The 56,562-nt window shown below is 74.4% G+C and carries 50 protein-coding genes and 1 pseudogene (1 of these 51 only partly in view); 29 read left to right on the forward strand and 22 right to left on the reverse strand.

All coding sequences use genetic code 11. From position 1 onward, the window contains the following. Positions 1-139: 139 nt before the first annotated feature. Entirely contained in the window at positions 140-997 is an 858-nt protein-coding gene (locus AC07B0_RS00005) for an endonuclease I family protein (protein ID WP_356883438.1), read from the reverse strand. A gap of 225 nt (positions 998-1,222) precedes the next feature. Here AC07B0_RS00005 and AC07B0_RS00010 point away from each other — a divergent pair, with 225 nt between their 5' ends. Further along, a complete protein-coding gene (locus AC07B0_RS00010; RefSeq protein WP_356883440.1) occupies positions 1,223-1,789 on the forward strand; it encodes a DJ-1/PfpI family protein in 567 nt (188 codons plus the stop codon). Positions 1,790-1,883: 94 nt separating this feature from the next. Here AC07B0_RS00010 and AC07B0_RS00015 read toward each other — a convergent pair whose 3' ends face one another. After that, entirely contained in the window at positions 1,884-2,696 is an 813-nt protein-coding gene (locus AC07B0_RS00015; RefSeq protein ID WP_356883442.1) for a glutamate ABC transporter substrate-binding protein, read from the reverse strand. 457 nt (positions 2,697-3,153) lie between these two features. Between AC07B0_RS00015 and AC07B0_RS00020 the strand changes: the two genes are divergently transcribed. Next, positions 3,154-3,690: a TerD family protein gene (locus tag AC07B0_RS00020; RefSeq protein WP_356883444.1), complete on the forward strand. Its 537-nt coding sequence runs from the start codon at positions 3,154-3,156 to the stop codon at positions 3,688-3,690. Between the two features lie 150 nt (positions 3,691-3,840). Here AC07B0_RS00020 and AC07B0_RS00025 read toward each other — a convergent pair whose 3' ends face one another. Further along, positions 3,841-4,443, reverse strand: coding sequence for a TetR/AcrR family transcriptional regulator (locus AC07B0_RS00025; protein ID WP_356883446.1), 603 nt, complete (start codon positions 4,441-4,443; stop codon positions 3,841-3,843). 197 nt (positions 4,444-4,640) lie between these two features. Between AC07B0_RS00025 and AC07B0_RS00030 the strand changes: the two are divergent. The 6 genes and pseudogenes from AC07B0_RS00030 to AC07B0_RS00055 form a co-directional block, all read left to right on the forward strand. After that, positions 4,641-5,414 (forward strand): annotated as a pseudogene (locus AC07B0_RS00030) (phosphatase PAP2 family protein); the annotation flags it as partial. Positions 5,415-5,770: 356 nt separating this feature from the next. Beyond that, positions 5,771-6,712 carry a hypothetical protein gene (locus AC07B0_RS00035; protein ID WP_469381965.1) on the forward strand — a complete coding sequence of 314 codons (942 nt, stop codon included), beginning with the start codon at positions 5,771-5,773 and terminating at the stop codon, positions 6,710-6,712. A 119-nt stretch (positions 6,713-6,831) separates the two neighbouring features. Further along, complete coding sequence (gene rraA, locus AC07B0_RS00040; RefSeq protein ID WP_469381967.1) at positions 6,832-7,317, forward strand: ribonuclease E activity regulator RraA; 486 nt, start codon at positions 6,832-6,834, stop codon at positions 7,315-7,317. Positions 7,318-7,404: 87 nt separating this feature from the next. Next, complete coding sequence (locus AC07B0_RS00045; protein WP_478895919.1) at positions 7,405-9,060, forward strand: peptide-N4-asparagine amidase; 1,656 nt, start codon at positions 7,405-7,407, stop codon at positions 9,058-9,060. 26 nt (positions 9,061-9,086) lie between these two features. Beyond that, entirely contained in the window at positions 9,087-10,793 is a 1,707-nt protein-coding gene (locus AC07B0_RS00050; RefSeq protein WP_478895921.1) for a serine/threonine-protein kinase, read from the forward strand. Positions 10,794-10,858: 65 nt separating this feature from the next. Then, a complete protein-coding gene (locus AC07B0_RS00055) occupies positions 10,859-11,788 on the forward strand; it encodes a squalene/phytoene synthase family protein (RefSeq protein WP_478866235.1) in 930 nt (309 codons plus the stop codon). Here the strand turns inward: AC07B0_RS00055 and AC07B0_RS00060 are convergent. Then, the gene (locus tag AC07B0_RS00060; RefSeq protein ID WP_469381974.1) at positions 11,772-12,509 is read right to left on the reverse strand and encodes a transglycosylase SLT domain-containing protein; all 738 of its coding nucleotides are present in this window, start codon (positions 12,507-12,509) and stop codon (positions 11,772-11,774) included. The two genes, AC07B0_RS00055 and AC07B0_RS00060, sit on opposite strands and share 17 nt — an antisense overlap. Before the next feature lie 399 nt (positions 12,510-12,908). Further along, positions 12,909-13,958 carry a dihydrodipicolinate synthase family protein gene (locus AC07B0_RS00065; RefSeq protein WP_478866234.1) on the reverse strand — a complete coding sequence of 350 codons (1,050 nt, stop codon included), beginning with the start codon at positions 13,956-13,958 and terminating at the stop codon, positions 12,909-12,911. A 70-nt stretch (positions 13,959-14,028) separates the two neighbouring features. Between AC07B0_RS00065 and AC07B0_RS00070 the strand changes: the two genes are divergently transcribed. From AC07B0_RS00070 to AC07B0_RS00090, 5 genes are all read left to right on the forward strand, one after another. Beyond that, positions 14,029-14,976: a LysR family transcriptional regulator gene (locus AC07B0_RS00070; RefSeq protein WP_478866233.1), complete on the forward strand. Its 948-nt coding sequence runs from the start codon at positions 14,029-14,031 to the stop codon at positions 14,974-14,976. Between the two features lie 130 nt (positions 14,977-15,106). Then, on the forward strand, positions 15,107-16,192 hold the full coding sequence (locus AC07B0_RS00075; RefSeq protein ID WP_356883465.1) for an S-(hydroxymethyl)mycothiol dehydrogenase: 1,086 nt from the start codon (positions 15,107-15,109) through the stop codon (positions 16,190-16,192). A gap of 241 nt (positions 16,193-16,433) precedes the next feature. After that, positions 16,434-17,738, forward strand: coding sequence for an alpha/beta fold hydrolase (locus AC07B0_RS00080; protein WP_478895922.1), 1,305 nt, complete (start codon positions 16,434-16,436; stop codon positions 17,736-17,738). Positions 17,739-17,888: 150 nt separating this feature from the next. Then, positions 17,889-18,653: a PIG-L deacetylase family protein gene (locus AC07B0_RS00085; protein ID WP_469382564.1), complete on the forward strand. Its 765-nt coding sequence runs from the start codon at positions 17,889-17,891 to the stop codon at positions 18,651-18,653. A gap of 70 nt (positions 18,654-18,723) precedes the next feature. Further along, a complete protein-coding gene (locus AC07B0_RS00090; protein ID WP_356883471.1) occupies positions 18,724-19,557 on the forward strand; it encodes an enoyl-CoA hydratase/isomerase family protein in 834 nt (277 codons plus the stop codon). 245 nt (positions 19,558-19,802) lie between these two features. Here the strand turns inward: AC07B0_RS00090 and AC07B0_RS00095 are convergent, their stop codons facing one another. Then, complete coding sequence (locus AC07B0_RS00095) at positions 19,803-22,694, reverse strand: ATP-binding protein (protein WP_478895924.1); 2,892 nt, start codon at positions 22,692-22,694, stop codon at positions 19,803-19,805. A gap of 135 nt (positions 22,695-22,829) precedes the next feature. Here AC07B0_RS00095 and AC07B0_RS00100 point away from each other — a divergent pair, with 135 nt between their 5' ends. Together AC07B0_RS00100 and AC07B0_RS00105 are read left to right on the forward strand one after the other, a co-directional pair. Further along, positions 22,830-23,183, forward strand: coding sequence for a VOC family protein (locus tag AC07B0_RS00100; protein WP_356883475.1), 354 nt, complete (start codon positions 22,830-22,832; stop codon positions 23,181-23,183). Positions 23,184-23,272: 89 nt separating this feature from the next. Continuing rightward, on the forward strand, positions 23,273-23,725 hold the full coding sequence (locus AC07B0_RS00105; protein ID WP_356883477.1) for an iron chaperone: 453 nt from the start codon (positions 23,273-23,275) through the stop codon (positions 23,723-23,725). Positions 23,726-23,931: 206 nt separating this feature from the next. Here AC07B0_RS00105 and AC07B0_RS00110 read toward each other — a convergent pair whose 3' ends face one another. The 3 genes from AC07B0_RS00110 to AC07B0_RS00120 are packed head-to-tail and all read right to left on the reverse strand — an operon-like array spanning position 23,932 to position 26,330. Continuing rightward, entirely contained in the window at positions 23,932-24,834 is a 903-nt protein-coding gene (locus AC07B0_RS00110; RefSeq protein ID WP_467291781.1) for an SDR family oxidoreductase, read from the reverse strand. Between the two features lie 25 nt (positions 24,835-24,859). After that, the gene (locus tag AC07B0_RS00115) at positions 24,860-25,138 is read right to left on the reverse strand and encodes a hypothetical protein (RefSeq protein WP_478895925.1); all 279 of its coding nucleotides are present in this window, start codon (positions 25,136-25,138) and stop codon (positions 24,860-24,862) included. Positions 25,139-25,187: 49 nt separating this feature from the next. Next, complete coding sequence (locus tag AC07B0_RS00120; protein ID WP_478895926.1) at positions 25,188-26,330, reverse strand: hypothetical protein; 1,143 nt, start codon at positions 26,328-26,330, stop codon at positions 25,188-25,190. Between the two features lie 212 nt (positions 26,331-26,542). Between AC07B0_RS00120 and AC07B0_RS00125 the strand changes: the two genes are divergently transcribed. The 6 genes from AC07B0_RS00125 to AC07B0_RS00150 all read left to right on the forward strand — a co-directional run bounded on the left by AC07B0_RS00125 (position 26,543) and on the right by AC07B0_RS00150 (position 31,953). Next, positions 26,543-27,517 carry an NADPH:quinone oxidoreductase family protein gene (locus AC07B0_RS00125; protein ID WP_356881606.1) on the forward strand — a complete coding sequence of 325 codons (975 nt, stop codon included), beginning with the start codon at positions 26,543-26,545 and terminating at the stop codon, positions 27,515-27,517. Next, on the forward strand, positions 27,514-28,704 hold the full coding sequence (locus AC07B0_RS00130) for an acyl-CoA dehydrogenase family protein (protein WP_478895928.1): 1,191 nt from the start codon (positions 27,514-27,516) through the stop codon (positions 28,702-28,704). Before AC07B0_RS00125 ends, AC07B0_RS00130 begins: the two co-directional genes overlap by 4 nt. Further along, positions 28,701-29,822 carry an acyl-CoA dehydrogenase family protein gene (locus AC07B0_RS00135; protein WP_356881602.1) on the forward strand — a complete coding sequence of 374 codons (1,122 nt, stop codon included), beginning with the start codon at positions 28,701-28,703 and terminating at the stop codon, positions 29,820-29,822. Before AC07B0_RS00130 ends, AC07B0_RS00135 begins: the two co-directional genes overlap by 4 nt. 149 nt (positions 29,823-29,971) lie before the next feature. After that, on the forward strand, positions 29,972-30,583 hold the full coding sequence (locus AC07B0_RS00140) for a trimeric intracellular cation channel family protein (RefSeq protein WP_478895930.1): 612 nt from the start codon (positions 29,972-29,974) through the stop codon (positions 30,581-30,583). Positions 30,584-30,693: 110 nt separating this feature from the next. After that, a complete protein-coding gene (locus tag AC07B0_RS00145) occupies positions 30,694-31,065 on the forward strand; it encodes a tyrosinase family oxidase copper chaperone (RefSeq protein ID WP_356881598.1) in 372 nt (123 codons plus the stop codon). 24 nt (positions 31,066-31,089) lie between these two features. Further along, positions 31,090-31,953, forward strand: coding sequence for a tyrosinase family protein (locus AC07B0_RS00150; protein ID WP_356881596.1), 864 nt, complete (start codon positions 31,090-31,092; stop codon positions 31,951-31,953). Positions 31,954-32,033: 80 nt separating this feature from the next. Here AC07B0_RS00150 and AC07B0_RS00155 read toward each other — a convergent pair whose 3' ends face one another. Together AC07B0_RS00155 and AC07B0_RS00160 are read right to left on the reverse strand one after the other, a co-directional pair. Then, the gene (locus AC07B0_RS00155) at positions 32,034-32,315 is read right to left on the reverse strand and encodes a chaplin (protein WP_356881594.1); all 282 of its coding nucleotides are present in this window, start codon (positions 32,313-32,315) and stop codon (positions 32,034-32,036) included. A gap of 95 nt (positions 32,316-32,410) precedes the next feature. Further along, positions 32,411-32,743 carry a hypothetical protein gene (locus tag AC07B0_RS00160; protein WP_356881592.1) on the reverse strand — a complete coding sequence of 111 codons (333 nt, stop codon included), beginning with the start codon at positions 32,741-32,743 and terminating at the stop codon, positions 32,411-32,413. Between the two features lie 233 nt (positions 32,744-32,976). On the opposite strand from AC07B0_RS00160, the gene AC07B0_RS00165 reads away from it, so the two are divergent. After that, positions 32,977-34,431 carry a carboxylesterase/lipase family protein gene (locus AC07B0_RS00165; RefSeq protein WP_478895932.1) on the forward strand — a complete coding sequence of 485 codons (1,455 nt, stop codon included), beginning with the start codon at positions 32,977-32,979 and terminating at the stop codon, positions 34,429-34,431. Positions 34,432-34,458: 27 nt separating this feature from the next. Here AC07B0_RS00165 and AC07B0_RS00170 read toward each other — a convergent pair whose 3' ends face one another. Together AC07B0_RS00170 and AC07B0_RS00175 are read right to left on the reverse strand one after the other, a co-directional pair. After that, the gene (locus AC07B0_RS00170) at positions 34,459-35,808 is read right to left on the reverse strand and encodes an alpha/beta hydrolase (RefSeq protein WP_469382571.1); all 1,350 of its coding nucleotides are present in this window, start codon (positions 35,806-35,808) and stop codon (positions 34,459-34,461) included. Positions 35,809-36,079: 271 nt separating this feature from the next. Continuing rightward, positions 36,080-36,766: a GNAT family N-acetyltransferase gene (locus tag AC07B0_RS00175; protein ID WP_356881588.1), complete on the reverse strand. Its 687-nt coding sequence runs from the start codon at positions 36,764-36,766 to the stop codon at positions 36,080-36,082. Positions 36,767-36,906: 140 nt separating this feature from the next. Here AC07B0_RS00175 and AC07B0_RS00180 point away from each other — a divergent pair, with 140 nt between their 5' ends. Both AC07B0_RS00180 and AC07B0_RS00185 read left to right on the forward strand, forming a co-directional pair. Next, on the forward strand, positions 36,907-37,713 hold the full coding sequence (locus AC07B0_RS00180) for an alpha/beta fold hydrolase (protein ID WP_356881586.1): 807 nt from the start codon (positions 36,907-36,909) through the stop codon (positions 37,711-37,713). A gap of 167 nt (positions 37,714-37,880) precedes the next feature. Then, on the forward strand, positions 37,881-38,561 hold the full coding sequence (locus AC07B0_RS00185) for a (2Fe-2S)-binding protein (protein ID WP_469382573.1): 681 nt from the start codon (positions 37,881-37,883) through the stop codon (positions 38,559-38,561). A gap of 82 nt (positions 38,562-38,643) precedes the next feature. Here the strand turns inward: AC07B0_RS00185 and AC07B0_RS00190 are convergent, their stop codons facing one another. Together AC07B0_RS00190 and AC07B0_RS00195 are read right to left on the reverse strand one after the other, a co-directional pair. Further along, complete coding sequence (locus AC07B0_RS00190; RefSeq protein WP_478896681.1) at positions 38,644-40,407, reverse strand: S8 family peptidase; 1,764 nt, start codon at positions 40,405-40,407, stop codon at positions 38,644-38,646. 295 nt (positions 40,408-40,702) lie between these two features. After that, positions 40,703-42,094: a cation:dicarboxylate symporter family transporter gene (locus AC07B0_RS00195; RefSeq protein ID WP_467291805.1), complete on the reverse strand. Its 1,392-nt coding sequence runs from the start codon at positions 42,092-42,094 to the stop codon at positions 40,703-40,705. Positions 42,095-42,249: 155 nt separating this feature from the next. On the opposite strand from AC07B0_RS00195, the gene AC07B0_RS00200 reads away from it, so the two are divergent. Both AC07B0_RS00200 and AC07B0_RS00205 read left to right on the forward strand, forming a co-directional pair. After that, a complete protein-coding gene (locus tag AC07B0_RS00200; protein WP_478896682.1) occupies positions 42,250-43,911 on the forward strand; it encodes a sensor histidine kinase in 1,662 nt (553 codons plus the stop codon). Further along, positions 43,908-44,612, forward strand: a complete 705-nt coding sequence (locus tag AC07B0_RS00205; RefSeq protein WP_356881576.1) for a response regulator — start codon at positions 43,908-43,910, stop codon at positions 44,610-44,612. The genes AC07B0_RS00200 and AC07B0_RS00205 overlap by 4 nt, the downstream gene beginning before the upstream one ends. Here the strand turns inward: AC07B0_RS00205 and melC2 are convergent. Together melC2 and melC1 are read right to left on the reverse strand one after the other, a co-directional pair. Beyond that, complete coding sequence (gene melC2, locus AC07B0_RS00210) at positions 44,567-45,415, reverse strand: tyrosinase MelC2 (protein ID WP_356881574.1); 849 nt, start codon at positions 45,413-45,415, stop codon at positions 44,567-44,569. The genes AC07B0_RS00205 and melC2 overlap by 46 nt on opposite strands. Next, entirely contained in the window at positions 45,412-45,804 is a 393-nt protein-coding gene (gene melC1 / locus AC07B0_RS00215; protein ID WP_356881572.1) for an apotyrosinase chaperone MelC1, read from the reverse strand. The genes melC2 and melC1 overlap by 4 nt, the downstream gene beginning before the upstream one ends. A 288-nt stretch (positions 45,805-46,092) precedes the next feature. Here melC1 and gad point away from each other — a divergent pair, with 288 nt between their 5' ends. Then, positions 46,093-47,484, forward strand: a complete 1,392-nt coding sequence (gad, locus tag AC07B0_RS00220; RefSeq protein WP_356881570.1) for a glutamate decarboxylase — start codon at positions 46,093-46,095, stop codon at positions 47,482-47,484. 13 nt (positions 47,485-47,497) lie between these two features. Here the strand turns inward: gad and AC07B0_RS00225 are convergent, their stop codons facing one another. From AC07B0_RS00225 to AC07B0_RS00235, 3 genes are all read right to left on the reverse strand, one after another. Further along, positions 47,498-49,951: a helicase associated domain-containing protein gene (locus tag AC07B0_RS00225; protein ID WP_478895934.1), complete on the reverse strand. Its 2,454-nt coding sequence runs from the start codon at positions 49,949-49,951 to the stop codon at positions 47,498-47,500. A 123-nt stretch (positions 49,952-50,074) separates the two neighbouring features. Continuing rightward, entirely contained in the window at positions 50,075-51,760 is a 1,686-nt protein-coding gene (locus tag AC07B0_RS00230) for a sigma-70 family RNA polymerase sigma factor (protein ID WP_478895936.1), read from the reverse strand. Positions 51,761-51,877: 117 nt separating this feature from the next. Next, positions 51,878-52,693, reverse strand: a complete 816-nt coding sequence (locus AC07B0_RS00235; RefSeq protein ID WP_469382579.1) for an IclR family transcriptional regulator — start codon at positions 52,691-52,693, stop codon at positions 51,878-51,880. A 91-nt stretch (positions 52,694-52,784) separates the two neighbouring features. On the opposite strand from AC07B0_RS00235, the gene AC07B0_RS00240 reads away from it, so the two are divergent. Then, positions 52,785-53,420, forward strand: coding sequence for a bifunctional 4-hydroxy-2-oxoglutarate aldolase/2-dehydro-3-deoxy-phosphogluconate aldolase (locus AC07B0_RS00240; RefSeq protein WP_467291815.1), 636 nt, complete (start codon positions 52,785-52,787; stop codon positions 53,418-53,420). A gap of 1 nt (position 53,421) precedes the next feature. Then, positions 53,422-54,411 carry a PfkB family carbohydrate kinase gene (locus tag AC07B0_RS00245; protein ID WP_478895938.1) on the forward strand — a complete coding sequence of 330 codons (990 nt, stop codon included), beginning with the start codon at positions 53,422-53,424 and terminating at the stop codon, positions 54,409-54,411. 157 nt (positions 54,412-54,568) lie between these two features. Here AC07B0_RS00245 and AC07B0_RS00250 read toward each other — a convergent pair whose 3' ends face one another. Both AC07B0_RS00250 and AC07B0_RS00255 read right to left on the reverse strand, forming a co-directional pair. Then, entirely contained in the window at positions 54,569-55,804 is a 1,236-nt protein-coding gene (locus AC07B0_RS00250; RefSeq protein ID WP_478895940.1) for a serpin family protein, read from the reverse strand. A 106-nt stretch (positions 55,805-55,910) separates the two neighbouring features. Next, positions 55,911-56,562, reverse strand: the end of a protein-coding gene (locus tag AC07B0_RS00255) for a glycoside hydrolase family 18 protein (protein ID WP_478895942.1). It continues 674 nt past the right edge of the window; the window shows 652 of its 1,326 coding nt (coding positions 675-1,326); its start codon lies off the right edge, out of view — the gene reads right to left on this strand; the stop codon is at positions 55,911-55,913.

The following is a 56,562-nucleotide window of genomic DNA, read 5'->3' on the forward strand; positions in this document are numbered from 1 at the left end:
TGGGGGCCCGTCGTCGTGCGCGGCCGCGGCCCCCTTACCCCCCCCCGCGCCTCTCTTCCCACCCCGGCCCGGGCCCCGGGGGGGGGGGGCCCCCCCCCCGGGGGGGGCCCCCCCCGCCGCGCCGTGCGCGGGCGATCGGCTACCAGATGGAGTTGACCCACTCCGGGTGGTCGACGAACGGGTTGCGGTTGTGCTGGTAGGTGTCGTAGATGACCTGGTTGCGGCGCTGCTCGAAGGCGTCCGGCGGGTCCTGCTGGTTCCACTGCTTCAGCAGGCTGATCCGGCCCATCGCGGGCGCGCTGCCGTTGTTGACCTTGTCGTTCATCTCCAGGTTGGCGAAGCCGTCCCCGCCCTCGTAGCGCACCGCCATGTACAGCAGCATGCGCGCCACGTCGCCCTTGACGGCGTTGCGCGGCTCGAAGGAATCGGCGTCGGTGTAGCTGCCGGGGGCTTCGGAGACCGGGCTGCCGCCCTTGTCGAAGTCCTTGTTGCCGCGGGTGCTGTTGACGGTGACGTCCTCGGGCCGCAGGTGGTGCAGGTCGGTGCCCGGGCCGGTGGCGGTGCCGAAGTCGCCGTGGCTCTTGGCCCAGACGTGCTCGCGGTTCCAGTCGTTGACCCCGCCGCCGTTGGTGGCCTTGGACTGGGAGCGGCCCGAGTAGAGCAGGATGACGTTGTTCGGGTTCGCCGGGTCCTGGTCGGTGACCTTCAGCGCGTTCCACACGCCGTCGTAGGACACCTTGGACTGGGTCTTGATGATGCCGTGCAGGGCGGACTTCAGGGCCGCGCCCGTCTTGCCCTCGGCGGGCGCGTAGTACGCGTCGACGGAGACGGCCGCGGGGGCCGCCTGAGCCTGAGCCGCCGCTGCGGTGTCGCGGACCTGGCCGGCGTGGGGATGCGCCGCGGTCCGCTGCTGGCCCGCCGAAGCGGTGGCGGGTATGAGGAGCAGGGCGGCGGCCGCGAGGGCGCCCGCCCAGGGGGCCGTACGGGAGATTCTCATGACGTGGGGGATGCCTCTCCACACGCACCGTCCCCACCATGGCGTTTGGTGGGGTGTCAGGTGGCAGAGCGAGGTTCACATTGTCATGTGCCCAACAGATGAAGACCATGTGTCGGGGCGGGGAGGATCCCGGGGGTGTACCGCGCACCCGACGCGGGCAGGGTAGCCGTCGGCCCCGGGCGGGGCCGGACGACCGAGCCCGAACAGCCCCGACGGGAGCCGTACATGGCAGTGAAGATCCTCATCGTGACCGGTGACGCCGCGGAGTCACTGGAGGTCCTGTACCCCTACCAGCGGCTGATCGAGGAGGGGTACGAGGTCCACATCGCGGCGCCCGCCGTCAAGAAGCTGCGGTTCGTGGTGCACGACTTCGAGGAGGGCTTCGACACCTACACGGAGAAGCCGGGCTACACCTGGCCCGCCGACATCGCCTTCGCCGACGTCGTGCCCGAGGAGTACGCGGCCGTGGTCGTCCCCGGCGGCCGCGCGCCCGAGTACCTGCGCAACGACCCCGAGGTGCGGCGGATCCTGGCCGGCTTCGCCACCGCCGACAAGCCGATCGCGCAGATCTGCCACGGCCCGCTGATCACCGCCGCGAGCGGGGTCCTGGACGGCCGCCGGGTCACCGCCTATCCCGCGCTGGAGCCGGACGTCCGGGCCGCCGGGGCCGCATTCGAGGACTCCGAGGCGGTCGTCGACGGCACGCTCGTCTCCGCGAGGGCCTGGCCGGACCACTCCGCCTGGATGCGGGAGTTCCTCACCGTGCTGCGCTCCAAGGCGCCGGTGGTGTGACCCGCCGGAGGCCGGGCAGCCGGCCTCCGCGGTCGCCGCTCCCGCCGTCCCGCAGGCCTCCGTGGGGCATGCGGGAGCCGGCGGGAGCGGGGGCTCAGTTGGCCGTCGTGACCTGGGGGGCCGGCTCGTACTTGTAGTTCGCCGGGCCGAAGTTCTTCTTCACCGCGGCTTCCCAGGAGCCGTCGGAGACCATCTTCGTCAGCGCGGAGTTGATCTTGCGCTGGAGGTCGTTGTCGCCCTTCTTGACGCCGATGCCGTAGTTCTCGTTGCTCAGGTTCAGCCCGACCAGCCGGAACTTGCCCTCGTTGCCCTTCCGCGCCGCGTACCCGGCGAGGATGGAGTTGTCGGTGGTCATCGCGTCGACCAGGTTGTCCTGGAGGGCGACGAGACACTCGGAGTACCCGCCGAGCTCCAGCACGCTCGCCTTCGGGGCGAGGTTGCGCTTGACGTTCTCGGCGGAGGTGGAGCCGGTCACCGAGCACAGCCGCTTGGTGTTGAGGTCCTCGCCCTTGGTGATCGAGGCGTCGTCGGCGCGGACGAGCAGGTCCTGGTGCGCGACGAAGTACGGCCCGGCGAACTCGACCTTCTCCTTGCGCTTGTCGTTGATCGAGTAGCTGGCCGCGACGAACTTGACCTCGTTGTACTGGAGCAGGAGCTCCCGGTCGGAGCTGTAGACCTGCTTGAACTCGATCTCGTCCGGCTTGTAGCCGAGCTCCTTCGCCACGTACGTGGCCACGTCGACGTCGAAACCGGTGAAGGTGCCGTCCGCCTCGCGCATGCCGATGCCGGGCTGGTCGAACTTGATCCCGATGGCGAGGGGCTCCTTGGGGGCTTCGCCGGCACAGCCCGAGGCGGTGGCGGCGAGGGCGATCACTGCGGCGACCGCACCGGCCTGGGGAACCTTCATGCTGAACTCTTTCCTCGGGAACGCGGAACCACGGGGTGAATCGCGGGAACGGGGTACACGCGGAACCGCGACGGCGTTAACGCACGTGTACGAGGAAGCTAGGAAGGTGATGGGCCCACCGTCACTACATCTGAGTAAAACTTGAGGATAACGATCCGGTTCAGCCGGAGATCCTGCGGCGGTCCCGCGCCCGAACGGGAGGCCCGCCCGGCGGGCGGCGTACCGGCATCGCTCAAACAGGTGAGCGAATTGCGGGTGGGCGGGGTGATCACCGGCAGTGCGTCCGTAGCGCAGGGGTGGTCGCCGCCCGGAGCCCCGCGCGCCGAGGAGGGGAGCGGCCCCGGACTGGCCTGGAACGTGCGGTCCCCCGACCCGTGATCGCCCGGCCGTGACAGCATGGCCGGGCAGCATGGATCAGGCAACACGGGCCAAAGCGCCCGAGCGGAGGGGGAGTTCGGTGAGCGGAGTACGTAAGAGCCTGGCCAAGGTGGAGATAGCCCTGCGCTGGGACCCGAGCCCGGCCGGGACACCCGCCAACGACCTCGACATCGTCGCCGCCGTGTACGCCACGGCCGACCCGCACGGGGAGCCCGTCTATCTCGTGCACTTCGGCAGCCGCGCACCCGACGGCACCATCACGCTGAGCCGGGACAGCCGTACCGGCCAGGGCTTCGGCTTCGACGAGGTGATGGTCCTCGAACTGGACCGGCTGGCGCCCGAGCTGGGCCGCGTCGTGGTCGGCGTCGTCATCCAGGGCTCCGGGGACGCGGGCCGCAGGACCTTCGCCGCGGTCGCCGGTACCGGACTGCGCATCCGCGAGGGCTACGAGACGCTCGCCGAGACCGACTTCGCCGGGGTCGCGGGGGCCACGGCGGCCACGGTCGCCGAGTTCGTCCGCGACACCCACGGCGGCTGGGCCCTGGAGGCGCGCCCGCACGGTTTCGACGTGGAGCCGCAGGAGTTCGCCCGGGTCATGGGCGCCGCACGCGGCTGACGCCGGGCGCGCCGCGAGCCGTACGGACCGGGTGGCGGTCACTCTGCTCGGGAGTGACCGCCACCCCGTCCGGGTGGCGCGCTGCCGCCGTCCCCACGAGGCAGCGCGAGCGGGTCGCCGTCCGGTCATCGTGGACGGCGGCCCACCGGTTCAGGGGGTGATGCCGAGGGCGGGCAACAGGGCCGCGTCGACGAACCTGACCAGGTAGTCGGCGTCGGCGTACCGGCCCTCCAGCACCGGCCGGATCCGCAGCACGCCCATCAGCTGCGCCGGCAGGAACTCCACCGCGGGATGGTCCGCGGCGATCTCGCCCCGCTCGACCGCCCGCGCGACGATCGCGTCGAAGGCCGCGAGCTCGGGCTCGACCAGGGCCTCGCGCAGCGCGCGCTGGAGCTCCTCGTCGCTGAGCACCGCGTGCCCCAGGGCCTGGGTGAGCCGGGTGTCGCGCCCCGAGGTCCCGGCCGCGATCCGGGCGGCCTCGCGCAGGTCGCCGACGAGGGTCCCGGTGTCCACGCTGGCCAGCGTCCGGTCGGTCCGGCTCGCGCGGAGGGCGGCGGCGACGAGCTGGGGCTTGGTCTTCCACTGCCGGTAGAGCGTGGACTTGCCGCAGCTGGCCCGGGCGGCGACGCCCTCCATGGTGAGCGCCTCGTACCCGTGCTCGCGCAGGGCGTCCAGGACGGCGTCGTAGAACTCCTGCTCGCGCTCCGGGCTGATCTTGGAGCGGCGCGCGGTGACCTGCGGCGTCGACGTCATGGGGGTGCGGCTCTCCTCGCGGGCTCTGGGCGGCCTGGTCCGTGTTCCGAGTGTACGGCTCCAGGAGACTATCGGTACACCAGCGTATCGATACGCGAATGTATCGATACACTGGCGTGTCGATGCAGGGCGGATCCCGGCCGGCGGCCACCCCGCCACGGAGCGTTCGCACCACCCGAAAGAAGTGAGACCGGGGGATGACCTCCCACACCACACCCGGCCGGCCGCGCGCCGCCCGGACCAAGGACGAGCGGCGCCGGCTCATACGCGAGCTGCTGCTCGTCGCGGGGCTGTTCGCCGTCTACAAGGCCGGCCGCACGCTCGCGACCGGCCGCACCGGCGAGGCCTTCCGCAACGCCGACCGGGTGTGGGACGCCGAACGCCTCCTGCGCCTGCCCGGCGAAGGAGCCGTGCAGCGGCTGCTCCTCCACTCGGACGCCGTCGTGCACACCGCCAACACCTACTACGCGGCCGTGCACTTCCCGGCGACCGCGCTGTTCCTGATCTGGCTCTACCTGCGCCGGCCCGCCCACTACCTGTGGACCCGGCGGGTCCTCGCGCTCCTCACCGGAGCCGCCCTCGCCCTCCACCTCGCCTTCCCGCTCGCGCCCCCGCGCATGCTGGCCGCCGCGCACCTGGTGGACACCGGCCAGGTCTACGGCCCCACCGTCTACCGGGCCGCCCCCGCCGCCGACACCATGGCGAACCAGTTCGCCGCGATGCCCTCGCTGCACTTCGGGTGGGCGCTCATGCTGGCCCTCGGGATGATCGCCGCCACCTCCTCGCGCCTGCGGGCACTGTGGCTCCTGCACCCGCTGGTGACCCTGCTCGTGGTGGTCGGCACGGCCAACCACTACTGGCTCGACGCCCTGGTCGCGACGGCCCTGCTCGGCGGAGCCCTGCTCCTCGTACCCCGCCCGGCGGCGGGGCCGGGCCGCGTCCCGGCCCCGGCGACCGCTCCGGCCCCGGCGACCGCTCCGGCCCCGGCGACCGCTCCAGCCCTGGGGACCGCTCCGGCCCCGCGTGCCGTTCCGGATCCGGGGACGGCTCAGGCTCCGGGGACCCTCCCTGCCGTCACGCCGGCCGGCGGTCCCGTACCGGTTCCGGCTCCCCACCGCCGGCCGCTCGCGGGCCCGGCCCGGGCTCCGGAGACCGTCTCCGCCTCCGTCTCCGTACCGGCCGGTGGTGGCGGCGAGGCAGCGGCTTCCGGCCCGGCCGGAAGATCCGCGCGGGCCCCCGCCCCGGCCCCCGCCCGGGACTCCGCCGCGAGCCACGGGGTCGCACGGGCTTCCGCGTCGGCCACCGCCGCCGGGGCGGGGGGCGGGCGGTGAACGCCACCGTGCTCGCCGTCGCGCTGTGCCTGGCCTCCGCCGTGACCTACGCGGCCGCCGCCGTCGCCCAGGAGCGCCTCGCGCGCCGGGCCGTCGCCCGCAGCGCCAAGGCCCTCCTCGGCAACGGGGCCTGGTGGTGGTCGGCCGGACTGAACGCCGCCGCCGCCCTGCTGCACGCCGCCGCCCTGCGCTACGGCCCCCTCACCCTCGTCCAGCCCCTCGGCGCGCTCACCCTGGTCGCCGCCGTCCCCCTCGGCGCCCACGGCGCGGGCCGCCGGGTGGCGGCCACCGAGTGGCGCGGCACCCTCGCCACCGTCGCCGGACTCGGCCTGCTGCTGCTCCCCGCCTCCGGACCCGCCCCCGACGACACCCTCACCCTCGCCGAAGCCCTCGCCGTCTCCGGGGCCACCGCCGCCGTGATCCTGGTCCTCACCGCCCGCAAGGATCCGCGCTCCGGGCTGCGCCACGCCACCGCCTCCGGGCTCGCCTCCGCCGCCGCCTCCGCGCTCACCCAGACCGTGGCCGTCGCCGCGGGCCGGGGCGGCGCCCTGCTCAGCTTCCGGGTCGCCTCGGTCGCCGTACTCGTCGTCGTGTTCGCGGTCGGCGGGATGCTGCTCTCGCAGCGGGCCTACCGGGGCGGCCTCGGTGCCCCGCTCGCCGTCGTGAACCTCGCCAACCCGCTCGCCGCCGCCGCCATCGGCATGGTCCTGCTCGGCGAACGCCTCCAGGGCGGCGCGGTGGGCGTCCTGCTCGCGACCGCCGGGGCCCTCGCGGCCACCCGGGGCGTCCTGCTCCTGACCCGCACGCCGACCGCGCCCGGCCCGGCCGCGCCGCCCGGCGGCCCCCGCGCGCGGGACTCCGCGACGGGCCCGACCGGCCACGCCCTGACCCCGTCGATCCCGTCGATGCCGTCCGGCCCGGTGCTGCCCCACCCCTGACCCGGGCCCGTCGCGGCCGTGCCGCCCGGCAGGCGGACCGGTGCACCGCGACGGGCGGGCCGCCGCCTACGCTGGGCCCGCACGGCGCGACGTACGAACAGCGAGGAGCCCGGACCCACATGAGCGTCACCCCCCTCCCCACCGCCGACCTGTACGACGAGCACGGCGAGGGCCTCGGCATCTGCGCCACCCCCTTCCGGCGCATCGGCGGCAGGGCCCTCTTCGCCGGGCCCGTCCGCACCGTCCGCTGCCACGAGGACAACGCCCTGCTGCGCGAACTGCTCCACACGCCCGGCGAGGGCGCGGTCCTGGTCGTGGACGGCGGCGGCTCGCTCCGCACCGCCCTGGTCGGCGACCTCATCGCCGGGGCCGCGGAACGCTCCGGCTGGTCCGGGCTGATCGTCAACGGCGCCGTCCGCGACAGCGTCGCCCTGGGCCGGCTCGACCTCGGCGTGCAGGCGCTCGGCACCTGTCCCCGCAAGAGCGGCAAGACCGGTGCGGGCACCGTCGACGAACCCGTCACCATCGGCGGGGTCACCTTCCGCCCCGGCGACACCGTGTACGTGGACGACGACGGCGTCGTGGTGCTGCCCGCGGCCCACTGAACGGCGCCCGCGCAGGGGCGAGATCCCGCCAGGTCCGCACCGGCCGCCCTGGCGGCCGCGGGCCCTGACGGGTTTCACTGCGGGCCCATGAGACGACACCGGATCATGGGCCTGCTCGCCGCGCTCACCCTCGCCGCGGGCACCCCGGCCGCAGTCGCGGGACCCGCGGCGGCCACCCCCGCACGGGCCGTCGCGGGCTCCGCCGGAGCCGCGGACCCGGCCCCGCCCGCAGAGTTCGGCACCGACTGGCACGACCCCCTCACCGCGGCCCCGCCCGTCGACCGGCCCGCCACCCGCTCCTGCCGGGTGACCCTGGCCGCGGCCCGCTTCAGCGACTTCACCCCCTACCGGGGGAACTACGCCCCGCCCGAGGGCTGCGGCCGCGGCGGCTGGGCCAAGGTCGTGCTGCGCCTCGACGGCCGGGTCAAGGGCCGCCAGTACGACCGCCTGGGCAACCTCACCCTCGGCGGGGTGGAGATCCTGCGCACCTCCACCCCGCAGCCCTCGCCCGACGGCATCACCTGGTCGGTCGAGAAGGACGTGACCCGCTACCGCGACACCCTCAGCCGGCCGCAGCCCGTCGAGATGCTGATCGGCAACGTCGTGAACGACACGTACACCGGCGTCATCGACGTCGAGGTCACCCTCACCTTCTACGCCGCCGAAGCCGGCACCGGCCCCGCCGACACCCCCGACCTGGTCATCCCGCTCACCACCCCGGCCGTCACCACCCCGCGCAACACCGAGCGGCTCCTCGCCGAGGTGTACGCCACCGGCTCGGGCGGCGGCTGCGAGGAGTACTGGTACATGACCGTCCCCGACGCGGCCCCCTACTCCTGCAAGGCCACCGACGGCCCCTACCGCGAGGTCCGGGTCTCCGTCGACGGGCAGCTCGCGGGCCTCGCCGCGCCCTTCCCCACCGTCTGGACCGGCGGCTGGTCCAACCCCTTCCTCTGGTACGTCACCCCCGGCCCGCGCGCCTTCGACGTCCAGCCCGTCCGCTACGACCTCACCCCCTACGCCGCCCTCCTCAACGACGGCCGCCCCCACCGCGTCGAGGTGTCCGTCGCCGGCGTACCGGCGGGGCAGAGCGGCTGGAGCACCCCCGCCAACCTGCTGCTCTGGCAGGACCACGGCCGCCGCGTCGTCACCGGCGCCCTGACCCGCCACGAGGAGGGCAGCCCCGCCAACTCCTCCCGCTGGACGCCCGCCCCGCCCGGCGGCGAGCACCGCCTCGACACCGAGGGCGGCCACCGGCTCACCGTCGCCGGCTACCTCGACACCTCCCACGGCCGGGTCACGACCACCGTCACCCGGGCCGTGCGCAACACCTCCGCGCACCGTTGGACCGACGGGGAGGCCCGGGACGCGCTCACCGCCTCGTGGACCGACGAGGAGAGCGTGACCCGCGGCCCCACCACCACCCGCACCGTCCGCGCGTACACGATGGACGGCGCGACCACCCTCGGAGCCGGCGACCGGCTGCGCACGGTCCTCGCCCTCGGCGACCGCGCCGACACCGTCACCCTCCGCGGCGGCCGCGAGGTCGACCGGTCGGTGCTCGACGACCGGTACTCCGGCGACGCCACCTACACCGCGAACGTCCCGCGCGACCAGCGGCACGCGGTGGGCACCACGACCGCCCGCCACCGCCTGTACGGGTCCGGGAGCGGCGACGGCTGCTACGACCGCGAGGTGGGCACCGCCCAGGGCACGGTGACGGTGGACCGCCGACGCTGCTGACGCACGGGCCGCCTACCATGCCGCCCATGGACACGAGTGAGGCCGGCAGACGGCTCGTCGACGGCCGTTTCGAACTGATCGGCCCGCTGGGCGCGGGCGGCATGGGCACGGTGTGGCGCGCTCGCGACATCGCCCTGCACCGCGACGTCGCGCTGAAGGAGGTGCGCCCGCCGGACCCGGCGACCGCGGCCGCGCAGCCCGGTCTGGCCGTCCAGCTGCGCGAGCGGGCCGTGCGCGAGGCCCGCGCGCTGGCCCGCCTCGCGCACCCGCACGTGGTGACGATCCACCACATCGTCGAACCCCCGGCCGGCTCGGACGGGCACCCGTGGATCGTGATGGAACTGGTCAAGGGCGGCTCCCTGCACGACCGCCTCGCGGCCGGGCCGATGCCGGTCGCCGACGTGCTGCGGCTCGGCCTCGACCTCCTGTCGGCCCTGCGGGCCGCGCACGCCGAAGGGGTGCTCCACCGGGACGTGAAACCGGCCAACGTGCTGCTGCGGCCCGACGGCGGCGCCGTGCTCACCGACTTCGGGATCGCCGCCCTGCACGGGTCCACCGCCCTCACCTCGACCGGCGTGCTGATCGGCTCCCCGGAGTACATCGCGCCCGAACGCGTCCGCGGGGAAGAGGGGCTGGCCGCCTCCGACCTGTGGTCGCTGGGGATGCTGCTGTACGTGGCCGCCGAAGGCTCCCATCCGCTGCGCCGGGCCACCAGCCTGGCCACCGTCGTCGCCGTCCTCGACGAGCCGATCCCCGCGCCGGCGCGTTCCGGCCCGCTGGGACCCGTACTGGAGCGGCTGCTGGTGCGCGATCCGGCGGCGCGCCCCGACGGGGCACTGCTGGAAACACTGCTCCGCGAAGCGAGTACCGCTCTCGCGGGCGCCACCCCGGCCGCGCCCGCGCCGGTCCTCGGCCAGTACGGGCCGCCCGCGCCCGCCACACGGCCCGCGCCCCTGCCCGGACCGCCTTCCGGGGGCACCCGTCCCTACGCGCCGGGGTCCTTCCCGCAGACCCCGTTCGTCCCCGGGACCGGCACCACCGCGGTGTCGGCGTCCGCCCGGCCCGCCCGCTCCCGGGTCCTCGTCGCAGCGCTCCTCGTGGCGGTCCTCGCGGGCGCGGCGGCCGGCGTCGTCCAGCTGCTCCCCGACGGGGACGCCGGCTCCGGCGCCGAAGCCAAGGGCGGTGCCTCCACGGCCTCCGTCCCGGGTTCGGCCACTCCCTCGGCCAATTCCTCGGCCCCGCCCGCGACCGGGCCCTCGGCCGCCGCCACCCCGCGCGAGCAGACCGGCGGCGGCACGCTCCTCACCCCCGACGGGGTCCGGACCGCCCTGGCCGCGCTGAAGGCACAGACGGGCACGACCACCTTCGTGGACCTGAAGGTCTACGACGGGTACGTCATCGCCGCGATCCCCAGCGCCCCGGGCGCCAGGACCGTCGACTCCTGGCAGTACCGGGACGGCGTGGCCAAGCGCACCGGCCCCAACGGCACGGTGAAGGAGGGGAGGCCGCTCATCGACATGGCGACCGTCAACTGGGACGCCCTTCCGGGCCTGCTGGAACAGGCGCGGCGGGACCTCAAGGTCGACAAGCCGACCTCGCGCTACGTCATCGTCGACCCGTGGATGATGGACCAGGAACCCTGCATGCGGCCCTACCTCAGCGACGAGTACGGGCAGGGCGGCTACGTCCTCGCCGGGATCGACGGCAAGGTCAGGAAGGTGGTCCCCTCCTGAGATCGTGTACCCGTACACACGTACGCGCACGTACGGACGGACACGGTTCAAGGAGTTCGGCCCCCATGCCCCGCTGGCACACCACCCTCACCGAGGCCGGCATCACCGGCCCCCGGCTGCGAGCCGACTACACCCGGGCGGCCTGCCGGGTCATGCGCCGCGAGCCGGCCCCCTACCTGGCCCTGCGCCTGCTGGCCGCGCCGCCACTGGTGCCGCAGCTCGCGGCGGGGCTCGCCTTCATGAACCTGGTCGACGACGTCGCGGAGAACGGCACCCCGGCCCGCCGGGCGGCCGCACTCGCCGCGCTGACCGAACGGACCGGGGCCGCCCTGGCCTCCGGGGAGAGCCCCGACCCGCTGCTGCGGGCCTACGCCCACGCCGTGCGCAGCCGCGGCCTGCCCGCCGGCTGGGTCACCCGCTTCCTGCGGGGCGCCGCCACCGCCGAGGCCACCTTCGACGGCTTCGCCACCGAGGGGGAGTTCCAGGAGTACCTCGACGCCTACGCCTGGCCGGGCGTGGTCGTCTTCACGGGCCTCCAGTACCAGGGCGGCCCCGACGAGCGGCAGGCGGTGGGCTGGCGGAGGTTCGTGGACGCCGCCCAGCGGGTCGACTTCCTCGCGGACCTCGCCGGGGACCTCGCCGACGGGCGGCTCTGCATCCCCCGGGACCGGCTCGCCGAGCACGGAGTGACCCGCGCCGACCTGGAAGCGGGCCGCGACACCCCGGCCGTCCGCGGCCTCCTCGCCGCGGAATGCCTGCGTGCCCGTACCGCCCTCGGCGCCGCCGCCGACATCACCGGCCTGGCCGCACCCGGGCTGCGTCCCGTGGTCGCGACCATGACGGAGCTGATGGGCCACCAGCTGGCGGCCGTGGAGCGGGCCGGCGCGCGGGCCCTGCGCAAGGACGTCGGCTACGGCCTGGTGGCGCCCCTGCGCACCCTGGGGCGGGCGGTACTGCGCCGCCGCCCCACCGGCCCCGTCAGTAGGCGCCGTTGACGTTGTCGATCGAGCCGTACCGGGCCGCGGCGTAATTGCAGGCGGCGGTGATGTTGGCGACCGGGTCGTACGAGTCCAGCGGAGTGCCGGGTACGTGATAGGCGCGGAACGTCGGGTCGATCACCTGGAGCAGTCCCTTGGAGGGAATGCCCGCCGCGGCGTTGGAGTCCCAGTTGTTGATCGCCCGCGGATTGCCCGAGGACTCCCGCATGACATTGCGGTGGATTCCGTTGTAGCTGCCGGGAATTCCGTGCCGGGCCATGACGTCCAGGGACTCCCGGATCCAGCCGTCGAGGTTGTCCGGGTACGACTTCGCGTCGGCGTTGGCGGCCGTCTTGACGCCGGTCTTCGAAGCGGCGGCGGCGGCCGGGGCGGCCTTGGTGCCGGCTTGCGCGAGCGTGCCGATCTTGAGGGTCTGCCCCGGGCGGATGACCGAGGGGTCGCTGCCGATGGCGGTGCGGTTCGCGGCGTACAGCTGCTCCCAGCCGCCGCTCAGGGAATGCGCCGAAGCGATCTTGGAAAGGGTGTCGCCCGCCACGACGGAATAGGTGGCGGCCGCGGCGACGGAATGCGCGGCGGGCGCCGCCGTGGTCTCCGCCGCGCCGGCCGTGGTGGCGCCGATCAGCGGGAGGGCGAGAGCGGCCGTGCCCGTGCCGGCGAACGCCAGGCGACGGGTGATCGGGTTCTGCTTCGGCCTGCGGTGCTTACCCTTTGCGGACATGGCGCTATTCCTCACGTGGGGGTACGGGAGAGCCCTGGCGGCGGCCGTATTCGGCAGTCGGCCGCTGGGAGTGAGGGTGACCGTAGGCGAGTGCGCGGGGCCGCAACAAGATGCGAATTCCCGGGGGAGATCGACTTCTCCGCCCCGGGTGGGTGAATGACCATGAAGGGGAGTTCGCGGAATGGCGGATTTCCTTTCGGGGAAAAGGGAATCCGCCATTCCGGAGAAATGATGTTGAGATGACCCGCGTGACCGACGTCACGGTTTGAAGGGCCCTTCGTCGGCTTCCGTCGATTCGGTCAATTCCGCGCCCGATCCCCGCGATTCGGGCGACCAGGCTGTTAGTTGCAAATCCCCCTTACGGGAACTTTCGGGCGTGCGTGGGTCCGGTCCGGAGCCTCAGGCCGCTGCCGGCTCCCGCAGTCCCGCCAGCTCGTGCAGCGAAGCCGCGACCGCCGCGTCCGACGCCGGCAGCAGGGGCAGGCGTACGTCCGGGGACGGGATCCGGCCCTGGGCGTGCAGCACCCCCTTGACCACGGCCGGGTTCGGCTCCGCGAAGAGCGCTGCCGAGAGCCGGGCCAGCGCGTGCCCCAGGGCCCGGGCGCGCGGGACGTCCCCCGCCTCCCAGGCCGCGGTGAGCTCCACGAACCGTTCCGTCGCCACGTGCGCCGAGGCCAGGATCCCGCCCGCGGCGCCGAGGGCGAGCATGGGGGACACGTACGCGTCGTCCCCGGCCAGCACCGCGAAGCCGTCCGGCAGGCCGCCCATCAACGCGACCGTGTCCCCGTCGATCCCGCCGCCCGCGTACTTCACCCCGGCCACCCCCGGCAGCGAGCCGAGCGCCAGCAGCGCCGCCGCGTCCAACGGCTGCCCCGTGCGGTAGGGGACGTGGTAGACGACCAGCGGTACGGGGCTCACCCGCACCAGCCGCGCGAAGTGCGCCAGCACCCCGGCCGCCGAGGGCCGCACGAACGGGGGCACCGCGACCAGTGCCGCCGCCACCTCCGGCCAGCGTGCCAGCCGGGTCAGCGCCGCCTCCGCCACCCGGGTCGCGCTCGCCCCGGCGCCCACGGTCAGCGCCGCGCCGCGCTCCCCGCAGACCCGGGCGCAGACCCCGGTGACGAGGTCCCGCTCGGCCTCGTCGAGGGCGGCGCTCTCGGCGGTGGTGCCGAGGGCGACGATTCCGGCCGCCCCCGCGTCGAGCACCTCGTGCGCGAGGGCCTCCAGCGCCTCCACGGCGACGTCCCCGGCCGGGGTGAAGGGGGTGACGAGCGGTACGTGGATCCCGCCGGGGGCGAACCGCTTCCGGGCCGCCGCCGCGCGGGCGCCATCCGGATGGACGTCCAGGCCGACGTCCGGACGGACGTCCTGGGGGGTGGGCCGGGGGGCGGCCTGCGGAGTGGCGTGCGGGGCGGCCTGTGGGGTGTTCCGAGCGATGTCCTGGTGCATGGACCGAGCTTCACTCGCGCCGACCGTCGAATCCAGTTCGCATTCCTTACCCGAACCGTAAGCTGAGCCGATGCTCGACGTACGCCGCCTGCGCCTGCTGCGCGAACTCGCCCGGCGCGGCACCATCGCCGCCGTCGCCGAAGCCCTGGCCTTCAGCCCCTCGGCGGTGTCCCAGCAACTCGGCGTCCTCGAACGCGAGGCGGGGCTGCCCCTGCTGGAGCGCACCGGGCGCAGCGTCCGCCTGACACCGGCCGCGCTGAACCTGGTCCGCCACGCCGAGGCCGTCCTCGAACGGCTGGAACGGGCCGAAGCGGACCTCGCGGAGGCCCGTACCGGCCTGGCCGGCGCCCTGCGCGTCGGGGCCTTCCCCACCGCCACCCGGGCCATCGTCCCGGCGGCCCTCGCCGACCTGGTGCGGCGTCACCCGGGGCTGGAGCCGATGCTCAGCGAGACCGACCCGGCGGCGGTGGCGCACGCGCTGCGGGCCGGAGAACTGGACGTGGCCCTGGTCCACGCGTACGACTTCGTCCCCGCACCCCGGGAACCGGGCCTGGCCACCCGGCCGTTGTACCGGGAGGCCATGTACCTCGCCGCCCCGGAACGCGAAGCCGCCCCGCACCCCGCAGCCGATCGCGGCCCCGCCCCCGGCCAGGACGAGGTCCTGCGGGCCCACCGCGATGCCCCCTGGATCACCGCCACGCCCGGCACCCTCTGCCACGCCATGACCGTACGGGCGTGCCAGGCGGCGGGGTTCAGCCCGACCGTCCGGCACCGGGTCGACGAGTTCGCCACCGTCCTCGCCCTGGTCGCCGCCGGACTGGGCGTCGCCGTGGTGCCGCAGCTCGGCATCCCCGGGGCGAGCGTTCCCGGAGTCGCCCTGACCCGCCTGCGCATGGAACGCCGGACCCGGATCGCCTTCCGCAGCGGGGCCGGCGCCCATCCCGCCGTGGCCGCGTTCGCCGCCGCGCTGCGGGCCGCCCTGCCGCCGGATCTGGCCGGTTCGGGCGCCGGAGCGTGACACGGCTCCCGCACCGCCCCCGGCCCGTGTACGTTCGTTGATCCAGAGGTGCCGGAGATCCGGAGGTCCAGAGACCCTGAGACCGCGCGGTCCCGGCACCAGGACCGATCCGACCAGAGCGGGGTACGACGTGACGCATCGAGTACGAGGGGTCATCGCGCGGAGCAAGGGCGCACCGGTGGAGACGACCACGATCCTCGTGCCCGACCCGGGGCCCGGGGAGGCCCTGGTCAAGATCCAGGCCTGCGGGGTCTGTCACACCGATCTGCACTACCGGGAGGGCGGGATCAACGACGAGTTCCCCTTCCTCCTCGGCCACGAGGCGGCCGGCGTCGTCGAGTCCGTGGGCCCGGACGTCACCTCGGTGGCGCCCGGCGACTTCGTGGTCCTCAACTGGCGTGCGGTGTGCGGGAACTGCCGGGCCTGCCGACGCGGCCGCCCGTGGTACTGCTTCGCCACGCACAACGCCACGCAGCCCATGACCCTGGAGGACGGCACCCCCCTCTCCCCGGCGCTGGGCATCGGGGCGTTCGCCGAGAAGACCCTCGTCGCCGCCGGGCAGTGCACGAAGGTGGACCCGGCCGCCTCGCCCGCCGCCGCCGGACTCCTGGGCTGCGGGGTGATGGCCGGCCTCGGCGCCGCGCTGAACACGGGCAACGTCGGGCGCGGGGACTCCGTGGCCGTCATCGGCTGCGGGGGAGTGGGCAACGCGGCGGTCGCCGGGGCGCGGCTGGCGGGCGCCTCCCGGATCATCGCCGTGGACCTCGACGACCGGAAGCTGGAGTGGGCGCGCGGCCTCGGAGCCACCCACACCGTCAACGGGCGTACGGAGGACGTCGTCAAGGCGATCCAGGAGCTGACCGGCGGGAACGGCGCGGACGTCGTCATTGAGGCCGTGGGCCGCCCCGAGACGTACCGGCAGGCCTTCTACGCCCGCGACCTGGCCGGTACCGTCGTCCTGGTCGGCGTACCGACGCCCGAGATGCAGCTCGAACTCCCGCTGCTGGACGTGTTCGGACGGGGCGGCGCCCTCAAGTCCTCCTGGTACGGGGACTGCCTGCCCGAGCGGGACTTCCCCCTCCTGATCGACCTGTACCTCCAGGGCCGGCTCGACCTCGACGCCTTCGTCTCGGAGACCATCCCGCTGGACGGCGTCGAGGAGGCCTTCGCCCGCATGGAGCGCGGCGAAGTCCTCCGCTCGGTGGTCCAGTTCTGACCCCCTGACCTCCCCGGGCCGGGCGGGGGCGGCCCCCCCCCCCCCCCCCCCCCCCGGGCGCGCCCCCCCCCCCCCCGGCCCCCCCCCGGGGGCCTCCGCCGGCCCCCGCCGCCCCGCAACCGGGCCGGCGATCCGGACCCGGCCCGACTCCCACCCACCCCCCGACCCCGCCACCCCCGCCGCGACCCGGCCGGGGAAGGGCACGGGCCGGGGATCCGTACCCAGACCCCAGGGACCGTCCGTGACCCACGCCCGCAGCTACCGCCAGCCCGGTGTCGTCCTCACCGACCACCACTTCACCGTGCCGCTCGACCACACCCGCCCCGACGGGCAACGGATCGAGCTGTACGCGCGCGAGGCCGTCGCCACCGGCAAGGACCCGGAGCGACTGCCCTGGCTGCTGTACCTGGAGGGCGGCCCCGGCTTCGGGGCGCGGCGGTTCGTCGGCCGCCAGGCCTGGCTGGAGCGGGCGCTCACCGAGTACCGGGTCCTGCTCCTCGACCAGCGCGGCACGGGGCGCTCCACGCCCCTGAACCGCCAGACGCTGCCCGCGCGCGGGAACCCGGCCCAGCAGGCCGAGTACCTCGCCCACTTCCGCTCCGACTCCATCGTCCGCGACGCCGAGGCGATCCGCCCCGGCCTGACCGGCGGCGCGCCCTGGACGGTCCTCGGCCAGAGCTTCGGCGGGTTCTGCACCACCCACTACCTCTCCACCGCCCCCGAAGGCCTGGCCGCGGCCCTGATCACGGGCGGGCTGCCCTCCCTCGACGCGACCGCGGAACAGGTGTACGAGGCGGCGTACCCGCGCATCGAGCGCAAGAACCTCGCCCACTACGTCCGCTACCCCATGGACGTGGAACGCGCCCGCCGGATCGCCGCCCACCTCGCCGAGCGGCCGGCCGACCTCCCCGGCGGCCACCGGCTCACCGTCGAGGCGTTCCAGTCACTCGGGATGCTCCTCGGCACCGGGGACGGCAGCCACCAGCTGCACTACCTCCTGGAGGACGCCTTCGTCCCCACGGCCGCCGGACCCGCCCTCTCCGACGCCTTCCTGGAGAACGCCCGCGGACTGCTCTCCTTCGCCGGCCACCCCCTCTACGCCCTGGTCCACGAGGCGATCTACGCCCAGGACCCGGCCGTCCCCACCGCCTGGGCCGCCGAACGGGTCCGCGCCGGCCACCCCGGCTTCGACGCGGCCAAGACCCTGGAGGGCGACGAGCCCCTCCTGTTCACCGGGGAGACCATCCACCCCTGGCACTTCACCACGGACCCCGCCCTCGCCCCGCTGCGCGAGACCGCCGAACTGCTGGCCGCCCGCACCGGCTGGCAGCCCCTCTACGACGCCGACCGCCTCGCCGCCAACGAGGTGCCGGTGGCCGCCGCCGTCTACCACGACGACATGTACGTCGACACCGCCCACTCCCTGCGCACCGCCCGCGCCGTCCGGGGCCTGCGGACCTGGGTGACGGACGAGTACGAGCGCGACGGCGTCCGCGCCGGCGGCCCCCGCGTCCTGGACCGCCTCCTGTCCCTCCTCGACGACTAGGCCGTCTCTTTCGGATCTTGCCGGGCCGGTGCCGAAGACCTCCCTCGCGGACGCGTCTGGCGGCGCTGGGGCCGGGAGTTCGCCGACCGGGCCCGCGTCGCGAAGACGGTCGAGTAGCCCTCACCGCGCCCCCGCCCTAGGGTGCGGTACATGAGCGAAAGAGCAGACCAGCAGGCCCCCTTGCAGCCGATGCCCACCGACTGGCAGCGCGCCCTCGCCGTGGTGGCCCACCCCGACGACCTGGAGTACGGCTGCGCGGCGGCGATCGCGGACTGGACGGACGGCGGACGTGAGGTCGTCTACGTGCTCGCCACGCGCGGCGAGGCGGGCATCGACACGATCGCCCCGGCCGAATGCGCTCCGCTGCGCGAGGCCGAGCAGCGCGCGAGCGCGGCCGTCGTCGGGGTCTCCACGGTGGAGTTCCTCGACCACCAGGACGGGGTCGTCGAGTACGGCCTCGGTCTGCGCCGGGACATCGCGGCGGCCATCCGGCGCCACCGCCCCGAGCTGGTGATCACCCTCAACCACCGTGACACCTGGGGCGGCGCGGGCGGCGGCGGATACTGGAACACCCCCGACCACCGCGCGGTCGGCCGGGCCACCCTGGACGCCGCCGCCGACGCCGGCAACCGGTGGATCTTCCCGGAGCTCATCTCCGAGCAGGGCCTGGAGCCGTGGGGCGGGGTCCGCTGGGTCGCGGTCGCGGGCACCGCGACGCCGACGCACGCGGTCGACGCCGGACCCGGCCTGGAGCGTTCCGTCAGGTCCCTGCTGGAGCACAAGGCGTACATCGAGGTGCTGACGGACCAGGATCCCGAGGAGTACGTCCGTACCTTCCTGACGGGCAACGTCCAGCAGGCGGCCGCCCGCTTCGGCGGCCGGCCGGCGGTGCCGTTCGAGGTCTTCCCCCGCTGACCCCGCCACCCTAGTCTGACGGTTCGTCAGGAATTTCGGCGGCGGGTCCAGGGGCGGGGGCGGGGACACGGTGATCGACACAGTCACCACGGAGATCGGTGAGGGTGAGCGACGCGTCCGCCTGGACGTCGAGGACGCGGTGGCGGTCCTCACCCTCTGCCGTCCGGACAAGCTGAACGGCTGGAGCTGGGAATCCACCCGCCAGCTGGGCCTCCTCGCGGACCGGATCCGCTTCGACCCCTCGGTGCGGGTGGTCCTGCTGCGGGCCGAGGGGCGGGCCTTCTGCGCGGGCATCGACGTGAGCGCCCCCGGCGGGGCCATCACGGGGGAGTCCGCTGCGGAACGGACCCGCAACTACTACGAGGGCATCCGCTGGGTCCACGAACGCTTCGCGGTCCTCGCCCGGCTCCCGCAGCCGGTCGTCGCCGCAGTCCAGGGCCACTGCCTCGGCTTCGGCTTCGAACTGGCCCTCATGGCCGACCTCCGGGTGGCCGCCGAGGACGCCCTCTTCGCCCTCCCCGAGGCCCGGCTGGGCGTGGCCGTGGACGCCGGAGGAGACCTGCGCATCGCCCGCGAGGCGGGCGCCGGCTGGGCCAAGTACCTGGCCCTGACCGGCCGCCGGATCGACGCCGCGACCGCGGAGCGACTCAACCTGGTCCAGCTGGTGGTGCCCGTGGCCGAGCTGGACGCGGCCTCGCGCGCCCTGACGGCCGAGATCGCGGCCAACGCCCCGCTCGCGGTCCAGGGCATCAAACGGGCCGTCGACGCTTTCGCGGACGCCGCCCTGCCCGCCGCGCTCGACCGGGTCGCCATGACCGCGGCCCTCACCCTCACCTCCGACGACTGCCGCGAGGGCTACGGAGCCAAGGCCGCCCGCCGCAGCCCGGAGTTCAGGGGGGCGTGAGGACGGTCCGGGACGCGCGGCCGGTGCCCGGTTCCTCGCCGGGCGGCCGGGGCTCCGACGGCACGGCCCGGGCGGCACCTGCCCGTGCTCCGCGGGACCCGGACGGCCTGGTCGAGCCCCGGACGCCGCTGGGCCCCGCCGCGATCACCGTGCCGGGCCCCGGACACCGGCAGACGCGGCGACCGCCGGCCGGCCGGCGGGGCACGTTCCGACCTGCGGGGCCGCGGGCGGCCGGGGTGGCGCCCCTACCGCTCCGGCGCCGGCCGGGCCGGCCGCTCGACCGCAGTGGCCTGGAGCGGCCGGGCCACGGGTACGGGTACGAGTCCGAGGCCGGCCAGCGCGGACGCGCCGGTCTTCGCGTGCGCGCCCCCGGCGAGCAGCAGCGTGCGCGCCCACTGGTAGCGGCAGCCGGCCGTCTCGAACGCCGCCGCGGTGGCGAGCAGCCGCGGCAGATCGCCGCCGAGCAGTGCCTCCGCCCGGTCGACCAGGGCGGTGGCGACCGGGTTCCCGGCGACCACGGCCCGGGCGGCGGCGACCCGCGCCCGGGCGTCCGGGTGCCCGGCGAGGACCGCCGCCTCGGCCCGGAGCGCCGCGTACCAGTGCAGCCAGACCCAGCAGACCCACTTCCACACCTGCTCCGGCTCGGGCGCGACGCGCTCCAGGGCCGCGTGCGCGTCCCCGTGATGGAGCAGGACCATGGCGTCGAAGACGGCGCCGTGGCCGTGGTGGTGGTCCTCCTTGCCGCCCGTCAGGTCGGTGATCGTGAGCCAGGCCGCCCGGGCCTCGTGGTCGCCCCGCAAGCCGTGGATCATCGCGACCGCCGCGGCGGCCGGACCCAGCGAGAACGACCGCTGCCGGCCGGCCTGCTCCCACGCGTCGAGAAAGCGCACGCTGCTGGTGAGCACCGCGTCGGCATCGCCCGCGAACGCGTCCGCGACCAGCAGCCAGGACGTGGCGTGGTCGCCCACCTCGGCCAGCTGCGGCCGGCCCGCGAGCTGACCGCCCCACCGGCGGGCCGCCTCCAGCTCGCCCGTGCCGACGGCGGTCGCGGCGGCCATCGCGAGGGCGTCGATCAGCTCGTGCGTCCGGGCGGGGCCGCTCGGTGCCGACGTCAGGATGTCGATCCGGGCCCGGGCGGCGGCCGCGGCGGCGAAGCTCTCACCGGCCCAGCTCCGGGCGCCGGAGAGCGCGTCGAGGGCGGCGGAACGGGCCACCGGGTCGCCCGCGCGCCGGGCGAGTTCGACGGCCCGTTCGGCGCACGCGACGGTGTCCGGTGCGGTGTTGTCCGGGGCCCCCTGGACCGCGCCGAACGCGTCCGCCACCACCGCGGCCTCGGCCAGCGCGAGAGCCGCCGCGGCGGCCGGGTCCTCGTCGCCGGTCAGCTCGCGCGCCGCCGCGAGCAGGCCGGTCACCTCGTCCGCGGGCGGAAGCCGGGTGGCGAACGTGCTGGAGAAGCGGTAGGCGGCGGTGGCGGCAGCCGCCAGGTCGCGGGCGGCCCCGGCGGCGTCCCCGGCCCGGCGGGCGGCTTCGGCGGCGGCCCGGTGCAGGCGGTACATGTCGTCGCCGAGCCTGCGGCACCCGGCCACCCCGGCGGCCTGCCGCAACGCGGCGGCGGCGTCGGCGCCGTCGGCGGCGAGCAGGGCCGCCTGTTCGTACCGCTGCTGGGCCTCGCCCAGCAGGTTCCGGGTGAAGGCCAGCTCGGCCATGGACAGGGCGAGCCGGCACGCGTCCCCGCGCTGCTCCGGCCGGCCCGCGGCCCAGCTCAAGGCGGCTCGCAGGTCCTCGGCGACCGCGTCGAACCGGGCCCGCCAGTGGGAGCCGCCGCCTTCCTGGAGGCCGGCCGCACCGGCCAGGCACCACGCCAGGTGGCGCGACCGGACATCGTCGAGCTCACCGGCGTCGGCGAGCCGCTCCGTGCCGTACTGGCGCAGGGTCTCCAGCGCCTGGTACCGGGTGCCGGTGTCGGACGGGGCCACGGCGAGCAGGCTCTGCTCGGCGAGCCTGCCGAGCCCGTCGGCGACCGCGGCCGGCTCCAGCGGGGCGGACCGGGCCACCTCGGCGGCCGCCTCGGCGGCCACCTCGGCGGCCACCTCGGCGGCCGCCTCGGCGGTGAACGGAGCGACGAACACCGACACCCGGCGCAGCAGTGCCCGGTCCTGCGGATCGAGCAGGTCGTGGCTCCAGTCGAGGACGGCCCGCACCGACCGGTGCCTGCCGTCGGCACGGGGGCCGCCGGCCAGGATCCGGAGCTGGTCGCCGAGGCCGGCCGTCAGGCCGTCCAAACCGAGCGTGGACCACCGCGCCGCCGCGAGTTCGATGGCCAGCGCCATCCCGTCGAGACGTTCGCACAGCGCCGCGATCCGCTCGCGCTCCGCCGGAGCCGGGGCCCCGCCGACCGCCGCCGCCCGCTCCAGGAACAGGGCCACCGCTTCCGACTCGCCGCCGCCGACGCGCGACAGCGGCGGAACCGGGAAGACCCACTCGAACGGCACCATCAGCCGGGCCCGGCTGGTCGCGAGCACCCGTACCCCCGGGCAGGCCACGAGCAGCCGTTCCAGGAACGGCGCCACCCCGTCGCGCACCTGCTCGCAGTTGTCCAGTACCAGCAGCGCCCGACGGTCCGCCAACGCGGCCACCAGCGCGTCGTCGATGCCGCGCCCGGGCTGCTCGCCCACGCCCATGGCCGCCGCGACCGCCGCGCCCACCCGCCCGGGATCGGTGACCGGGACCAGGTCGACGAAGCACACCCCGTCGGTGAAGTCACCCGCCACGTCCGCCGCCACCGCCAGCGCGAGCCGCGTCTTGCCCACCCCGCCCAGCCCGACGGCGGTCACCAGCCGACGCTCCGTCACCGCCGCGGCCAGCTCCCCGCGTTGGCGCGTCCGGCCGACGAACGCCGTCAGCGGCGTCGGCAGCACGCGGGCCGGGCGCACCTGCTCGGTACGCGTGGGTCCGGGCGCGCGCCGGGACAGCGCCCGCCGGTCCGGCACCTCCAACTTCCGCAAGAGCGAGGAGACGTGGGACTCGACCGTCCGTACGGAGATGAACAGCCGGGCGGCTATCTCGGCGTTGCTCAGGTGCTCCCCGAGGAGTTCGAGCACGTCGGCTTCCCGAGCCGAGATCACTGGAGTGGACACCGGGCCATTATCCGTAGTGCTCTCCGTGGTCAGCACGGAGGCGCCCCGTACCCCGCCCGGGGGAAGCTGTGGGCACAGGGAACGAGCCCGGCGGACCACACCGGGCCGATGGGTTCCGCGACGACAGGAGTGACCGTGACCAGCTCTTCCACCCAGGGGATGAAGACCGTGCTGCATCCCGTGTCCGACCTCGCCCAGGCCAAGGCGGTGTACGCCGCGCTGCTCGGTGTCGCGCCGCAGGCCGACGGGCCCCACTACGTCGGCTTCGAGGCCGCCGGCCAGCACATCGGCCTCCTCCCGGGCGGCGGACCGCAGGGCCTGACCTCGCCGCTGGGCTACTGGCACGTGCCGGACATCGAGGCGAAGCTCGCCGAACTGACCGCCGTGGGCGCCACCGTCAAGGAGCCCGCGCACGACGTCGGCGGCGGCCGCCTGGTGGCCACCGTCATCGACCCCGACGGCAACCTCATCGGACTGCTCCAGGAATGACGGACGCCCCACCCCGCTCCCGCCGCACGGCCGGGGTCCGAGCCCCCTTTCACGACCACACATCCAGAGTCCCAAGAGGGAGATCCACCATGAGCAGCACCGGCAACCGCGCACACGAGGGTTTCACGGCCGAGGAGCGGGCCGCGATGAAGGACCACGCCCAGGAGCTCAAGAAGGCGGCCCGCCGCAGCTCGAAGGCGGACAAGGCGGCCGAGGCGGAACGGGACGTGCTCGCGAAGATCGCCGAGATGCAGGACGCGGACCGGATCATGGCCGAACGCGTCCACGCCGTCGTCACCGCCACCGCACCGGTCCTCGCACCGAAGCTCTGGTACGGGATGCCCTCCTACGCACTGGACGGCAAGGTCGTCTGCTACTTCCAGAGCGCGGAGAAGTTCAAATCGCGCTACGCGACGCTCGGCTTCAGCGACCAGGCGCAGCTGGACGACGGCCCGATGTGGGCGGCCGTCTTCGCCCTGACCGAGGTGACGGCCGAAGTGGAGGCGCGGATCGCCGCACTCGTGAAGCAGGCCGTGAGCTGAGGGTGCGCCCTGCGGGTGGTCCCCGGGCGGCACTAGGGCCTGTCGTCAAACTCCCGTCGTCGCCCGGAGGGCGGCCCTGCGGCGTCTGGTGCGTGCTCTCGGTGCGCCGGGCGGAAGCCCGCGTACTGGACGTACTTGGCTTTCGCCCGGTGCGGCGAGAGCGCGTGCCAGGCGTCGCGGGGCAGACGGGAGTTTGACGACAGGCCCTAGTGCGGTGACCGGAAGGGAGGACGGCCCAGCTGTTCGCGCAGCGGGACGACCTCGGGGCTGACCAGGGTCCGGCGCTGCCAGTTCGCCCCGTCGACCACGAGGGTGTGGCCGGTGACGAACCGGGCGTACGGCGAGGCCAGGAAGGTGGCCGCCCAGCCCAGTTCGCGCGGAACGCCGACGCGCAGGGCGGGCTGGAGGGCATCCTTGTCGCCGGGGGCGGCGTGCTCCAGGCCGCCGCGGACGTCGTCGCTCATGTCGGCGTGCGGGAACAGCCCGGGTACGAGCCCGTTGACCTGGATCCCGTACGGGCCCCACTCGACGGCGAGCGTCTCCACCAGGTTCTTCACCCCGGCCTTCGCGGCGGCGCTGTGTGCGAAGCCGGGCCCGCCCGTCCAGGCGTACGAGGCGCCGATGTTCACGATCGACCCCGGGGTGCCCGCCGCGAGGTGGCGGCGGCCGAACTCGCGGGTCATGAACCAGGTGCCGGTCAGCGTGATGTCGACGACGGCCCGCCAGGCGTTGGGGGACAGGTCCTCGGCGGGGCAGGGGAAGTTGGCGGCCGCGTTGTTGACCAGGACGTCGGGCAGGGCCAGTGCGGCCTCGGCCGCGTCGAAGACGTCCGCGACCCGTCCGGGGTCGCGGACGTCGCAGACGGCGGCCGTCACCCGGCCCGCGCCGGGGACGGCCGCCAGTTCCGCGCGGGCCGCCTCCAGTTGCCCGGCGCGGCGGCTCGCGATCACCAGATCCGCGCCGAGCCGGGCGAACTCGGCGGCGATGGCCTTGCCCAGCCCGGATCCGCCGCCCGTCACGAGGACGACCTGCCCCGCGTAGGTACCGGCGGGCAGGGCGGCGGAACCGGACGGGGGAGGCGCGGGCAGGCCGCGCTGCGGATTCTCCATGCGCCCATCGATAGCGTGCGGACGCTCAGATCACCATGCCCGTGACCCGTGCCCTGTGACCCGTGACTCGTGCCCCGCATCCGGTGCCCCGGCCCCAGAGGGCGGCGGCCTGCTTGCCGGCGCAGGTCCACACGACGGCGTTGCCCGCGCGCGCCTCCCGGTCGAGGACCGTGCCGCCCACCCGGTCGCCGTCGTACCCCTTGATCCGGCCCGGGTCCGCGGGCAGGGCGGCGTACGGCTTCTTCCACACGGCCGGCATCAGCTTCGGGTCGTTGCGGTAGTGGTAGTCCTCCAGCCCCACCACCCGGCCGCGGTGGTACGCCCGGTGTCGAGTGGTTGCGGTGATCAGACCGTCAACCCTGCGGAACGGTTGCCTGCCTGGAGGCGCACGTCCACACGAGCAGGCCGTGGGGGACCGTCCACGAGGCTTCGGATCCGGCCACCCGGTCGTCGTCGGACACGGCGGTCGCCTCGCCGTGCGTGCCGGCCGTCGGCGTGGGCAGGGTTTTCACCGGGCCGCTCCCGGTCCAGTAGGCGGCCTGTGTGGGCTTCGGGTAGTCGAAGTCGGACCAGGAGTACGCCATGCCCACCACCGCCTTGCCGTTCGGGCTGATCGCGCTCGTCTGCAGTTCGGTCTGGCCGGCCAGGTCGGGGGCCGCGGCCGCCGCTGCCGTGTACGGCGCCTTCCACAGGTGGCCGACGTCGCGCCGGATGTCGCGCCAGCCCTCCGACTCGTAGCCGACCACCGTGCCCCGCTCGTCGATGCCCTGCGGATGGGTGGTGCGCGTGTAGTCGTTCTGGCTCACCGCGGGAAGCCCCTGCGCGGGGCCGCCTCCGGCGGGCCACACCACGGGGTAGGACCGGTAGACGAATCCGGGCCATTCCTCCACCTCGTAGTGCACGAGGGCGGAGCCGAGGACGTCCCCGCGCCCGTTGATGCCGTTGATCTCCGTGATCTTCGTCTGGGGGTCGGTTCCCGGCGGCAGTTCGAGCGTGCGGACGGGCTTTCCGTCGACCCATTCCCGGGGGACCTCGCCGTCCAGTCCGGCCACGCGGCCCGCGTCGTTGACGAAGGCCTTCCCCTCGCGGGGAGAGTCGGCCGGGGCGCTGATCAGGCGTACGGACGCGGCGCCCTTCTGGTAGGTGAACAGCACCCGCTTGCCGCCGTCCGCCTGCTTCAGCGTGCCGGCCATCAGCCCCTTCGCGTTCACCGAGCGGACCTCGCCGGTGGTGTACCCGGCGGGCAGCGGCACGCGGTACACCCGGGTGCCCTGCCAGTAGACGGGCCGCTGCTTGGAGGTGCCCACCGCGAGGTCCCCCCTGCCCAGCGCGTTCACCCGGTCGGTGAAGGGGCTCCCCGAGGTCCCGTCGGGCAGGGCCTGCAGGCGCAGGACGTCCGGCTTGCAGAGCGGCGGTGCGGCCGCGGCCGGTCCGGCCGCCGTGATCAGTCCCGCCAGAGCGACGGCGGCCCCCGCCGCTGCCGTGGTGCGCTTCATCCGTTTCCCCCCAGATCAGATGCCGTGCCCCGTTGAGTCATGACGCGTACGGGTCACTTGCTGTCCGAGGAGACGCGCGACGGCGCCCGGAAGGATGCGAGCCGTTCGCGGGTCGTCCGGATTTCGCCCTGGACGGGCCGGTTCCCAAGACTGCAAGCGACCGCTTAGTATGCCGCGGAGCGTGGTTCCTCGACGGCGGCTGGAGGCCCCGGATGCAGGCATGGCGAGTACACACACCCGGAGAGCCCCGCGAGGCCATGCGCCTCGAAGAGGTCCCCGAACCGGTGCCCGGCGAGGGCGAGGTGAGGCTCAAGGTGCTCGCCGCCAACGTCAACTTCCCCGACGCGCTGCTGGTCCGCGGGCAGTACCAGATCCGGCCCCCGCTGCCCTTCACCCCCGGCGTGGAGATCTGCGGCGAGACCGAGGACGGCCGCCGCGTCATCGCCAACCCGAGCCTGCCCCACGGCGGGTTCGCCGAGTACGTCACCGCCCCTGAACGGGCCCTGCTCCCGGCACCCGACACCCTCGACGACGCCGAAGCCGCGGCCCTGCACGTCGGGTACCAGACCGGCTGGTTCGGCCTGCACCGCCGCGCCCGCCTCCGGAGCGGCGAAACGCTGCTCGTGCACGCCGCCGCCGGCGGGGTCGGCAGCGCCGCAGTCCAGCTCGGCAAGGCCGCCGGAGCCACCGTCATCGGCGTCGTCGGCGGCAAGGCCAAGGCGCGCACCGCCGAGGAACTCGGCTGCGACCTCGTCATCGACCGCACGACCGAGGACATCGTCTCCCGCGTCAAGGAGTTCACCGGCGGACGCGGCGCCGACGTCGTCTACGACCCCGTCGGCGGAGACGCCTACACCGCCTCCGCCAAGTGCGTGGCCTTCGAGGGCCGCATCGTCGTCGTCGGATTCGCGAGCGGCACGATCCCCGCCCCCGCCCTCAACCACGCCCTGGTGAAGAACTACGCCGTCCTCGGCCTGCACTGGGGCCTGTACGCCACGAAGGAACCCGCCGCCATCCTCGCCTGCCACACCGAACTCACCCGCCTCGCCGCCGACGGCCTGATCACCCCCCTGATCAGCGAACGCGTCCCGCTCACCGCGGCCGCCGACGCCGTCCAGCGCCTCGCCGACGGCGCCACCACCGGCCGGCTGGTCGTCGTACCGGCCCTCGACGGCGGTGCCCGATGACCGTCACCGCCGAGGCACTCGCCGCCCGTACCCGCGACCTCCTCGCCGCGCACCCGCCCGCCACCACCGCCCGCGCCGACTTCCTGCGCGCCCGCTTCGACGCCGGACTCGCCTGGGTGCACTACCCCGAGGGCCTCGGCGGTCTCGGCGCACCCCGCTCCCTCCAGCCCGCCGTCGACGCCGCACTGGAGGCCGCCGGAGCCCCCGACAACGACCCGCGCCGCATCGGCATCGGCCTCGGCATGGCCGCGCCCACGATCCTCGCGTACGGCACCGGGGAACAGAAGGACCGCTTCCTGCGCCCCCTGTGGACCGGCGAGGAAGTCTGGTGCCAGCTGTTCAGCGAGCCCGGCGCCGGCTCCGACCTCGCCGCGCTCGGCACCCGGGCCGTGCTCGACGAGGAGCACGGCGAGTGGGTGGTGGACGGGCAGAAGGTGTGGACCTCCAGCGCCCACACCGCCCGCTGGGCCATCCTGATCGCCCGCACCGACCCCACCCTCCCCAAGCACCAGGGCATCACCTACTTCCTGTGCGACATGCACGCCCCCGGCGTCGAGGTCCGGCCCCTGCGCCAGATCACCGGAGAGGCCGAGTTCAACGAGGTGTTCCTCACCGGGGTCCGCATCCCCGACGCCCACCGCCTCGGCGCCGTCGGCGAGGGCTGGGCAGTCGCCCGCACCACCCTGATGAACGAACGCGTCTCCATCGGCGGCATGCGCATCCCCCGCGAAGGCGGCATGATCGCCCCCGTCGCCGCGCTCTGGCGCGAACGCCCCGGCCTGCGCACCCACGCCCTGCACCAGCGGCTCCTCGACCTGTGGGTCGAAGCCGAGGTGGCCCGCCTCACCGGGGAACGCCTGCGCCAGCAACTCGCCGCCGGACAGCCCGGCCCCGAGGGCAGCGGCATGAAACTCACCTTCGCCCGCCTCAACCAGGAGATCAGCGGCCTGGAAGTGGAACTCCTCGGCGAGAAGGGCCTCCTGTACGAGGACTGGACCCTGCGCCGCCCCGAGATCGTCGACTTCACCGGCCGCGACGCCGGATACCGCTACCTGCGCGCCAAGGGCAACAGCATCGAGGGCGGCACCAGCGAAATCCTCCTCAACATCGTCGCCGAACGCGTCCTCGGCCTGCCCCCCGAGCCGCGCGACGACAAGGACCTCGCCTGGAAGGACCTCTCCCGATGACGGCCGAGCGCGCCCCCTTCGACCTGCTGTACTCCGAGACCGAGGAGGAACTCCGCTCGGCCGTACGGTCGCTGCTCGCCGACCGCTGCGACGCCGCGGCCGTCCTCGCCCGTGCCGAAACCGGCCGGCCCCACGACCCGCAGCTGTGGACCACCCTCGCCTCCGGGATCGGGGCCGCCGGACTCCTCGTCCCCGAGAAGCTCGGCGGCCAGGGCGCCGGCCACCGGGAAGCCGCCGTGGTCCTGGAGGAGCTCGGCCGGTCCGTGGCCCCCGTCCCCTACCTGACGAGCTCCGTCCTCGCGACGGAGATCCTGCTCGGCTGCGACACCTCCACCCCCGAAGTGGCCGCGCTGCTCGGGGAACTCGCCGCCGGACGGCAGGTCTGCGTACCCGCCCTGCCGCTCACCCTCGCCCCGGGCGCCCCGCTGCCGGCCCCCGTACGGGATTCCGGCGGCGGGCTGCTGACCGGCACCGTCACCTCCGTCGCCGACGCGGTGGCCGCCGACGTCCTGCTGGTCCTCGCCGACACCGGACTCCACGCCGTCCCCGCGGCCTCCGCCGCGCTCACGGCGCCGGTCCCGCTGGACCTGACCCGCCCCCTCGCCACCGTCCGCCTCGACGCGGCGGCCGGCACCCGCCTCGCGGACCCCGCCACCGCCCGGGCCGCCGTCGCCGGAGCCCTGCTCAGCGGGGCCGGCCTGCTCGCCTCCGAACAGCTCGGGCTCGCCGAGTGGTGCCTCGCCGAAACCGTCGGATACGTGCGCGGCCGCCACCAGTTCAACCGCCCCGTCGGCTCCTTCCAGGCCCTCAAGCACCGCCTCGCCCGGCTCTGGCTCGACGTGGCCTCCGCCCGCGCGGCCGCCCGCGCCGCCGCCGACGCCCTCGCCACCGGCGCCCCCGACGCCCCGCTCACGGTCGCCGTCGCCCAGGCCTACTGCTCCGGGGTCGCCGTCCGCGCGGCCGAGGAGTGCGTCCAGCTCCACGGCGGCATTGGCATGACCTGGGAACACCCCGCCCACCTCTACCTCAAGCGGGCCAAGGCCGACTCCCTGACCCTGGGCACGTCCGGCCACCACCGCGGCCTCGTGGCGGACTTCGCGGAACTCCCGGCCCCCTGACACGGACGCCTCCCCCGGCCCGGGGGAGGCGCCTTCCCGGGCCGGGGAGACCGGCCGAACGGCCGATGTGCGGGGCGGGCCCGGTGCGGCAGCCTCTACGAGTCGCCCGTCCGGCCGCCGTAACCCGCCCGCCCCGTGAAGGAGGCGCCATGCTGCACGCCCTCTACCTGCTCGGCATCGCCGCCTTCGCCGCCTCCGGCGTCCTCGCCGCGCACCGCGCCAACATGGACCCCTTCGGCGGGTTCGCCCTCGCCTTCGCCGCCGCCATCTCCGGCGGCACCCTGCGCGACCTCGTCCTGGACCGGCATCCGCTGTACTGGACGCGTGACTGGCTGCTGCTCGTACTGATCGCCTCGGTCGCCGCCCTCACCATGTTCTACCTGCGGCGCCGCAGCCTGCCGCAGCGCACCCTGATGGTCGTCGACGCCGTCGGCCTCGCCGTGGTCACCGTCATCGGGGCCCGCGCCGCCCTGGACGCGCACGTCACGCCCGTCGCCGTCTTCATCCTCGCCGTCGTGACCGGAGTGACCGGCGAGGTGATCCGCGACGTGCTGTGCGGCGAGTTCCCCCCGCTGCTGCTGCGCGAGGAGGTCTACGCGACCGCCGCCCTCGCCGGCGCGGCCGCCTACCTGGGCCTGCACTGGGCCGGAGTCCCGGACACCCTGAACACGGCCGCGAGCGCCTCCCTCGTCTTCGCCCTGCGACTGGCCGCCGTCTTCCGCGACCTCCACCTGCCCCGCCTCCAGCGGGCCAGCGGCTGATCCCGGCCCGCCGCCCACGAGCACCCGAAGGACGACCGTCCCGAGAGGTGACCTCGCCCGCCGCTCCGCGTTAGACCCCGTAACGCGGACCACCGAGCGAGGGAGACCGCATGTACGCACACCCCGGCGCCGCACCACTCACCCGCCGCGCGCTCCTCCGTACGGCCTTCACCGCGGCCGTGCTCGCCGGCACGGCCGCGGCCGTGGCCCCCGTACTGCGGGCCCGGCGGCCCCGGCAGACGCTCACCCCGGCGCCCCTCGCCGAGGAGACGTACCGCGGCCGGCACATCGCGGTCGACCTGGCCTCGGCGGCGGTCCGCATCGACGGCCGCCCCCTGCACGTCATGCGCCGCGCCGACGGCAGCTACCTGAGCGGGATCAACCACTTCCAGTCCTACGCGACCCCCCTGGAGCTGGCCCGCGCCGCCGTCGACGAACTCGGCACGACCCAGCTGGCCCTCGCGGCCCCGCACCACGGCTGACGGACGGGAATCGGGAGGGACCCCTTGTACACCCGGCAGAACCAGAAGAACCTGACCAGCGCCCAGAAGAAGCGGTTCACGGCGGCCGTGCTGGAACTCAAGCGGAGCGGCGTCTACGACGCGTTCGTGCGGACCCACGACAAGTACTTCGTACCGGACCGGGACCGCAAGCTCCGCGTCGGGCACATGTCCCCGTCGTTCTTCCCCTGGCACCGGCGCTACCTACTGGAGTTCGAGAAGCAGCTCCAGGCCGTCGACCCCGGCGTGTCCATCCCGTACTGGGACTGGACCACCGACACCAGCCCCGTCTCCTCCCTCTGGGCCGACGACTTCCTCGGCGGGACCGGCCGCGAGAGCGACCGTCAGGTCATGACCGGGCCCTTCGCCCACGACCGGGGCAACTGGACGATCACCGTCGGCGTCACCGAGGCCAGGTTCCTGACCCGGAACCTCGGCCGCCCCGGAAACCCGATCGCCCTGCCCACGCCGGCCGAGCTCCAGTGGGCCCTGGACGACCCCGCCTACGACACCTCGCCGTGGGACTCCACCACGACCGCGGGCGGCTTCCGCAACAAGCTGGAGGGCTGGGCCGCACCGAAGAGCGAACGCTGGCGCAACCACAACAAGGTCCACCAGTGGATCGGCGGCCACATGACGGGCGGCACCGCCCCCAACGACCCGGCCTTCTGGCTGCACCACGCCTTCGTGGACCTGATCTGGGACCGCTGGCAGCAGAAGCACCCGCGCTCCGGCTACCTGCCCGCCGCCCCCCTCCCGCTCGGCGACCTCCAGCGCGGCCGGGTCATCGCCCTCGACGAGCCGATGCCGCCGTGGGACGTCACCCCCCGCGAGATGCTCGGCCACCAGGGCACCTACCGCTACGCGTGAATCCGGAGCCGCCCGGTCCCGTACGTGCGAAGGGCCCCCAGCCGCGCGGCTGGGGGCCCTTCGGTCCGTGGGGGAGGCGATCAGCCGCCGTAGCCCTCGGTGTGGTGGTCGCCGCCGCCGCCCGAGGCGTTGACGCAGGTGTTGCCGAAGGCCGGGTTCAGCAGGGCGATCACGTTGACGGTGTTGCCGCAGACGTTGACCGGAACGTGAACCGGAACCTGGACCAGGTTGCCCGACAGGACACCGGGGGAGCCGACAGCCGCACCGTGCGCTCCGGCATCGGCGACGGCCAGACCCGCACCGGCGACCACTGCGCTACCGGTGACAGCGGTGATGGCGAATGCCTTCGCGATACGCGACATCAAGATCTCCTCGTGAGATGTGGGGCGCCGCAGAGACTGCGGCATTTGACATGGCGTACAACGCCGCGGCCGCCGAGTGGTCACGGCTCCTGGGCCTACCCGGTGACCGGAAAACGGGTGGAGGCGAAGTACGGCCGCACCTGGGTGACGGTCCCCGGCCCCAGCTCCGCGACCGCCTTGCCCCGGCAGCCCGGCTCGCGGTAGAGGACGGCGGTTCCCCGCGTCCGGTTCGTGACGGCCCGGCCGCCGCCGCCCTCCGCCGCGACGCAGCCCTTCGGCGCGGTCAGCCCGTGGACCTGGTCGTCCTGGCCCACGTACTGGAAGTCGGGCCCGGCCGCGGCCAGGGCGGGACCGGCCGTACCCGCCGCGGCCAGCAGGAGGAGGGGGAGGAGCCCTTGGAGGGCGCGGGGCATGAGGATCGCTCGCATGGCCGGTCAACCCGGGACGCCCCCGCCCGGGTCACGCCTTGTCACCCGTTGGACGGCTGTGCGACCGTGCCCGGAAGGACCGGGAGCCGGGCCGGGGCGAGACTTGACCGAGATCCCGGACAGGACGGCCGGACAGGACTGCCGGGCAGGACTGCGGGACAGGACTGCCGGACACGGCCGCGGGCGGGCCCCGGAGCCGGACCGGACGTACGGCGGAGGCGGGAGAGGGACGCATGAGCGCAGCGGGCGGCGACCGGCCCCGGGCCGGCACCGGACACGGCATCGTGGAGGGCCGCTGGGAGACCGACGGCATCGCGGTCTTCCGGGGCGTCCCCTACGCCGCCCCGCCGGTCGGCGCCCGCCGGTACGCCGCCCCCGTGCCCCCGGCCCGCTGGGACGGCGTACGGGACGCCGGCGCGTTCGGGCCCACTGCCCCCAAGGTGCCCTACCCGCCGAAGTTCGCGGCCCTGCTGCCCGATCCGCAGATCCCCGGCGAGGACTGCCTGAACCTCAACGTGTGGACCCCGGACCCGGCCCCCGGGGCCCGGCTGCCGGTCATGGTGTGGATCCACGGCGGCGCCCACACCCGGGGCTCCTCCGCCGTACCTGTCTACGACGGCTCGGCCTTCGCCCGCGACGGCGTCGTGCTCGTCTCGGTCAACTTCCGGCTCGGCGCCCTCGGCTACGGGCTCTTCCCCGACGCCCCCGCCAACCGTGGTCTGCTCGACCAGATCGCCGCCCTGGAGTGGGTCCGCGACAACATCGAGGCCTTCGGCGGGGACCCCGCCCGCGTCACCCTCTTCGGCGAGTCCGCCGGCGCCATCAGCATCGGCGCCCTGCTCGGCGCCCCCCGCGCCGCCGGCCTCTTCGCCCGGGCCGTCCTGCAGAGCGGCGCCCCCGAGGCGACGCCCCGCGAGAAGGTGCGCGCGATGGTGCGCCGGATGGCATCGCTGCTCAAGGTCCCCGCCACCGCCGCCGCCTTCGAATCCGCCGGCCTGCCCGCCGTGCTCACCGCCCAGGCCGCCGTGCTGCGCCGCTCCTCGCCCGTCATGGGCGGCCCCGCCTTCGGGCTGGTCACTGACCCGGACACGCTCCCGGCGGACCCGCTGGAGGCGGCCGCCGCCTCGGACGTACCGCTCCTGCTGGGCTGGACGGCGCAGGAGCACCGGCTCTGGCTCGCGCCGACCGGGGGCATGCGGCTGCTGGACCGGCTCGGTCCCCCGGCCGTGACCCTGGCGCGCGTGCGCAGCGGCAAGGACCGGGCCGCCGTACGGGCGCTGCGCACCGCGCACCCCGGCGCGTCCCCGGCCGACCTCGCCGGACAGCTGCTCACCGACCGGCTGCTGCGCGACCCCCTCAGGCGGCTCGCCGGAGCTCGCCGGGCGGCGCCGAGCCACCTCTACGAGTTCCGCTGGAGCAGCGGCGTACCGGGCCTCGGCGCCTGCCACGCCCTGGAGCTGGGCTTCGTCTTCGACACCCTCGGGGTCCCGGAGTCGTCCTGGCTGGCCGGGCCCGACGCCCCGCAGGCGCTGGCCGACGAGATGCACGGGGCCTGGGTCCGCTTCGCGTCGACCGGCGACCCCGGCTGGGCCCCCTGGGACGGCAACGGCCCGCCGAAGGGGTTCGGCGGGCCGGAGCGGGAGGAGCGGGGCGTGGGGCCGGAAGCGGGAGCGGTGCTCACCCCGTAGGCGGGCCCGTGCGGGGGCTTCCCGGTGTTACTCGACGGGGCCTTCCATGACCTTGCTGATGAACTGGATCGGTCCCTCGCCCATGTTCGGCACGTACGTCTTGGCGTTGTGCTGGCCGCCGGGTATCACCCTCAGGCTGGTGTGCACCGGGCCCTTGCCGTAGGTGGCGACGAACTTCTGCACGTCGGGCAGGGTCTTCTTGTTGTTCTCGTTGTCGCCGACCTGGAAGGCCAGGTAGACCTCCGGGCCCTTCTTGTCGATGAGCTGCTTGGCCAGTAGCTCCGGGTTGTTCTCGGCCTTCTCCTTGTCGTGGCCCTTCCACAGGGAGGAGTCCGGGACGATGTCCGGGCCGGAGGCGATCACGGCCTTGAACTTGTCCGGGTGCTTCAGCACGGCCTTCAGGCCCGCGAACCCGCCGGTGGAGGAGCCCATGAAGGCCCAGCCGTCCCGGGACTTGATCGTGCGGAAGTTCTCCCGCATGAGGTCCGGGACGTCCTCGGTCAGCCAGGTGCCCATCTTGGGCTGGCCGGGGATGTCGGAGCCGTCCCAGTAGACGCCCTTGTCGTCCGGGCCCGGGTTCAGGACCGGCATGGCCAGGATGAAGGGCTTGCTCTTCCCCTCGGCGTACCACTTGGAGATGCTGGTCTGCAGGCCCAGGTCGGTGCCCATCCAGTAGTTGCTGGGGTATCCGGCACCGCCCGGCAGGGCGATCATGACCGGGAAGCCGCTCTTGGCGAACTTGGGGTCGTCGTACTCCTTGGGCGCCCAGACCCACACCTTGCCCTTGAAGCCGGACTTCTTGCCGTCGAGGGTGGTGACGGCCACGTGCGTGCCGTCGGGCAGCGTCATCGAGTTCTTGAACTCGGCCGTGGGATTCGTGGGCATCGTCATCTTCGAGTTCGCCGCGGGCTTGGCGTCACCGCCCTTGCCGCCCGGCTTGCCGAAGGACACGGCCTTGCCCTTGTCGGTGAAGGGGGGTATCTCGAAGTGGTTCAGCACGAGCGCCGCGACGCCCGCGAGGGCGACGACCGTGGTGCCGGCGATCACCCAGCGCTTGACCCGGGACTTGCGCCGGGGCGGCTCCTCCTCGTACGGCGGCTCGTACCCGTCGTACGGGTCGTACTGGTCCTGCGGCGCGTAGCCCTGCTGCCCGTGCTGCTGGTGGCCGTACGGCTGCGGGCCGGGCTGCCCGTGGGGCGGCCCGCCCTGCGACGGCCGGGCGTACTGGGGCCGAGGGGGCTGACCGTACGGGGGCTGCTGCCCTTGAGGTGCCTGCCGGCCGCCCTGCTGCTGGCCGTAGGGCGGCGGAGGCGGCTGTGGAGGCTGCCCCTGCGGCCGGTACGGCGGCTGGTGCTGCCCGTCGGGTGAGTACGACATGTGCGGTGGCTCTCCGGCTGTTGCTGCCCCGTCGGGGGGTGGACGCTTCCGTTCGAATGATGAACGAAAGATCCCCGGGGTTCCTCATTTTCCCTTCTCTTGGGATTCCGTAGGGGATGCCATTGCCAAGGCCGTCGCCGGGACCGTCGCCGACGACCCCGCCTTCCCCCGGCGCGGGGCCGGGGGACGACGGGGTCGCGGGCGAAACGGAGGAGAGCGGTCCGAGCCGGCGGGCCACCGATGGGGCCGGCGGGGCCGCTCCGCAGGACCGTTACGCCGGGATCAGGGTCTTGCGGCGCCGCTTGCGGGGCGCGGCACCCGAGAGCCGCAGTTCGATGACCGACCGGACGGTGGGCCACTCCTCGTCGAGCACCGAGTAGAAGGCGGTACTGCGCACCGCGCCGTCCAGCCCCCGCGAGTGGGCCCGGCGGACCCCTTCGCAGGTGAAGCCGAGGCGTTCCATCGCGGCGCGCGAGCGGCCGTTGCGGGCGTCGGCGCGCAGCGAGATCCGGCGCACGCCCCAGGTCTCGAAGGCGTGCCGCAGCATCAGCAGCTTCGCCTCGGTGTTGATCCCGGTTCCCTGGGCGCCCGGGGACAGCCAGGTGTTCCCGATCTCGGCGGCGTCGGGCACGGCGGTCGCCGGATCACCGAAGGGGACCCCGGGAACGGCGGGCCACACCAGCGGACCCTGCCAGTAGTCGAGTTCGAGGAACCGGGTCGAACCGACGACCCGCCCATCGGTGGCTCTGACCACGGCGAACGCCAGCGATCGACCCGCCGCCTGATCGGCGAGCGCGCGGTCGATGTACTCGTGGGACGCCTGCAACCCGTGCGGCACGGGAGTGAAGGCGTAAGTCGTACGATCCTCGGCCCCGGCCACGGCCAGGGCCTCGGTGTGGTGGGGGGCGAGGGGCTCGAGCCGCACGGAGCGGCCGGCGAGGAGTACGGGTACGGGCACGGAGCCTTCGGTCCTTCTGGGCGGTGGGGTGGTTGCACAGTCTGCGCTCCTGACGTCACCCCCCGCGCAAAACGCGGGTGAAAGGCAACGGGCTGTCAGGTGAACGCGAGTGGCTCAATGTAGCCCCTTAAAGTCCTCTCATGAACCCCCAATTCGGCAACGACGCGGCACTGATTTTCGACGACTTCGGTCCCCGCGACGCGGAGCCCGTGATCCTGATCCACGGACATCCGTTCAACCGGTCCATGTGGGCTCCCCAGGCGTCGGCGCTGGTCGCCGCCGGATACCGGGTGATCGCCCCTGACCTGCGAGGATACGGGGACAGCCCGGTCCGTCCGGGCAAGGTCATGCTTGCCGACCTCGCCGACGACCTGGCCGCCCTGCTCGACCGCCTGGACGTCGAACAGGCGGTCGTCGGCGGAGTGTCCATGGGCGGGCAGATCGCGCTGGAGGTCAGGTTGCGCCACCCGGGTCTGGTACGGGCCCTGGTGCTCTGCGACACCTCGCCGGCCCCGGAGACCGGGGACGGCAGGAAGCTCCGCCTGGAGCTCGCCGAGCGGCTCCTCGCGGAGGGCATGGAGCCGTATGCGAACGAGGTCATGGACAAGATGCTGGCGCCTTACAACGTGATCGGCCTGCCCGAGGCGGCCGCGCGGGTGAGGGCCATGATGTGCGCCACCGATCCGGAGGGGGCGGCGGCCGCCCTGCGGGGCCGTGCCGAGCGGCCCGACTACCGGCCCGTCCTGCGGGCCCTGCCCCCGACCGTGCCCTGTCTGCTGCTCGTCGGCGCGGACGACGTCTACACGCCGGTCTCCGAGGCCGAGGGCATGCGCGAGCTCGCCCCGCACGCCCGGCTCGCCGTGATCGACCGGGCCGGCCACCTGCCGGGCGTGGAGCGCCCCGAAGCCGTCAACCGGGAGTTGCTGGAATTCCTCGCCGCGCTCTGAGCGACCGGCCGCGGGCCCTCGTACGGCCGCCGCCCCAGGCCGCGCCCCAGGCCTCCCGGGGGCCTTGCGGGGTGAAGTGGTCGACGCGGCGAGCGAGCCCCGGCTCGCGGTGCTGAAAGGGGCCGCCCGGCGCGGGGAGCGGCACGCCGTCCTGAGATCATCCGGGCATGGACATGGACGACGTACTGGGCAGACTGGCCGCCGTCGGGCCGTTCTTCGCCGTGCCGTACGGCGCGGAGCCGCCCGGGCCCGGCTTCCGGCCGCTCACCGCGCTGTACGGGGAGCGGCTCGGCCCCTACGTCGGGGAGGTGGGCCGCCGGATCGGCACCGGCCCCGACCGGGTGGCGGCCTCCACCGCCCAGTTCGGCATCGCCTCGCGGCTGTGGTCGCTGGGCCTCGGCTGCGCCGCGCTGGCCGGCCGGGTGCCGGACCTGGCCGCCGACCGGGTCTGGTGGCGGCTGCCCGGGGCGGGCTCGCTGGAGCTGTGGCTCCCCGATCCCGGCGAACTGCCCGCCGGAGCGCTGGGGGAGACGGTGCTCGGCAACCTGGCCCTCCTGGAGGCCCCGCTGCGCCGGAGCTTCGGAGTCTCGGCGAAGGTCCTGCGCGGCAACGCCGCCTCGGGGCTCGTCGGGGCCCTGCGCGTCCTGCTGGACCGGGTCGAGGGCGGCACCGCCGTCGCCCTGGCCGGGGCACTGCTCGCCGACGGCGGACCCCTGGCCGGCACCGGGACCTTCGTCCACGAAGAGGGCCTCGGAGTGGCCTTCGTACGGCGCAGCTGCTGCCTGTACTACCAGGTCCCCGGCGGCGGGTTCTGCGGGGACTGCGTCCTGCGCACCCGGCGCGCGTAGGCGGGAACGGCGCGGGGCCGCCGGGGAGCGGTCGCGCTGCTCCCCGACGGCCCCGCGGTGGTACCGCGACCCGGTGTCTTCGCTAGAAGGTCAGGTTCCAGGAGTCGATCTTGCCGGTGTCGCCGCCGGCGTTGTCGTTGACGCGCAGCTTCCAGGTGCCGTTCGCGGCCTCGGAGGAGGCGTTGACGGTGTAGGTCTGGTTGATGTTGTCGGTGCTGCCGCCGGCGCGGTTGTGGACCGTGTAGACGGAGCCGTCGGGGGCGACGAGGTCGATCTTCAGGTCACCGATGTAGGTGTGGGCGATGTTCACGCCGACCTTCAGGGCGGCCGGGGCGTTGCCCGTGACGCCGCTGACGGTGATCGGGCTCTCGACCGTGGTGTTGTCACCGATGGCGAAGTCGCCGGTGTTCTCGAAGAACTTGCCGGGCGGCGGGGTGGACCCGACCGCCTTCAGCGCGTCGACCTGGCCCTCGCCGAAGAAGCCGTTCTTGGCGGTGGTGCCCTTGCAGCGGCTGTCCGACGGGCAGGCGACGTCGTTGGCCTGGGTGGCCAGCTTGTCGCGCAGCTGCGCCGGGGTGATGCCCGGGTTGGTGCTCGCCAGCAGCGCGGCCACACCGGCCACGTGCGGGGACGCCATCGACGTACCGCTCATGCTGCCGTACTTGCCGCCCGGCAGGGTGCTGTAGATGCCGGTGGCGTCGCCGCCGGGGGCCGTCACGTCGACCACGTTCAGGCCGTAGTTGGAGTACGAGGCCTTCGCGGTGGTGCCCATCGCCGAGACCGTGACCACGCCCGGGAGCTCGGTCGGGATGTCCAGGCAGGCGTTGGTGATGGTGCGGGTGACCGGGGTCGAGTCGTTCGGGCTCTCGGTGTCGGTCGTCTTGTTGGCCAGGTCCAGGTTGGAGTTGCCGGCCGCGGCGACCTGGAGCGAACCCTTGCCCTCCGCGTACTCCTGGGCGCGCTTGACGCCCTCGATGATGGCGGCCTGGTCGGCGTTGTCCGGGCAGTTGAACTGCCACGGGTCGGTGTAGTAGCTGTTGTTGGTGACCTTGAAGCCGTGGTCACCGGCCCACATGAAGCCGCAGATGGTGTTCTCGGCGAAGAACAGCGAGGAGCCGGGCTCCGCGATGCGCACCGAGGAGATCTTCACGCCCGGTGCGACGCCGATGACGCCCTTGCCGTTCTTGGCTGCCGCGACCGTACCGGCCACGTGGGTGCCGTGGGTGCCCACGTCACGCCAGGAGCCGGAGCGGGTGTCGGCCTTGCCGTACGCGCAGGACGCGGAGTCCGCGGCGTTGAAGTTCGGCGCCAGGTCCTGGTGCTGGTCGTCCACGCCGGTGTCCAGGATGCCGACCTTGACGGTGGCGGAGCCGGTGGTCACGGCCCAGGCCTGGTCGGCCTTGATCTGCGTCATGTCGGCGCGGACCGGCTCGCCCGCCGGGGTGGTGGACTGCGCCGGGTTCGCGGGCAGCGCCGGGTTGTAGGCGTCCGCCGGCACGTCGGACGTGCGGGTGGCGCCGACCTGCTGGACGCCGCTGACACCGCGCATGGTGGCGGCGAAGGTGCCCGAGGAGGAGTGGGCGACGATGACGCCGATGGCGTCGTAGTTCGCGAAGACCGTGCCGCCGTTGGCGGTCACGGCGTTGCGCACGGCCGTGCTGTCACCGGGAGCGGTGATCACCAGGTAGGCACGGGTGCCGGCGGCCCAGGTCGCACTCTGGGAAGCGGGCGCCGCGGACTTGGCCATGGCAGCGGGGGCGGACGGGGCGGGCGAGACGGGGTCCGTGCCGGCGAGTGCGGCGGGGGCTCCGAAGGTGAGGGCGGCGCCGAGCGTCGCCGCCAGCACCAGGGCACGTCGAGGTCGGCTGGATATGTGGGGTATCAATGCGTCCTCCGATGACCCGGTGCTGCGGGTGGCAGTTACCGGGCCGTACGAAACGAGTGGTGGACGCAAGATGTCAGACGCGCGGCCCCGTAGGGAAGTACCTTTTACCGCAGCAGATTTGGCGGGCCGATGGCTGAAAATCGCCGTCGGCCGGGCTGGGCACCGTGGGGGCGAGCCCGGCCCCGGCCGACTTCGGTGGATTCGCGCCGGACGCACCGTCCGCCAGGGCGCGGATCCACGTGCCGGGGCGCTCCGGTCAGGCCGGGACGCCGTTCTTGGTGGTGTTGACCGACTCGTCCTCGCCGACGGGCGACGGGGCCGGCAGCGGGGCCTGCGGTTCGGCGGGCGGCGCGGCGTGGACGTCGTCCACCAGGGTGGCCTCGTCGAAGGGGACCCGGCCGGCGAGTACCTCACCGGCGCGCTCGCGGTCGAACTCCTTCGTCCACGTCCCGATCAGGACGGTGGCGATCGCGTTGCCCGCGAAGTTCGTCAGGGCCCGCGCCTCGCTCATGAAGCGGTCGATGCCGACGATGAGTCCGACTCCGTCGACCAGTTCCGGCCGGTGCGACTGGAGGCCGCCGGCCAGGGTGGCCAGGCCCGCGCCGGTGACCCCGGCCGCACCCTTCGAGGCGATGATCATGAAGAGCAGCAGGGAGATCTGCTCGCCCAGCGCGAGCGGCTTGCCCATGGCCTCGGCGATGAACAGCGAGGACATCGTCAGGTAGATCGCGGTGCCGTCCAGGTTGAAGGAGTACCCGGTCGGCACGGTGATGCCGGTGACCGGCCGGGACACGCCGAGGTGCTCCATCTTGGCGATGAGCCGCGGCAGCGCCGACTCCGAGGAGGAGGTCGACAGGATCAGCAGGAACTCCCGGCCCAGGTAGCGCAGCAGCGAGAAGACGCTGATGCCGGTGCAGACCCGCAGCAGCGTGCCCAGCACCACGAAGACGAAGAGCAGGCAGGTCAGGTAGAAGCCGATCATGATGACGGCGAGCGACTTCAGGGCGTCGATGCCCGTCGCCCCGACCACCGCGGCGATCGCCCCGAACGCACCCACCGGCGCCGCCCACATGATCATCGCCAGGACGCGGAACACCAGCTTCTGTACGTGGCCGATGCCGCGCAGCAGCGGTTCGCCGGCCGGGCCCATGGCCTGGAGCGCGAACCCGCACAGCAGGGCCACCAGCAGCGTCTGGAGCACCTCGCCGCCGGTGAAGGCCGACACCAGCGTCGTCGGGATGATCCCCAGCAGGAACTCCGGGGTGCTCTCCGCCCCGCCCGCCTTGGCCTGCGCCTCGCCGGCGCTGCGCGCCGCCTCGGTCAGGTGCAGCCCGCTGCCGGGCTCCAGCAGGTTCCCCACCAGCAGTCCGATGGCCAGCGCCACCGTCGACATCACCATGAAGTAGCCGAGGGCGAGCCCGCCCACCGCCCCCACCTTGGCGGCCTTGCGCACCGAACCGATGCCCAGCACGATCGTGCAGAAGATCACGGGCGAGATCATCATCTTGATCAGGTTCACGAAGCCGGTGCCCAGCGGCTTGAGCTCCACGGCCACGCCGGGCGCGGCGAAGCCGACGGCGATGCCGAGGAGCACCGCGGCGATCACCGCGATGTAGAGGTAGTGCGTCTTGTCGCGTCTGGCGGCCACGTCGCCTCCTGGTGGTGAATGTGTTCCGGGAGACCATCGCCCAGCCTGTGACCCCGGTCACCCTTCCGTTCATTGAGTTCACGGCCGGGTGCACACTGAGCGCCATGTTCCGCTTCCCCCGGGCGCCCCGGAGCCTCGCCGGCCAGCTGTTCGCGATGCAGGTCCTGCTGGTCGCCGTCGTCGTCGCCGGCTGCGCGGTGTTCGCCTACGTGGCCGCCCGCGGGCAGGCCGAGGACGCCGCCCGGCGGCAGGCCGGGGCCGTCGCGCGCGCCGTCGCCGACTCGCCGTCCGTGCAGCAGGCCGTCGGGGCCGCCGCGCCCGGAACCGACCCCTCCGTCGCGCTCCAGCCCTACGCGGAGCGGGTGCGCACCGACGCGGACGTGGACTTCGTGACGATCATGGCCCCGGACGGGAGGCGCTGGACCCACCCCGACCCGCGCCGCATCGGCGAACGCTTCCTCGGCAACACCGCCCCCGCGCTGCGCGGCGAGACCTTCAGCGAGACCTACACCGGCACCCTCGGCCCCTCCATCCGCGTGGTCACCCCCCTGCGGGCCGCGGACGGGCGGATCACCGGACTGGTCAGCGCCGGGATCACCGTCCGCGCGGTCAGCGACCGGCTGGCGGCGCAGCTCACCGCCCTGGCCTGGGTGGCGGCCGGGGCGCTGGCCCTGGGCGGGGTGGGTACGTACGTCGTGAACGCCCGGCTGCGACGGCACACCCACGGGATGAACGCCGCCGGGCTGAGCCGGATGTACGACTACCACCAGGCGGCCCTGCACGGGGTCCGGGAGGGGCTGCTCATGCTCGACGGCCACCGCAGGATCACCCTCATCAACGACGCGGGCCGCGAACTGCTGGGCCTGCGCGGCGAGATCACCGGAACCGGCGTCGCCGACCTCGGCCTGCCCGCCCCGCTCACCGGCGCCCTGCTGGCCGACCGGCCGCGGGTGGACGAGGTGCACCTCACCGACCAGCGGGTACTGGTCGTCAACAGCTCGCCCGTGGCGGGCGGCGGCCGCCGCGGCACCGTGGTGACGCTGCGCGACCACACCGAACTCCAGGCGCTGACGGGCGAGCTGGACCACGAACGCGGGTTCACCCAGGCCCTGCGCTCGCAGGCGCACGAGGCGGCCAACCGGCTGCACACCGTGGTCTCCCTCATCGAACTGGGCCGCAGCGACGAGGCGGTGGAGTTCGCCACCGCCGAACTGGAGTTGGCCCAGGCGCTGACCGACGAGGTGGTCACCGCCGTGGGCGAACCGGTCCTGGTGGCGCTGCTGCTGGGCAAGGCCGCGCAGGCCCACGAACGCGGCATCGAGCTGGTCGTCACTCCGGACAGCGGGGCCGTCGACGCGGCGCCGGGGATCCCGCCCGCCCGGGACCTCGTCACGGTGCTCGGCAACCTCATCGACAACGCCGTCGACGCCCTCACGGGAGTGCCGGGAGGGCGGATCGCCGTCACCGTGCGCCGGGACGGCGCCGGACTGCTGCTGCGGGTCGCCGACAACGGTCCGGGCCTGCCCGAGGGGGTGGACGTGTTCCGCCGCGGCTGGTCGGGCAAGGGGGAGGGGCGTGGCCTGGGCCTCGCGCTGGTCCGGCAGGTCGCGCACCGGCACGGAGGGGACGTGGACGCCGCCGAGCGGCCCTCGGGCGGCGGCGCGGAGTTCACCGTACGGCTGCCACTGGACAGCCCGCCCGGACCGGAACGGGCACCGGGGGCGGAGACGGAGCCGGGCGCGGAGGCGGAGCCGCCGCCCACGGGTCCGGCCGTGTGGATCCCGGGTCAGCGGCGCGGCGAGGGAGGGCCGCAGTGAGCGCGCCGCAGGTGCGGGTCCTGGTGGTGGAGGACGACCCGGTGGCCGCCGACGCCCACGCCCTCTACGTAGGCCGGGTGCCCGGCTTCACCGCCGTCGCCGCCGTCCACACCCTGGCCGAGGCCACCCGGGTGCTGGAGCGGACCCGGGTCGACCTGCTGCTCCTCGACCTCACCCTGCCGGACGGGCACGGGCTGCGCTTCGCGCGCGGACTGCGCGCCTCCGGCCACCCCGCCGACGTGATCGCGGTGACCTCGGCGCGGGACCTGGCCGTGGTGCGCGAGAGCGTGTCGCTGGGCGTCGTGCAGTACGTACTGAAGCCCTTCGCGTTCCCGACCCTGCGCGAACGCCTGCTGCGCTACGCGGAGTTCCGGGCGTCGGCGGGCGAGGCGGCCGGCCAGGACGACGTGGACCGAGCGCTCGCCGCACTGCGCGCGCCCGCTCCGGCGGAACTGCCCAAAGGGCTCAGCGCCCCGACCCTGGACCGGGTCGCGGCGCTGCTGCGGTCGGCGCCCGAGGGGCTCACCGCCGCGGGGGCGGCCGAGGCGGCCGGGACCTCCCGGATCACCGCCCGGCGTTACCTGGAACACCTGGTGGACACCGGCGTCGCCGACCGGGCCCCCCGGTACGGCCAGGTCGGCCGCCCCGAACTGCACTACCGCTGGCGGGCGGCGGCCACCGGCTCGGTGTCGAACGTGTAGAACTTCCGGTGGTCCAGCATGTCCGCCGGGGTCACGTCGTTCCACGGCCGCATCGTGTCGCGCAGGTCCACGACGTTCGGCGTGCCCGCCGCGGGCAGGTACGTGGACTGCGGGTGGCGGGCCTGCCAGTCGGCCCACAGCTTGTCGATGAAGGCGTGGTGCATCCAGAAGACCGGGTCGTTGGGGGAGACGCCGGTGGCCATCTGGCCGCCGACCCACACGTGCACCCGGTTGTGGAGGTTGGCGCCGCGCCAGCCCTCCAGGTTGTTGCGGAAGCCGTTCGAGGCGCTGTTCCAGGGGGCCATGTCGTAGACCGGCATGGCCAGGACGGCGTCCACCTCGGCCTTGGTCGGCAGTTCGGCGACGCCGCTGCCCAGGGCCCGGCGCAGGTAGGCGCGGCCGTCCACGCGGACGTTCACGTCCCACTTGCCGGTGGCGTAGGCGAAGGGTCCGTCCATGACCTGCCCGTCGCGGGCCCGGCCGGTTCCGCCGAGGAAGTCGGCGGCCCAGAGGGAGGAACGGGTGGTGCGGTCGACGCTCCAGTCCCAGTACGGGATCGCCACGCTCGCGTCCACCGCCTGAAGAGCCGCTTCGAACTCGAGCAGAAAGCGGCGGTGCCAGGGCAGGAACGAGGGGGAGCGGTGGCCCACCCGGTCGCCCGAGTCGGTGTCGCTCATGATGAAGCCGTTGTGGGTGGTGACGAAGCGGTCGTAGCGGCCGGTGCGCTTCAGTTCGAGCAGCGCGTTGGTGAAGGCGCGCTTCTCCTCGGGGGTCAGCGCGGCCTGGTTCTTGCGGACGGTCATGCCGCGCCTCCCATCGGGGCGAACGGGGCGAGGACGGCGCCCTGGAGCTCGCGCACGGCGGCGCGGGCCAGCGAGGCCGGGTCGGCGAAGGTCTCGTAGTGGTTGACCACGCTGATCCAGGTGCCGTCGGCGTTCTGCATGACGTGCAGCTCGCGGCCGTCTATGCGGACGGTCGGCATGCCGGGGCCGTGGTGGCCGCCGTGGTGGCCGCCCTGGCCGGGGGTTATCTGGATGCGGCGGCCCTTGTACACCTCGTCGACCGTGCCGGCGGGGGTGGCGGCGGCCCGGGAGTCGGTGGCGGCGGCGTGCGCGGTGGCGCCCGCGAGGCCGAGGACGGTGAGTGCGCCGGCAGTGGTGCCCAAGGCCTGCCGACGGGTGATCTTGTTCATGGCCGAAGAACTACCAGGGCGCCACGGGTAGTTGACCGCTATCCGGACATCATCCGATAAGTTGCACATACAACAAATGAGATGATCTTCCCGTCTGGACCGGCTCCAGCGGTCAGGACGGGAAGATCTCCGGGACGAATGCTACCTGTCAGTAATTTTTACGGCGAGCCCCCGGCCCTATGGAGAGGATCACACCCTGGAGTCGGCCGGAAGCGGTGCGTGGGCGACGCCGCCACGACCCCGCACCGGCAACCGGGTTTGGGATGATCTGCATCGTATAGTCCCGATATGGCTCTGCATGAGACGAAGGACGCGCACGACCGGGACGCCGACGCGGACGTGTTCGCGTCGGTACTGAGCGGCCAGATCCTTCCGAAGTTCAAGATGCCCGACGACCCCTCGCCCTCCGAAGTGGTCTACTCGCTCCTCCACGACGAGCTGCTCCTCGACGGCAACGCCGCCCAGAACCTGGCCACCTTCTGCACCACCTGGTCGGACGACGGCGTGCACCGGCTGATGAACGAGTGCCTCGACAAGAACATGATCGACAAGGACGAGTACCCCCAGACCGCCGAGATCGAGGCCCGCTGCGTCAACATCCTGGCCGACCTCTGGAACGCCCCGGCCGGCAGCGCGGGCACCGGCTGCTCCACCACCGGCTCCAGCGAGGCGGCCATGCTGGGCGGCCTCGCCCTCAAGTGGCGCTGGCGGGCCCGGCGCCGGGCGGAGGGCAAGCCCGCCGACCGCCCGAACCTGGTGTGCGGACCCGTGCAGATCTGCTGGGAGAAGTTCGGCCGGTACTTCGACGTCGAGCTCAGGCAGGTCCCCCTGGAGCCGGGCGCCACCGGACTGCAGCCCCACCAGCTCGCCGCCCACGTCGACGAGAACACCATCGGCGTCGTCGCCATCCTCGGCGTCACCTACACCTGCGACTACGAGCCCGTGGCCGAACTCGCCGCCGCACTCGACCGGATCCAGGCCGAACAGGGCTGGGACATCCCCCTCCACGTCGACGCCGCCAGCGGCGGCTTCGTCGCCCCCTTCCTCCACCAGGACGTCGTGTGGGACTTCCGGCTCCCGCGCGTGGCCTCCATCAACACCTCCGGGCACAAGTACGGGCTCGCACCGCTCGGCGTCGGCTGGATCGTGTGGCGCACCGCCGACCTGCTGCCCGCCGACCTCGTCTTCGACGTCGACTACCTCGGCGGCGACATGCCGACCTTCGCCCTCAACTTCTCCCGCCCCGGCGGCGAGGTCATCGCCCAGTACTACCTCTTCCTGCGCCTGGGCCGCGAAGGCTACCGGCGCGTCCAGCAGGCCTGCGCCGACACCGCCCGCTACCTGGCCGGGCAGATCGCCGACATCGGGCCCTTCACCCTGCTCTACGACGGCGACGGAGCCCTGCCCGCCGTCTCGTACACCCTCACCGACCCGGCCGGGACCGGCTTCACCCTCTACGACCTCTCCGACCGGCTGCGGATGCGCGGCTGGCAGGTCCCCTCGTACCCGCTGCCCGCGGACCGGCAGGACACGGTCATCCAACGCGTCCTGGTCCGCCACGGTGTGACCCGGGACCAGATCGCCCTGCTCGTCGCCGACCTGCGCCGGGCCGTGGAACACCTCGGCGCCCACCCGCAGCCGGTGCCCGAGACCGAGCCCCGGTCCGGCTTCCACCACTGACGCGCCCTCCCCGTCAGCGGGACGCCGGCCAGCGCATGCCGAGGTCCGTCAGGGCCGCCACCCGGTCGGGGGTGAGGGAGCCCGCCCGGGAACGCTGGTTGGCGATCCACGCGCCGAGCCGGACCTCGCGGCCGCCGACCCGCTCCACGTGCGTACGGGGCACCCGCAGGTGCCGCTCGCGCGCGTGGAACCGCCGGGCGGCCTCCAGGTGCTCGGCCCACGCCGCGGCGTGGCTGCGGCGCGGCGCCGGACGCTCCGCCTCGGCCGCCGGGGCCAGGCCCAGCGTGTGCTCCAGCAGCCACCGCTGGGCCCAGGCCAGCTTGTCCCAGCCCAGCCGCTGGGCCCGTACCCACCGGCCCAGGTCCTCGCCCTGGACCACCACCCGGCCCGTGCCGGCCGGCAGCGGGCCGCCCGCGTCCAGGTGCGCCCGGGTCAGCCGGTAGGCCCGCTGCCAGCCGATGTCCCACGCCGGGCACCAGGACGGGTCGATCTCCTCCAGGGCCTCCCGCCGCTCCTGCGACAGCGCCCCCGGACCCTCCCGCCGCGCTGCGGCCCGGTTGTTCTTCACCCACACCCCGACGGGCACCCCGTGCCAGGTCGCCTCCACCGGAGGCAGCAGGTGCCCGTGCTCGGCAGCCCAGGCCCGGGCCGCCGCGAGCCCCTCGTCGAAGGCCACGTCGAAGTGGCTCCACACCATGCCGAGTTCGTCCAGCTCCCGGGTCCGCTCCCGGCCCAGGGCCCCCCTGCGGTACGTGCGCCGCGCGTCGGCGATCCACTGGCCCAGCGGGAACCCGGCCAGGGCCGCGGGCCACTCCTCCCCGCCCTCCGGCACCCGGTAGGCGAACGGCACCCTCAGGTCCCCGGCCGTGACGGTGTAGATCCGGGCCGCCTCCGCGCCCCGCCGCCACCGGGTGTGCTCCGGGTTCAGCACGCGCAGCCGGATGAACGCCGCCAGCAGCGCGGGATCGCGGGGCGTGGAGAAACTCAGCAGCGCCCGCGCGCCCGGGCCGGGACCGGCCGCCGTACCGACCCGTTCCGGGGCCGGGGACGGCGGCGTCGTACGGCTCGGCGCCTGCGGCTGGGCCAGGGACTCCACGAGCCGGGAGTCGTGCGCCCGCAGCGCCTCCAGCAGCCGCGCGAGGTCACCGTACGCCCGGGAGGTCAGCATCGAGCCGGGGCTCTCACCCGGACCCAGCAGCACGGGCACCACCAGCGAGGCGACCTTCCCCTCTCCGGGCCGGATCCGCAGGGCCCGGCCGACCGCCTGCACGAGGTCCGGCATGGACCCGCGCACGTCGGCCCAGAAGACGGAGTCGCACTCCTTGGTGTCGACCCCCTCGCCCAGTACCCGGACGCTCCCGAGGAAGGCCTTGTCGGCGATCCGGTCCGCGGCGAACGCCTCCAGGACCCGCCGCCGGTGCGCCGCCGGGTGCTGACCGCTCAGCCAGTCCGCCCACACCGTCCGGGGGTACGCGGGCAGCGGGCTGCGGCTCGTGGCCCGCAGCCGCGCCGCGACGGCGGGAAGTCCCGCCGCGAAGGCCTCGGCCTCCTTCGTCAGGTGGTGGAAAACCAGCGTCCGGCGGAAGCCCTGGTCCGCCGCCGCCGTGACCAGCGCGGCCTGCAACGCGGCGAGCCGCATCCCGCGCACCGCGTCCGAGCGGCCGTCGGCGCCCAGCAGCAGCGCCGACCGGAATCCCGGATCCGTGACGTCCACGCACACGACCCGGTACGGGGCGCAGATGCCCCGGTCGATCGCCTCCGACAGCGACAGGGTGTGGCAGCGGGCACCGAACGGCCCCTGCGGATCGTCCTCCATCGACGCGACGAGCGTGCCGCCGCCCCGGAGGTCCTCGCCCCCCTCCTCCGGCTCGTCCCCTTCCTCAGGGCCCTCGCCGTCGCGCCACACCCGGGGCGTCGCCGTCATGTACAGCCGCCGGACGGACGCGATCCGGGTGTTGTCGTGCACCACCGCCCACGGTTTGCCGATCCGCCCGGACGTGCGGTGCGCCTCGTCGACGACGATCAGGTCCCAGGACGGCAGCCCGGCCCGATGCGCCCGCTCGATGGTGCCGAGGCCCAGCGAGGCGTACGTCGCGAACACGGTCACCCGCCGCACCGGCCCGGCGGCCCAGCGGGCCAGCTCGTCCGGATCCGTGGTCGTGGGCAGGCCCACGTCCTCGCCGCGCAGTGAGCACACGGCGAGGGCCCGGCCCGTGCGGCCGCCCTCGCGCCAGGCGGCCACCGTCTGCACCAGCAGGTCCAGGGAGGGCACCAGCACGAGCACCCGCCCCGCCCGCAACTCCTCGGCGGAGCGCACCGCGACGAGGGACTTGCCGGAACCCGTGGCCATGATCACCTGGGTCCGCAGACCGCGCTCGGGGACCCGGCCGTCGGCGGGCAGCTGGAGCGCGCGCAGGACGGCGTCGACGGCCTCGCGCTGATGCGGGCGCAGTTCCTTCCTCGCCACCGGTGCCACCCCCACTCTCATCTGCCCCTTCGGCTCCAGGTCCTATCTTGCCCGGATTCTGAATCAAAGGGGGGACGAGAGCCGCCACGTGTCAGGTGTGGCCGGGAGGCCGGCGCGGAGCGGTCAGCGCGCGCCGAAGTTCTGCGTCCACCACGGGCCGCCCGCACCCGGCTGCATGCCCACGCCGAGGTCCTTGAAGGAGCAGTTGAGGATGTTCGCGCGGTGGCCCGGGCTCTTCATCCAGGCGTCCATCACCGACTGCGCGGTCTGCTGCCCCTTGGCTATGTTCTCGCCGTACGTCGACCAGCGGTACCCGGACGCGGTGGTCCGCGCCCCCGGGTCGGCCCCGTCGGGGTTGGTGTGCGAGAAGAAGTTCCGCTGCGCCATGTCCGCCGAATGCGCCTGCGCGGCCGAGCGCAGCTGCGCGTCCTCCTTGAGCGGGCCGCAGCCGGCCGCCGCCCGCTCGGTGTTGACCAGGGCCAGGACCTGGCCGCTCACGCCGGCCGGCGCGGGCGCGGGTGCGGGAGCCGGCGCCGCGGCCTTCGGGGACGGCGGGACGCTCCGGGCCGGAGTGGGCGCCGCCGACGAGGAGGGGCTGCCGGACGGCGACGGAGAGGCGGACCGCGAAGCGGAGACCGACGGGGAGGGCGAGGCCGACGCGGACACGGAAGCGGAGGGCGAGGCGGAGGGCAGCGGCGCGCCGGTGTCGGGCGCCGAGAGGGCCGCCAGCGGGGACGCGGGCGCACCGCCGGCCGCCTCGCTCTGGCCCGAACCGGGGAGCGAGCCCAGGTAGACCAGACCGCCCCCGGCCACGCAGGCGGCGACCACCGCGCCGCCGATCGCCCGGCGCCGGTTCTGGCGCCGCTTGCGCAGCACTCCGCGGCCGCCGGCCGCATCGCCGTCGTTGCCCGCGTCCCCGCCCTTGCGGCGCGCGGCCCGGCCCGGACCCGACACCACCGGGGTCAGCTGGGTCGCCGCGTCGGCGAAGGAGGCCGCGCCGACCGGCGCGTAACCCGCGGTGACGGCCGACCGTACGCCCGCCAGCAGCGCCGCCGTGACCGGCACGAGGGCCAGCCCGGCCAGCAGCCCCTCCGCCGGCACCAGGCCGTTCCACAGCCCCGAGCAGCGCAGGCACTCGCGGGCGTGCCGGGCTATTCGCTTGCGCCACAGGGCCGAGGGCCGCCCGTCCCAGCCGGCCGTCAGCGCGCGCAGCCCGTCGCACGGCGGCTGCGCCCCAAGGGCCCGCTCCACCACTCGGGCGGCCTCCAGCTGGGCCTTCATCCGCTGCACCCGGACGGCGGTGTGCTGCGGCGTCAGCTCAAGCGCGGAGGCGACGTCGGCCCGGGTCACCTCGCCGGCGCACTCCAGCCACCACAGGGACAGCAGCGCCCGGTCGTCGGGCTCCAGCCAGCGCGTGGCCCGGGCCGTCTCACGGCGCTGCCCCGACAGGTGGAGCCGTACGACGGTGAGGTCGGCGAAGTCGGCGCCCGGGTCGGCGACGTCACCGGCCTCCTCCAGCCCGCTCTCGCCCGGGCCGCTGCTGCGGGCCTGCCAGTGGGCCCGGATCCGGTTCATGGTGATCGCGACCAGCCAGGAGCGGAAGCTCTCGTCCGTGCGCAGGCCGCCGAGCCCGTCGAGTGCCCGCAGCATGGTGTCCTGCACGACGTCGTCCACGTCGCAGGACCCGTTCAGGGCCCGGCCGACGATGTTGTAGACGAGCGGCAGGTGGGCGCTGACGAGCTCGTCCTGCGCGCGGGGATCGCCCGCACGGGCCGCTGCCACCAGTGCTGCCGTGTGCTGTGTGCTCATGTGAAAGTCCCTGTCCGTACCGGCGGTCGATGATGCCCAATAACTGGGAGACCGTCGAGTGGGGCCCCGATAACACTTATCCGGAAGAAGATGCCGCCGCCACTTCGGGGGACGGGGTCACAGCAGCGGGCCCAGCGCCTCCGTGGCGGTGCGCAGGGCCGGCGCGTACGCCTCGATCTCCTCGCGGGAGACCAGGAAGGTGACGGTGGTCACCGACACCCCGCCGACCGGACGGCCGTCGGCGCCGAGCACGGCCGCGCCGATGCAGCGGATGGTGGGCTCGTTCTCCTCGTCGTCCACGGCGAACCCGCGCTCCCGGACCGCCTCCAGCTCGGCGGCCAGTGCCCGCTCGGTGGTCAGCGTGTTCGGTGTCCGTGCGGGCAGCCCGGTGGCGGCGAGCAGCTCCCGCACCTCCTCCCGGGGGAGGTGGGCGAGGACGGCCTTGCCGATGGCCGTGGTGTGCAGCGGCATCCGCATGCCGATCCGGGAGGCGGTGCGGAAAGGCTGTCCGCTCTCCAGCTTGCGGATGTAGGTGATCGTCTCCCCGCTGTGCAGGGCCAGGTGCACCGTCTGGCCGGTCGCGAGCCGCAGTTCGTCCAGGATCTGCTGGACGCTCGCCGGCTCCCCGCCGCTGACCAGGGCCGACAGGGCGCGCAGCCGGGGACCCGCCCCGTAGCGGCCCTCGCCGTCGGAGCGTACGAAGCCCTGCTCGACCAGCGCCGCCAGGATGCGGAAGGTGCTCGACTTCGGCACGGCCGCCGCCGTCATGACGTCGGTCAGCCGGTGCGGCCCGCCGGGTGCCGCGACCGCCTCCAGGATCCGCAGCGACTTCTCCAGCGCCGACCCGGCCGCCGAAGTCCGCCCGCCGGGGCGGCCCTTCGCCCCCTCGCCGTCGTTCCCGGGGTCCGTCGCCCGCCCTCGCTCCGTTGACACGCCGGCTCCCTGAGTGTGTAAGGTCTGGACCACTGAGTTCCGGCACACGATACGCAGTTCCACTACGTGGAACAAATCGGGGGTCCGTTCGATGTCCTGTCATCCGTACGCGGTGATGGCCGCCCAGCGCCTGCTCCCCGTGCTGCGCGACACCGGCCCGGACGAGGCCGTCCGCCGCACCGAGGCCCTCCTCGCCGCGGGATGCCGCGCCGTCGAGCTGACCACCTCCACCCCCGGCTGGGCGACGGCCGTCGCCCGCACCGCCCCGCTCACCGACGCACGGGGCCGCCCCGCGCTCATCGGCGTGGGCACCGTCACCACCGCCGCCCAGGCCGCGCAGGCCCTCGACGCCGGCGCCGGATTCCTCGTCTCCCCCTACCCGGCCCCCGAGGTCCGCGCGTTCGCCGGGCGGCACGGCGCCGTGTTCGTCGAAGGCGGCTTCACCCCCGGCGAGATCGCCGCCGCCGCCCGCCACGCGGGAGCCGCGAAGGTGTTCCCGGCCCACGTGGGCGGCCCCGGGTTCATCCGCTCCCTCAAGGCCGTCCTGCCCGGCGCCCTCCTCGTCCCGACCGGCGGGATCCGGCCCGGCGAGGTCCGCGACTGGCTCGACGCCGGGGCGAGCGCCGTCGGAATCGGCAGCGGCCTCCCCGACGACCCGGCCGAACTCGCCGCCGTCTTCGCCGGTCTGGCCGGACCGTGCTGCGCCGGCTGCGCCGCGGAGCGCTGACATGGCCCCGCCCTCCGCTCCGGAGTACGACGTCCTCGTCCTCGGCGAGGTCCTCGTGGAGATCCACACCGACACCGCCCCGCGCGAAGCCGTCGACGGCACCCCCGCCCGCATCTCCTACTCGGGCGACGCCCTCAACGCCGCGGCGGCCGCCGCTGCCGCCGGCGCCCGTACCGCCCTGCTCGCCGTGGTCGGCGACGACGAACTCAGCGTCCCGCTGCTGCGCCGGGCCACCGACCTCGGCGTGGACGTCGCCCACGTCCGCCGCGCCCCGCGCCCCAACGGGGCCTACCTGCTGTGCTCCGACACCGGGGGCGAGCGGGAGTTCGTCTACTGGCGCACCGCGGGCGCCGGCTCTACCCTGGCGCCGTCCCACGTCGACTCCTGGCGGCCCCTGCTGACCCGCGCCCGCTCGCTCGTCACCAGCGGCATCACCGGTGCCCTCTCCGCCACGGCCCGCGCCGCCGTGCTGGACGCCGCCCGGGCCGTCCACGCGGCCGGCGGACACCTCACCTACGACCCGAACTACCGCGCCCGGCTCACCGGCCGGGACGAGGCCCGCGACCTGCTCGCCCGGATCGCCCCGCTGACCGGGCTGCTCAAGACCTCCTGCCCGGCGGACGCGCTCGCCCTGCTGGACACCGACGACCCGGCCACCGCCGCCGCCCGCGGCCGGGCCCTGGGCGCCCGCGCCGTCGCCGTCACCGCCGGAGCCGGCCGGCTGTTCCTCGACGACGGCACCCGGACGGGCCACCACCCCGTCCCCGTCAACCCGCGTGCCGTGGACGCCACCGGCGCCGGGGACTGCTTCACCGGCACCACCACCGCCCGCCTCGCCCTGGGCGACACCCTCGCGGACGCGGTGGCCCACGGCGCGGCAGCCGCCTCCCTGTCGGTGTCCGGCCGCGGCGGAACCGGGTACGTCCCCACCCTCACCGAGACGGCCGCCCTGGCCGCGGCGCACCGCCGGGCGACGCGGGAGGGCGTCTAGTGCCGTGACCGGAAAGGTCCACCGGGTCGCGACGCCCGGCACGGCACCTCTCCGCGTTGTCGGACCACGGAGGTACGTCCAGTACGAGCCGCGGCCCTCCGCCTTGAGATGCACCGCACCGGACGCCGCGACCCGGCACACCTTCCCGGCCACGGCACTAGTACGCCTCGTCGTGGTCCTCGTAGGCCTCGTACTCCTGGTGTTCGGGGTATGGGAGGGGTTCCGCGGCCCAGCCCGAGGCCAGGACCAGCCGGGAGACGCGGTGGACGGCGAGGAAGGCGAACGGCCGGTGGAAGCTGACCTCGGCCCGCCGGACGCGGTAGCGCGGACGGGGCATGGCGCAGCCCACGGCGCCGATCGCCGTCACCGCGGCGGCTTCGAAGCCCCGCGCGTGGAACCGGGCCAGCGCCGCCTGCCGGGCCGAGCCCACCGCGAGGGGGCGCGGGCTGATCCCGGGGAAGTGGCCGTGCCCGGTGTCCAGGGCGCTCGTCAGGCCGAACACCCCGGGCCGTGCGAGGAGGTCGTGCTCCGCCCGCACCTCGAAGGCCGGGGTCACGACGCGCAGCTGCGTCTCGGGCCGGTCGGACAGCACCCGCCCGACCAGCAGCCCGGGGCCGGGACTTCCCTCCGGGAGGCCGCGCGCGTCCGTGGCCGGGACGGTCCTGTCCACGACCCCGATCCCGGTGCCGATCACCGCGGCCGGCCGGGCGCCGGGTTCCCCGAGCACGAGATGGACATCCACCCCGGTGTCGCCGATCACGTCCAGTACGGTGACCGCGCCCGCCGGGCCGTGCGCCACCCGGACCCGGTCCAGCAGTGAGGTGGTACGGCCCAGCATCAGCAGGTCCCGGCCCTGCCACGGCCCCTCGGCCGCGCTGCCGCAGAAGTCCTGGAACGGCTGGATCCACTTCAGCCGCAGCGCCAGGGCGCAGGCGAGCACCAGCAGCACCGCTCCGGGGCCCGGCGGCAGGGCGACCGGCATCCGTTCGACGAGGCCGTCCGTGTGCTCGGCCGCCCACGCGTCCAGGGCCTTGCGGTCGGTCTCCGCGTCGCCCGTCAGCGTCCCCCGGGTTCCCGGAGGCAGCCGCGCCGACCAGGTCTCCTCCAGTGGCAGGTCCGCCCGCGCCCACACGCCCGTCGCCGCGCGCAGGCCCCGCACTCCGCCCAGCGCGGCCAGCAGCTCCCGTGCCGCCCCGGCCGCGTCCCGGGCGGGTATGCCGAGGGCTTCGGCCAGTTCCTCGCGGGCCGGGCCGGCCGCGCCGTCCGCGAGGAGGGCGAGCAGCGGCCAGACCCCGGCCGCGGTGAAGACCGTGTGCGTGCCGTCCCCGAGCGGGGAGGCCGCCGCCCAGCGTGCCGTGAGGCGGTTGACCGCCCGAACCGTCGAGTTCCTCATTCCGGGGAGGGTACGTGGTGGGCGCCGCCGGGCCGGTGCGGTTCTCGCGGCCCGGCGGCGCCGGTCAGGGGGCCGGGCCGGATGCCGGCCCGGCTCTGGCGTCCCGTCAGCGGCCGCGCAGGCCCCGGTCGACGGCCGCCGTCAGCTCGCCGTCGGCGGTGTCGGCGTCCAGGGACCAGAACATCGCGCCGCCCAGGCCCTCTTCGCGGACATACCGGGCCTTCGTGCGCAGCACCTGCGGGTCGTCGTACGTCCACAGGGTGGTGCCGTCGAACAGCCAGGCGTGCCCGCCGCGCCGGTCGCGGTGGACCTGGTACGTCCCCGAGGCCGCCAGCTCCTTCAGCGCCTTGTAGTCCTCGTACCCCGCCGCCCAGGTCGCCGGGGCCGGTCCCGTCGCGGGCTGCCCCAGACCGTCCCCGCCGCCGCTGACCCCGGTCCAGCCCTGCCCGTAGAACGGCATGCCGACCACCAGCTTGTGCGCGGGGGCTCCCCGGTCCCGCCAGGCCCGGACGGTGCCGTCCACGCTGAAGTCGCCCCGGGCGTACAGCGCCGACTGCTGGGCGGTGGTCTTCTCGCCCGACACGTGGAAGTCGTAGCCCTGGAGGTTGACGAAGTCCAGGTCGCGCATGATCCGGCGGACGTCGAAGCCCGCGTCGATCTTGGCGGGGGCGGTCGGGACGAAGGCGGTCAGCTCGTACTTCCGCTTCTGCGTACGCCCGTAGGCGTCGAGCTGGGCACGGAACTCCTTGACCAGCTCC

Source organism: Streptomyces sp. NPDC044704, assembly GCF_056433525.1.

Bases quoted from the DNA above. Each gene is read 5' to 3' on its own strand.
- AC07B0_RS00005 (WP_356883438.1), bottom strand. From the start codon at position 997: ATGAGAATCTCCCGTACGGCCCCCTGGGCGGGCGCCCTCGCGGCCGCC.
- AC07B0_RS00010 (WP_356883440.1), top strand. From the start codon at position 1,223: ATGGCAGTGAAGATCCTCATCGTGACCGGTGACGCCGCGGAGTCACTG.
- AC07B0_RS00015 (WP_356883442.1), bottom strand. From the start codon at position 2,696: ATGAAGGTTCCCCAGGCCGGTGCGGTCGCCGCAGTGATCGCCCTCGCC.
- AC07B0_RS00025 (WP_356883446.1), bottom strand. From the start codon at position 4,443: ATGACGTCGACGCCGCAGGTCACCGCGCGCCGCTCCAAGATCAGCCCG.
- rraA (WP_469381967.1), top strand. From the start codon at position 6,832: ATGAGCGTCACCCCCCTCCCCACCGCCGACCTGTACGACGAGCACGGC.
- AC07B0_RS00045 (WP_478895919.1), top strand. From the start codon at position 7,405: ATGAGACGACACCGGATCATGGGCCTGCTCGCCGCGCTCACCCTCGCC.
- AC07B0_RS00050 (WP_478895921.1), top strand. From the start codon at position 9,087: ATGGACACGAGTGAGGCCGGCAGACGGCTCGTCGACGGCCGTTTCGAA.
- AC07B0_RS00055 (WP_478866235.1), top strand. From the start codon at position 10,859: ATGCCCCGCTGGCACACCACCCTCACCGAGGCCGGCATCACCGGCCCC.
- AC07B0_RS00060 (WP_469381974.1), bottom strand. From the start codon at position 12,509: ATGTCCGCAAAGGGTAAGCACCGCAGGCCGAAGCAGAACCCGATCACC.
- AC07B0_RS00065 (WP_478866234.1), bottom strand. From the start codon at position 13,958: ATGCACCAGGACATCGCTCGGAACACCCCACAGGCCGCCCCGCACGCC.
- AC07B0_RS00070 (WP_478866233.1), top strand. From the start codon at position 14,029: ATGCTCGACGTACGCCGCCTGCGCCTGCTGCGCGAACTCGCCCGGCGC.
- AC07B0_RS00085 (WP_469382564.1), top strand. From the start codon at position 17,889: ATGAGCGAAAGAGCAGACCAGCAGGCCCCCTTGCAGCCGATGCCCACC.
- AC07B0_RS00105 (WP_356883477.1), top strand. From the start codon at position 23,273: ATGAGCAGCACCGGCAACCGCGCACACGAGGGTTTCACGGCCGAGGAG.
- AC07B0_RS00110 (WP_467291781.1), bottom strand. From the start codon at position 24,834: ATGGAGAATCCGCAGCGCGGCCTGCCCGCGCCTCCCCCGTCCGGTTCC.
- AC07B0_RS00120 (WP_478895926.1), bottom strand. From the start codon at position 26,330: ATGAAGCGCACCACGGCAGCGGCGGGGGCCGCCGTCGCTCTGGCGGGA.
- AC07B0_RS00125 (WP_356881606.1), top strand. From the start codon at position 26,543: ATGCAGGCATGGCGAGTACACACACCCGGAGAGCCCCGCGAGGCCATG.
- AC07B0_RS00130 (WP_478895928.1), top strand. From the start codon at position 27,514: ATGACCGTCACCGCCGAGGCACTCGCCGCCCGTACCCGCGACCTCCTC.
- AC07B0_RS00135 (WP_356881602.1), top strand. From the start codon at position 28,701: ATGACGGCCGAGCGCGCCCCCTTCGACCTGCTGTACTCCGAGACCGAG.
- AC07B0_RS00140 (WP_478895930.1), top strand. From the start codon at position 29,972: ATGCTGCACGCCCTCTACCTGCTCGGCATCGCCGCCTTCGCCGCCTCC.
- AC07B0_RS00145 (WP_356881598.1), top strand. From the start codon at position 30,694: ATGTACGCACACCCCGGCGCCGCACCACTCACCCGCCGCGCGCTCCTC.
- AC07B0_RS00155 (WP_356881594.1), bottom strand. From the start codon at position 32,315: ATGTCGCGTATCGCGAAGGCATTCGCCATCACCGCTGTCACCGGTAGC.
- AC07B0_RS00160 (WP_356881592.1), bottom strand. From the start codon at position 32,743: ATGCGAGCGATCCTCATGCCCCGCGCCCTCCAAGGGCTCCTCCCCCTC.
- AC07B0_RS00165 (WP_478895932.1), top strand. From the start codon at position 32,977: ATGAGCGCAGCGGGCGGCGACCGGCCCCGGGCCGGCACCGGACACGGC.
- AC07B0_RS00170 (WP_469382571.1), bottom strand. From the start codon at position 35,808: ATGTCGTACTCACCCGACGGGCAGCACCAGCCGCCGTACCGGCCGCAG.
- AC07B0_RS00180 (WP_356881586.1), top strand. From the start codon at position 36,907: ATGAACCCCCAATTCGGCAACGACGCGGCACTGATTTTCGACGACTTC.
- AC07B0_RS00185 (WP_469382573.1), top strand. From the start codon at position 37,881: ATGGACATGGACGACGTACTGGGCAGACTGGCCGCCGTCGGGCCGTTC.
- AC07B0_RS00200 (WP_478896682.1), top strand. From the start codon at position 42,250: ATGCAGGTCCTGCTGGTCGCCGTCGTCGTCGCCGGCTGCGCGGTGTTC.
- melC2 (WP_356881574.1), bottom strand. From the start codon at position 45,415: ATGACCGTCCGCAAGAACCAGGCCGCGCTGACCCCCGAGGAGAAGCGC.
- melC1 (WP_356881572.1), bottom strand. From the start codon at position 45,804: ATGAACAAGATCACCCGTCGGCAGGCCTTGGGCACCACTGCCGGCGCA.
- gad (WP_356881570.1), top strand. From the start codon at position 46,093: ATGGCTCTGCATGAGACGAAGGACGCGCACGACCGGGACGCCGACGCG.
- AC07B0_RS00230 (WP_478895936.1), bottom strand. From the start codon at position 51,760: ATGAGCACACAGCACACGGCAGCACTGGTGGCAGCGGCCCGTGCGGGC.
- AC07B0_RS00240 (WP_467291815.1), top strand. From the start codon at position 52,785: ATGTCCTGTCATCCGTACGCGGTGATGGCCGCCCAGCGCCTGCTCCCC.
- AC07B0_RS00245 (WP_478895938.1), top strand. From the start codon at position 53,422: ATGGCCCCGCCCTCCGCTCCGGAGTACGACGTCCTCGTCCTCGGCGAG.
- AC07B0_RS00250 (WP_478895940.1), bottom strand. From the start codon at position 55,804: ATGAGGAACTCGACGGTTCGGGCGGTCAACCGCCTCACGGCACGCTGG.